This window comes from Rhizobium sp. Root483D2 (assembly GCF_001426685.1).
Lineage (GTDB): Bacteria > Pseudomonadota > Alphaproteobacteria > Rhizobiales > Rhizobiaceae > Pararhizobium > Pararhizobium qamdonense.
Genome location: NZ_LMFB01000044.1, coordinates 194,940 through 251,935, shown reverse-complemented (window position 1 = coordinate 251,935; position 56,996 = coordinate 194,940). Strand labels below are relative to the sequence as shown.

Annotated in this window: 52 protein-coding genes (2 of these 52 cut by a window edge); 25 read left to right on the top strand and 27 right to left on the bottom strand. The window is 61.7% G+C overall.

Annotation, left to right across the window (positions count from 1 at the left end; genetic code table 11):
• From ASD32_RS28350 to pssA, 4 genes are all read left to right on the top strand, one after another.
• On the top strand, positions 1–1,164 hold the 3' portion of the coding sequence (locus ASD32_RS28350; protein WP_060641450.1) for a LysM peptidoglycan-binding domain-containing protein. 852 nt of this gene lie to the left of the window's left edge; the window shows 1,164 of its 2,016 coding nt (coding positions 853–2,016); the start codon falls outside the window, past its left edge; its stop codon occupies positions 1,162–1,164.
• Positions 1,165–1,364: 200 nt separating this feature from the next.
• Positions 1,365–3,251, top strand: a complete 1,887-nt coding sequence (locus ASD32_RS28345) for an ABC transporter ATP-binding protein/permease (RefSeq protein ID WP_060641359.1) — start codon at positions 1,365–1,367, stop codon at positions 3,249–3,251.
• Between the two features lie 151 nt (positions 3,252–3,402).
• A complete protein-coding gene (locus tag ASD32_RS28340; protein WP_060641358.1) occupies positions 3,403–4,101 on the top strand; it encodes a phosphatidylserine decarboxylase in 699 nt (232 codons plus the stop codon).
• A gap of 32 nt (positions 4,102–4,133) precedes the next feature.
• The gene (pssA, locus tag ASD32_RS28335) at positions 4,134–4,994 is read left to right on the top strand and encodes a CDP-diacylglycerol--serine O-phosphatidyltransferase (RefSeq protein ID WP_060641449.1); all 861 of its coding nucleotides are present in this window, start codon (positions 4,134–4,136) and stop codon (positions 4,992–4,994) included.
• 97 nt (positions 4,995–5,091) lie between these two features.
• Here the strand turns inward: pssA and ASD32_RS28330 are convergent, their stop codons facing one another.
• The 7 genes from ASD32_RS28330 to ASD32_RS28300 form a co-directional block, all read right to left on the bottom strand.
• On the bottom strand, positions 5,092–5,832 hold the full coding sequence (locus ASD32_RS28330) for an SDR family NAD(P)-dependent oxidoreductase (RefSeq protein ID WP_060641357.1): 741 nt from the start codon (positions 5,830–5,832) through the stop codon (positions 5,092–5,094).
• Between the two features lie 133 nt (positions 5,833–5,965).
• Positions 5,966–7,456 carry an amidophosphoribosyltransferase gene (purF, locus tag ASD32_RS28325; protein WP_060641356.1) on the bottom strand — a complete coding sequence of 497 codons (1,491 nt, stop codon included), beginning with the start codon at positions 7,454–7,456 and terminating at the stop codon, positions 5,966–5,968.
• Between the two features lie 224 nt (positions 7,457–7,680).
• A complete protein-coding gene (locus ASD32_RS28320) occupies positions 7,681–8,295 on the bottom strand; it encodes a CvpA family protein (protein ID WP_060641355.1) in 615 nt (204 codons plus the stop codon).
• Positions 8,296–8,439: 144 nt separating this feature from the next.
• Positions 8,440–9,843 carry a DNA repair protein RadA gene (radA, locus tag ASD32_RS28315; RefSeq protein ID WP_060641354.1) on the bottom strand — a complete coding sequence of 468 codons (1,404 nt, stop codon included), beginning with the start codon at positions 9,841–9,843 and terminating at the stop codon, positions 8,440–8,442.
• 325 nt (positions 9,844–10,168) lie between these two features.
• Positions 10,169–11,329 carry an alanine racemase gene (alr, locus tag ASD32_RS28310; protein WP_060641448.1) on the bottom strand — a complete coding sequence of 387 codons (1,161 nt, stop codon included), beginning with the start codon at positions 11,327–11,329 and terminating at the stop codon, positions 10,169–10,171.
• A 131-nt stretch (positions 11,330–11,460) separates the two neighbouring features.
• Positions 11,461–12,105 (bottom strand): TerC family protein, encoded by a 645-nt coding sequence (locus ASD32_RS28305; protein ID WP_060641353.1) that lies wholly within the window; start codon positions 12,103–12,105, stop codon positions 11,461–11,463.
• 144 nt (positions 12,106–12,249) lie between these two features.
• On the bottom strand, positions 12,250–13,752 hold the full coding sequence (locus ASD32_RS28300; RefSeq protein WP_060641352.1) for a replicative DNA helicase: 1,503 nt from the start codon (positions 13,750–13,752) through the stop codon (positions 12,250–12,252).
• A 347-nt stretch (positions 13,753–14,099) separates the two neighbouring features.
• Here ASD32_RS28300 and ASD32_RS28295 point away from each other — a divergent pair, with 347 nt between their 5' ends.
• Genes ASD32_RS28295 through ASD32_RS28285 form a run of 3 tightly spaced genes read left to right on the top strand, consistent with a single transcriptional unit; the run spans position 14,100 to position 17,294 of the window.
• The gene (locus ASD32_RS28295) at positions 14,100–14,543 is read left to right on the top strand and encodes a MarR family transcriptional regulator (RefSeq protein WP_060641351.1); all 444 of its coding nucleotides are present in this window, start codon (positions 14,100–14,102) and stop codon (positions 14,541–14,543) included.
• A gap of 6 nt (positions 14,544–14,549) precedes the next feature.
• Positions 14,550–16,220, top strand: coding sequence for an MFS transporter (locus tag ASD32_RS28290; RefSeq protein ID WP_060641350.1), 1,671 nt, complete (start codon positions 14,550–14,552; stop codon positions 16,218–16,220).
• Between the two features lie 18 nt (positions 16,221–16,238).
• Positions 16,239–17,294 (top strand): HlyD family secretion protein, encoded by a 1,056-nt coding sequence (locus ASD32_RS28285; protein WP_060641349.1) that lies wholly within the window; start codon positions 16,239–16,241, stop codon positions 17,292–17,294.
• A 125-nt stretch (positions 17,295–17,419) separates the two neighbouring features.
• Here the strand turns inward: ASD32_RS28285 and rplI are convergent, their stop codons facing one another.
• From rplI to rpsF, 4 genes are all read right to left on the bottom strand, one after another.
• Complete coding sequence (rplI, locus tag ASD32_RS28280) at positions 17,420–17,995, bottom strand: 50S ribosomal protein L9 (RefSeq protein ID WP_060641348.1); 576 nt, start codon at positions 17,993–17,995, stop codon at positions 17,420–17,422.
• A 25-nt stretch (positions 17,996–18,020) separates the two neighbouring features.
• Positions 18,021–18,998: a DUF2232 domain-containing protein gene (locus tag ASD32_RS28275; RefSeq protein ID WP_060641347.1), complete on the bottom strand. Its 978-nt coding sequence runs from the start codon at positions 18,996–18,998 to the stop codon at positions 18,021–18,023.
• A 252-nt stretch (positions 18,999–19,250) separates the two neighbouring features.
• Entirely contained in the window at positions 19,251–19,499 is a 249-nt protein-coding gene (rpsR, locus tag ASD32_RS28270; RefSeq protein ID WP_037107250.1) for a 30S ribosomal protein S18, read from the bottom strand.
• Between the two features lie 12 nt (positions 19,500–19,511).
• Positions 19,512–19,961: a 30S ribosomal protein S6 gene (gene rpsF, locus ASD32_RS28265; protein ID WP_060641346.1), complete on the bottom strand. Its 450-nt coding sequence runs from the start codon at positions 19,959–19,961 to the stop codon at positions 19,512–19,514.
• Positions 19,962–20,640: 679 nt separating this feature from the next.
• Between rpsF and ASD32_RS28260 the strand changes: the two genes are divergently transcribed.
• Positions 20,641–21,636, top strand: a complete 996-nt coding sequence (locus ASD32_RS28260) for a diguanylate cyclase (RefSeq protein ID WP_082546974.1) — start codon at positions 20,641–20,643, stop codon at positions 21,634–21,636.
• Positions 21,637–21,747: 111 nt separating this feature from the next.
• On the opposite strand, the gene ASD32_RS28255 is transcribed toward ASD32_RS28260, so the two are convergent.
• Positions 21,748–22,791: an aldo/keto reductase gene (locus ASD32_RS28255; protein ID WP_060641446.1), complete on the bottom strand. Its 1,044-nt coding sequence runs from the start codon at positions 22,789–22,791 to the stop codon at positions 21,748–21,750.
• 230 nt (positions 22,792–23,021) lie between these two features.
• Here ASD32_RS28255 and fabD point away from each other — a divergent pair, with 230 nt between their 5' ends.
• The 7 genes from fabD to gmk all read left to right on the top strand — a co-directional run bounded on the left by fabD (position 23,022) and on the right by gmk (position 30,124).
• Positions 23,022–23,966 (top strand): ACP S-malonyltransferase, encoded by a 945-nt coding sequence (fabD, locus tag ASD32_RS28250; protein ID WP_060641345.1) that lies wholly within the window; start codon positions 23,022–23,024, stop codon positions 23,964–23,966.
• Positions 23,967–24,143: 177 nt separating this feature from the next.
• Positions 24,144–24,881, top strand: a complete 738-nt coding sequence (gene fabG, locus ASD32_RS28245; protein ID WP_060641344.1) for a 3-oxoacyl-[acyl-carrier-protein] reductase — start codon at positions 24,144–24,146, stop codon at positions 24,879–24,881.
• A gap of 325 nt (positions 24,882–25,206) precedes the next feature.
• Positions 25,207–25,443, top strand: a complete 237-nt coding sequence (locus ASD32_RS28240; protein WP_018327362.1) for an acyl carrier protein — start codon at positions 25,207–25,209, stop codon at positions 25,441–25,443.
• A 222-nt stretch (positions 25,444–25,665) separates the two neighbouring features.
• Entirely contained in the window at positions 25,666–26,928 is a 1,263-nt protein-coding gene (gene fabF, locus ASD32_RS28235) for a beta-ketoacyl-ACP synthase II (protein ID WP_060641445.1), read from the top strand.
• A gap of 304 nt (positions 26,929–27,232) precedes the next feature.
• A complete protein-coding gene (gene mltG / locus ASD32_RS28230) occupies positions 27,233–28,411 on the top strand; it encodes an endolytic transglycosylase MltG (RefSeq protein ID WP_060641343.1) in 1,179 nt (392 codons plus the stop codon).
• 157 nt (positions 28,412–28,568) lie between these two features.
• Positions 28,569–29,456, top strand: a complete 888-nt coding sequence (locus ASD32_RS28225; protein ID WP_060641342.1) for a YicC/YloC family endoribonuclease — start codon at positions 28,569–28,571, stop codon at positions 29,454–29,456.
• 2 nt (positions 29,457–29,458) lie between these two features.
• On the top strand, positions 29,459–30,124 hold the full coding sequence (gene gmk, locus ASD32_RS28220; RefSeq protein ID WP_060641341.1) for a guanylate kinase: 666 nt from the start codon (positions 29,459–29,461) through the stop codon (positions 30,122–30,124).
• A 360-nt stretch (positions 30,125–30,484) separates the two neighbouring features.
• Here the strand turns inward: gmk and rsmA are convergent, their stop codons facing one another.
• The 6 genes from rsmA to lptF all read right to left on the bottom strand — a co-directional run bounded on the left by rsmA (position 30,485) and on the right by lptF (position 38,128).
• Positions 30,485–31,312: a 16S rRNA (adenine(1518)-N(6)/adenine(1519)-N(6))-dimethyltransferase RsmA gene (gene rsmA / locus ASD32_RS28215; RefSeq protein ID WP_060641340.1), complete on the bottom strand. Its 828-nt coding sequence runs from the start codon at positions 31,310–31,312 to the stop codon at positions 30,485–30,487.
• Positions 31,312–32,340, bottom strand: coding sequence for a 4-hydroxythreonine-4-phosphate dehydrogenase PdxA (pdxA, locus tag ASD32_RS28210; RefSeq protein ID WP_060641339.1), 1,029 nt, complete (start codon positions 32,338–32,340; stop codon positions 31,312–31,314). The genes rsmA and pdxA overlap by 1 nt, the downstream gene beginning before the upstream one ends.
• A gap of 10 nt (positions 32,341–32,350) precedes the next feature.
• Positions 32,351–33,295: a hypothetical protein gene (locus ASD32_RS28205; RefSeq protein ID WP_060641338.1), complete on the bottom strand. Its 945-nt coding sequence runs from the start codon at positions 33,293–33,295 to the stop codon at positions 32,351–32,353.
• Positions 33,296–33,528: 233 nt separating this feature from the next.
• Entirely contained in the window at positions 33,529–35,871 is a 2,343-nt protein-coding gene (locus ASD32_RS28195) for an LPS-assembly protein LptD (protein ID WP_060641336.1), read from the bottom strand.
• A complete protein-coding gene (gene lptG / locus ASD32_RS28190) occupies positions 35,871–36,956 on the bottom strand; it encodes an LPS export ABC transporter permease LptG (RefSeq protein WP_060641335.1) in 1,086 nt (361 codons plus the stop codon). The genes ASD32_RS28195 and lptG overlap by 1 nt, the downstream gene beginning before the upstream one ends.
• A complete protein-coding gene (gene lptF, locus ASD32_RS28185) occupies positions 36,953–38,128 on the bottom strand; it encodes an LPS export ABC transporter permease LptF (RefSeq protein WP_060641334.1) in 1,176 nt (391 codons plus the stop codon). Before lptF ends, lptG begins: the two co-directional genes overlap by 4 nt.
• Positions 38,129–38,450: 322 nt before the next feature.
• On the opposite strand from lptF, the gene ASD32_RS28180 reads away from it, so the two are divergent.
• Complete coding sequence (locus ASD32_RS28180; RefSeq protein ID WP_060641333.1) at positions 38,451–39,947, top strand: leucyl aminopeptidase; 1,497 nt, start codon at positions 38,451–38,453, stop codon at positions 39,945–39,947.
• Positions 39,948–39,955: 8 nt separating this feature from the next.
• Positions 39,956–40,405 (top strand): DNA polymerase III subunit chi, encoded by a 450-nt coding sequence (locus tag ASD32_RS28175; protein WP_060641332.1) that lies wholly within the window; start codon positions 39,956–39,958, stop codon positions 40,403–40,405.
• Positions 40,406–40,583: 178 nt separating this feature from the next.
• Here the strand turns inward: ASD32_RS28175 and ASD32_RS28170 are convergent, their stop codons facing one another.
• Positions 40,584–41,510, bottom strand: coding sequence for a Gfo/Idh/MocA family oxidoreductase (locus ASD32_RS28170; RefSeq protein WP_060641331.1), 927 nt, complete (start codon positions 41,508–41,510; stop codon positions 40,584–40,586).
• A gap of 176 nt (positions 41,511–41,686) precedes the next feature.
• Between ASD32_RS28170 and ASD32_RS28165 the strand changes: the two genes are divergently transcribed.
• Positions 41,687–42,529 carry a GNAT family N-acetyltransferase gene (locus tag ASD32_RS28165; RefSeq protein ID WP_060641330.1) on the top strand — a complete coding sequence of 281 codons (843 nt, stop codon included), beginning with the start codon at positions 41,687–41,689 and terminating at the stop codon, positions 42,527–42,529.
• On the opposite strand, the gene ASD32_RS28160 is transcribed toward ASD32_RS28165, so the two are convergent.
• Entirely contained in the window at positions 42,526–43,974 is a 1,449-nt protein-coding gene (locus ASD32_RS28160; RefSeq protein WP_060641329.1) for a PLP-dependent aminotransferase family protein, read from the bottom strand. The genes ASD32_RS28165 and ASD32_RS28160 overlap by 4 nt on opposite strands.
• A gap of 82 nt (positions 43,975–44,056) precedes the next feature.
• Between ASD32_RS28160 and ASD32_RS28155 the strand changes: the two genes are divergently transcribed.
• Positions 44,057–44,920 carry a DMT family transporter gene (locus ASD32_RS28155; protein WP_060641328.1) on the top strand — a complete coding sequence of 288 codons (864 nt, stop codon included), beginning with the start codon at positions 44,057–44,059 and terminating at the stop codon, positions 44,918–44,920.
• A gap of 117 nt (positions 44,921–45,037) precedes the next feature.
• On the top strand, positions 45,038–45,940 hold the full coding sequence (locus ASD32_RS28150) for an EamA family transporter (protein ID WP_060641327.1): 903 nt from the start codon (positions 45,038–45,040) through the stop codon (positions 45,938–45,940).
• On the opposite strand, the gene gcvA is transcribed toward ASD32_RS28150, so the two are convergent.
• Entirely contained in the window at positions 45,941–46,867 is a 927-nt protein-coding gene (gcvA, locus tag ASD32_RS28145) for a transcriptional regulator GcvA (RefSeq protein ID WP_060641326.1), read from the bottom strand. It abuts the gene before it with no gap.
• A 126-nt stretch (positions 46,868–46,993) separates the two neighbouring features.
• On the opposite strand from gcvA, the gene ASD32_RS28140 reads away from it, so the two are divergent.
• Positions 46,994–48,193 (top strand): MFS transporter, encoded by a 1,200-nt coding sequence (locus ASD32_RS28140; protein WP_210171122.1) that lies wholly within the window; start codon positions 46,994–46,996, stop codon positions 48,191–48,193.
• An 81-nt stretch (positions 48,194–48,274) separates the two neighbouring features.
• Here ASD32_RS28140 and ASD32_RS28135 read toward each other — a convergent pair whose 3' ends face one another.
• Both ASD32_RS28135 and ASD32_RS28130 read right to left on the bottom strand, forming a co-directional pair.
• Positions 48,275–50,164 carry an ABC-F family ATP-binding cassette domain-containing protein gene (locus tag ASD32_RS28135; protein ID WP_060641324.1) on the bottom strand — a complete coding sequence of 630 codons (1,890 nt, stop codon included), beginning with the start codon at positions 50,162–50,164 and terminating at the stop codon, positions 48,275–48,277.
• 58 nt (positions 50,165–50,222) lie between these two features.
• Positions 50,223–51,302 (bottom strand): GGDEF domain-containing protein, encoded by a 1,080-nt coding sequence (locus tag ASD32_RS28130; RefSeq protein WP_060641323.1) that lies wholly within the window; start codon positions 51,300–51,302, stop codon positions 50,223–50,225.
• A gap of 260 nt (positions 51,303–51,562) precedes the next feature.
• Between ASD32_RS28130 and ASD32_RS28125 the strand changes: the two genes are divergently transcribed.
• Positions 51,563–52,741 carry a low temperature requirement protein A gene (locus ASD32_RS28125; protein WP_060641322.1) on the top strand — a complete coding sequence of 393 codons (1,179 nt, stop codon included), beginning with the start codon at positions 51,563–51,565 and terminating at the stop codon, positions 52,739–52,741.
• A 9-nt stretch (positions 52,742–52,750) separates the two neighbouring features.
• Here the strand turns inward: ASD32_RS28125 and ASD32_RS28120 are convergent, their stop codons facing one another.
• Positions 52,751–52,972 (bottom strand): hypothetical protein, encoded by a 222-nt coding sequence (locus ASD32_RS28120; RefSeq protein ID WP_060641321.1) that lies wholly within the window; start codon positions 52,970–52,972, stop codon positions 52,751–52,753.
• A gap of 117 nt (positions 52,973–53,089) precedes the next feature.
• A complete protein-coding gene (locus tag ASD32_RS28115; RefSeq protein WP_060641320.1) occupies positions 53,090–53,605 on the bottom strand; it encodes a DinB family protein in 516 nt (171 codons plus the stop codon).
• Between the two features lie 143 nt (positions 53,606–53,748).
• On the opposite strand from ASD32_RS28115, the gene ASD32_RS28110 reads away from it, so the two are divergent.
• Positions 53,749–54,438, top strand: a complete 690-nt coding sequence (locus ASD32_RS28110; protein ID WP_060641319.1) for a glutathione S-transferase family protein — start codon at positions 53,749–53,751, stop codon at positions 54,436–54,438.
• A gap of 101 nt (positions 54,439–54,539) precedes the next feature.
• Complete coding sequence (ndk, locus tag ASD32_RS28105; protein ID WP_037108924.1) at positions 54,540–54,962, top strand: nucleoside-diphosphate kinase; 423 nt, start codon at positions 54,540–54,542, stop codon at positions 54,960–54,962.
• A 105-nt stretch (positions 54,963–55,067) separates the two neighbouring features.
• Here ndk and ASD32_RS28100 read toward each other — a convergent pair whose 3' ends face one another.
• On the bottom strand, positions 55,068–55,577 hold the full coding sequence (locus tag ASD32_RS28100; protein WP_060641318.1) for a hypothetical protein: 510 nt from the start codon (positions 55,575–55,577) through the stop codon (positions 55,068–55,070).
• Positions 55,574–56,128, bottom strand: a complete 555-nt coding sequence (locus tag ASD32_RS28095) for a CGNR zinc finger domain-containing protein (RefSeq protein ID WP_060641317.1) — start codon at positions 56,126–56,128, stop codon at positions 55,574–55,576. Before ASD32_RS28095 ends, ASD32_RS28100 begins: the two co-directional genes overlap by 4 nt.
• 66 nt (positions 56,129–56,194) lie before the next feature.
• On the opposite strand from ASD32_RS28095, the gene ASD32_RS28090 reads away from it, so the two are divergent.
• A protein-coding gene (locus tag ASD32_RS28090) for a branched-chain amino acid ABC transporter permease (RefSeq protein ID WP_060641316.1) crosses the window boundary here: on the top strand, positions 56,195–56,996 show its 5' portion. The gene runs 95 nt beyond the window's last position; the window shows 802 of its 897 coding nt (coding positions 1–802); its start codon is at positions 56,195–56,197; its stop codon lies off the right edge, out of view.

Here is a 56,996-nt window from a genome sequence, read left to right as displayed (position 1 = left end):
GTCGAGATCGAAGGCAAGAAGATTTTCGTGGCCGGCAATGCCAAGGCCGGTGCGCTGGTGCGCATCTATGCCGATGACAAGCTGGTGGGGGAAACCGAGACCGACGAGCAGGGCCGCTTCGTCGTCGATGGCACGCTCGATCTGCCGGTTGGCAATCACACGATCCGCGCCGACATGATGAGCGCTGATGGCAGCAAGGTCGAGCTGCGCGCCGCCGTGCCGTTCGATCGTCCGGAAGGCGATCAGGTGGCAGCCGTGGCGCAGGGCAATGCCCAAGGCTCCGTCGTGCCGTTCGATGGCGGCAGTTTCGATGGTCTGCGGCTGGAGGCGACCAAGGCGCTGAGCCTGCTCAAGGGCCTGTTTGCCAATGGCAAGGTGCCGACGGCCGAAGAACTGGCGGCGGCACGTTCCTCCACCGAAATTGCCCTGAAGTCGCTCGCCGATTTCAAGGTTGCCGACAATCTGGATGCCAATGTCAAGGAAATGGCAGCCAAGACAGCCAAGTCTGCGACCAATGCGCTGACCATGCTGAAGGCCCTTCCGAAGGATGCGGCCAGCGTATCGGCAGCGCTTGGCAAGATCGAGGCTGCGGTCGGCTCGGCGCTGATGCCGCGCACGGATGGTACCGGCAACGATGCGGTTGCAAGCCAGGCCGTAACGCCGGCACCGGCAAAGGATGCTGTTGCAGAGACGGCACCGGCAGCAGGCGGCGATGTTGCCAAGCCTGCAGATGTTGCAAAGCCTGCAGGTGACGCGACCCAGCCGGCACCGGTCGAAACCGCCCAGCAGCCTGCCGCACAGACAACCGCGCCGTCCACGGATGCAGGCGCTGCTGCGACGGCACCCGCAACGGACAACGCGGCTCCAGCGGCGGGCGCTGGGACCGCCGGCCAGCCGGCAGCCGAGCCTGAAACCGTGCAGCAGGCGCCGTTGCAGCAGAGCAAGACCTCGGTCATCATCCGCCGTGGCGATACGCTCTGGCAGATCTCGCGCCGTCTGTATGGTGCTGGCGTGCGCTACACGACGATCTACCTGGCCAATGAGGATCAGATCACCGATCCCGACCGGATCCTGCCCGGCCAGGTCTTCGGCGTGCCGGACAAGGCGATGTCGGAAGCCGAATCGGAAGAGATGCACCGCAAGCATGTGAAGCATCTGCCCTGATCGCTTTTTGCTGCTGCTCCATTGCAGTTGCCGAAAATGAGTCCTATCTGAAACACAAAGCGGCGCCTCACAAAGGCGCCGCTTTCCATTGGAAAATTGCGCTTGCGGCGCCTTCGTCGATGTCGTCATCCCCATGACATTCAAGGCGCGCAAGGACGGCTGCCGCAGACCGGCGGCCGGGAAATGAAGGCGGACACGACGTGGCAGCGCAGAAGAAGACGGTATCGGCGGATTCAGGCAATCCGCTGCAGACGATCATCAATCTCTGGCCCTATATGTGGCCGAGCGGCCGCGCCGACCTGAAGATGCGCGTGGTCTGGGCAACGGTCATCCTGCTGATCGCCAAGGTCGTGCTCCTGCTCGTGCCCTATTTCTTCAAATGGGCGACGGATGCGCTGAATGGCAAGACCGACGTCACCGGCATCCTGCCCGTCGTCTTTACTGGCGCCGTCATGCTGGTGCTCGCCTATAATCTCGCCCGGCTGCTGCAGGCGGGGCTCAACCAGCTGCGCGATGCGCTGTTTGCCAGCGTCGGCCAGCATGCGGTGCGCCAGCTGGCCTATCGCACCTTCGTCCACATGCACCAGCTGTCGCTGCGCTTCCATCTTGAGCGCCGCACCGGCGGCCTGTCGCGCATCATCGAGCGCGGCACCAAGGGCATCGAGACGATTGTCCGCTTCACCATTTTGAACACGGTGCCGACCCTCATCGAGTTTCTGATGACGGCGATAATCTTCTGGTGGGGTTATGGCTTCAGCTATCTTTTGGTCACCGCCGTCACCGTTGCCGTCTATATCTGGTTCACCATCAAGGCGAGTGACTGGCGCATCTCGATCCGCCGCTCGATGAACGACAGCGATACCGATGCCAATACCAAGGCGATCGATTCGCTGTTGAACTTCGAGACGGTGAAATATTTCGGCAACGAGCAGATGGAAGCCCAGCGCTTCGATCAGTCGATGGAGCGTTACGAGCGCTCGGCCACCCAGGTCTGGACCTCGCTCGGCTGGCTGAACTTCGGCCAGGCGGTGATTTTCGGTGCCGGTACGGCTGTGATGATGGTGATGTCGGCGCTGGCGGTGCAGCGCGGCGAACAGTCGCTCGGCGATTTCGTCTTCATCAACGCCATGCTGATGCAGCTCTCCATCCCGCTCAATTTCATCGGCTTCGTCTACCGCGAAATCCGCCAGGGCCTGACCGATATCGAGCAGATGTTCGACCTGCTCGAAGTCCAGGCCGAAGTCGTCGATAGCCCGGATGCGGTGGAACTGGCGATCGACAAGGGCGCCATCGCCTTCAAGGACGTGCATTTCGCCTATGACCCGGCCCGGCCGATCCTCAAGGGCATCTCGTTCGAGGTGCCGGCCGGAAAGACGGTTGCGGTCGTCGGCCCCTCCGGTGCCGGCAAATCGACGCTCTCCCGGCTGCTCTACCGCTTCTACGATGTGCAGGAAGGTGCCATCACCATCGATGGCCAGGATGTGCGCGACGTAAAGCAGAAGAGTCTGCGCGCCGTCATCGGCATGGTGCCGCAGGATACGGTCCTGTTCAACGACACCATCGCCTATAACATCCGCTACGGCCGCACCTCCGCCTCGCAGGCCGAGGTCGAGGCCGCAGCCGACATTGCCCAGATCGGCGGCTTCATCAAGAGCCTGCCGGAAGGCTATGGCGCGATGGTCGGTGAGCGCGGCCTCAAGCTGTCAGGCGGCGAGAAACAGCGCGTGGCGATCGCCCGCACCGTTTTGAAAAGCCCGCCGATCCTCATTCTCGACGAGGCGACATCGGCGCTCGATACCCGCACCGAGCAGGAAATCCAGACCGCACTCGACATCGTCTCGCAAAACCGCACGACGCTCGTCATCGCCCACCGGCTGTCCACCGTTATCCATGCCGACGAGATCATCGTCCTGAAGGACGGCGGCATTGCCGAGCGCGGCACGCACGGAGAGCTGATTGACCGCAACGGCCTCTACGCCTCCATGTGGAACCGCCAGCGCGAAGCCACGCAGGCCGAGGAAACGCTGAAGAAGGTGCGCGAAAGCGACGATCTCGGCGTGGTCGTTCGCGGCCCGGCGGCGGTGTGAGGCGAGCGAGGAGGGGGGAGTGATTGGTGAAGACGGAAGCGATTTTCCAGGAAGTTCTCACTTCTCTCCGCTCACTGCCCACTAACGACTACCAACCGCCCACTTTTCCCTGTACGTCCTTGCCGGACCGAAAATTTGGAGATGCCATAAGATGAGCTTGATCAATACGGTGCGCAACACGCTGGTTCCGGTGCATAAGGAAGGATATCCCTTCATCGCCGGTTTCTTCGTTGTTTCGCTGGTTCTCGGCTTTCTGTGGGAGCCGTTGATGTGGATCGGCTTCATCCTGACGGCCTGGTGCGCCTATTTCTTCCGCGATCCCGAACGCATGACGCCGCTGGACGATGACCTCGTCATCAGCCCGGCCGATGGCCGCGTCTCATCGATCGCGATGATGACGCCGCCGGAAGAGCTGGGGCTGGGCACCGTACCGATGCTGCGCATCACCGTGTTCATGAACGTGTTCAATTGCCATGTGAACCGTGCGCCGGTGCGCGGCACCATCCGCCGGATCGCCTACCGTGCCGGCAAGTTCGTCAATGCCGAACTGGACAAGGCAAGCCACGAAAACGAACGCAACGGCCTGGTCATCGAAACCGGCCATGGCGAAATCGGCGTCGTCCAGATTGCCGGGCTGGTTGCCCGCCGCATCATCTGCTGGTCCGTCCCCAACGACACGCTTCAGGCCGGCGAGCGCTTTGGCCTCATCCGATTCGGCTCGCGCCTGGACGTCTTCCTGCCTGAAGGCGCCGAACCCCGCGTCAGCCTTGGCCAGACGGCCATTGCCGGCGAAACCGTTCTGGCGGAATTCGGCTCCGCCAAGGGACCTGTCATCAGCCGGCGCGGTTGATGGACGAACGAAAAGCGAAACAGGAGCAGATCATGGAAACGCCCTTTCCGCCTTTTGACCCGCATGGCCCCAACGATGATGGTGCGCGCGGCCCGCGCCTGCGGGAAATTCCGCTGCGGCTGCTCGTGCCCAACCTGATCACGGTTCTGGCCATCTGCGCCGGGCTTTCGGGCGTTCGCCTGGCGTTTGAGGGCCGTTTCGAGCTTGCCGTCGCCATGGTGCTGGTCGCAGCCTTCCTCGATGGAATCGATGGGCGTGTCGCCCGCCTCCTGAAGGCCACGTCGAAATTCGGCGTGCAGATGGATTCGCTCGCCGATATCGTCAATTTCGGCGTCGCACCGGCGCTCGTCCTGTTTGCCTATGTGCTGGATGAGGCACGCTCGATCGGCTGGATTGCCGCTCTGATCTACGTCATCGCCGCCGGTCTTCGCCTGGCGCGCTTCAACGTGATGGCCGAGCGGGATATCAAGGCCAAGTGGCAATCGGAATATTTTGTCGGGGTCCCGGCGCCTGCCGGTGCCATGCTGGTGCTTCTGCCTGTTTATCTCGGCCTTCTCGGCGTTCAGCCCGGCCATGTCATGGGGCTGATCGCCTCGGCCTATACGGTGCTGATCGCGTTCCTGCTCGTCAGCCGCCTGCCGGTCTGGTCCGGCAAATCGGAAAACCGCGTCCGCCGCGATCTGGTCCTGCCCGTCATCCTCTTCGTCGTCCTCTATGTGGCGACGCTGATGAGCTTTACCTGGGAAACCATGGCGATCACCGCCGTCGGCTACCTCCTGACACTCCCCTTCGGCGCCCGCGCCTGGCACCGCAAATATGGCAGCCAATGGCCAGGCCATCCCGACGACCACGCCTCACCGGGCGAAGACGGTCTACCGGTCGATAAGATGTGAGTTTGGACAGTCGATCACCCAGCAAAAAAGAGCCGCCGCGACACCATCGCGACGGCTCTTTTTTCTGTCTGTGACGTGTTGATGCGCCCAGGTGCAATCAATCCGGCAGGCGGTAATCGACGATGCGGTTTTCGCGGACGATGAAGAGTTTACCGGTTTCGGTCTGGCCTGGGCCTACCAGCGGCAGGAGCTTTGCGGCGACTTCGGACGGGTGCGGCACGGTCGATGGGTCTTCGCCCGGAATGGCCTGGGCGCGCATGGCGGTGCGGGTGGCGCCCGGATCGACCGAGAGGATGCGCAAGGGCAGGCGCTGCGTTTCGCCGGCCCAGGTGCGGGCCAGCGCCTCGACGGCTGCCTTGGAGGCGGAGTAGGGGCCCCAGAACGGCTTGCATTTGTGTGCAGCGCTTGAGGACAGGATCAGCGCGCGGCCGGCATCGGATTGCTGCAGCAGCGGATCGACGGAGCGGATCAGCCGCCAGGTGGCGGTGACGTTGACGGTCATCACCTTTTCGAACACCTTGGCCTCGACATGGCCGACCGGCGAGATGACGCCGAGCACGCCGGCATTGGCGACGAGAATGTCGAGCTTGCCCCAGCGCTCGTTGATGGCGCCGCCGAGCTTGTCGATCGCCGCCATGTCTGCAAGGTCGAAGGGAACCAGCGTCGCCGGCAGTCCGCCCGCCGACTTGATCGCATCGTCAAGGTCTTCCAGCCCGCCGACCGTGCGGGCACAGGCAATCACCTGTGCGCCGGCCTTGGCCAGTTCAAGCGCTGTGAAATAGCCGATGCCGCGCGATGCGCCGGTGACCAGTGCTATGCGGCCCTTGAGATCGATCATGTCTGGGTGGCTCCGAATTCATTGATGCGGGCTTGCTGTGCCACACGTCCGGGTTCCGGCGCAAGCCGGGAACTTTGGGTTTCGACCGGCAAGTGCTGCTCCTCAAGCCCGTGCCGGGCCTGAGGACTGTGGATCAGCCGTTGCTGGCAAGCATCGACAGTTTCGGGCTCGTCGTATCGCCGTTCTTGTCGAGAAGCCGTGTCGGATAGTCGCCGGTGAAATAGTGGTCGGTGAACTGCGGACGGGCATTGTTGCGGGCCTCGCCGCCGACAGCGCGGTAGAGCCCGTCAATCGTCAGGAATTCCAGCGAATCGGCACCGATGAATTTCGCCATCGCCTGGATGTCGGTATATTGATTGGCGAGCAGCTTGTCGGCGTTCGGCGTGTCGATGCCGTAGAAGTCTGGATAGAAGATCATCGGGCTGGCTACGCGGATGTGAACCTCGGTTGCGCCGGCATCGCGGATCATCTGCACGATCTTCAGCGATGTCGTGCCGCGCACGATGGAATCATCGACCAGCACGACGCGCTTGCCTTCGATCATCGCCCGGTTGGCCGAATGTTTCAGCTTGACGCCAAAGGCGCGGATCGACTGCGTCGGCTCGATGAAGGTGCGCCCGACATAATGGTTGCGGATGATGCCGAGTTCGAAGGGAATGCCGCTCGCCTGGGCATAACCGATCGCAGCCGGTGTACCACCGTCCGGAACGGGAACGACCACATCGGCATCCACGGGGGATTCCTTTGCCAGGTTGATGCCCATGTTCTTGCGCGCGGTATAGACGTTGCGGCCGCCGACCACCGAATCGGGGCGGGCGAAATAGACGTATTCGAACAGGCAGAGACGCTCGGCCTGCGGATTGACGGGCTTGCGCGCATCGATCTGGATCGAGCCGTCGGCCTGGATCTCGCAGATGATCACTTCGCCATTTTCCACGTCGCGGATATATTTCGCGCCGATAATGTCGAGTGCGCAGGTTTCCGAGCAGAAGATCGGCTTGCCGTCGAGTTCGCCCATGACCAGCGGCCGGATGCCGGTGGGGTCGCGCGCGGCGATCAGCTTGGTGCGGGTCATGGCGACCATCGAATAGCCGCCTTCCATCTGCCGGATGGCATCGATGAAACGGTCGGCCGTCGAGGTATGGCGCGAGCGGGCGATGAGGTGGAGGACGACTTCGGTATCCGAGGTTGACTGACAGATGGCGCCGGTGGCGATGATCTGGCGGCGCAGCGTCAGGCCGTTGGTGAAGTTGCCGTTATGGGCAATGGCGATACCGCCGACTTCGAGTTCGGCAAATAGCGGCTGGACGTTGCGCAGCGCCACTTCGCCGGTTGTCGAATAGCGCGTGTGGCCGATCGAAATGGTGCCAGGCAGCTTTGCGAGGATCGCCGGATCGGTATAATGGTCGCCGACGAGGCCCATGCGCTTTTCGGTGTGGAACTGCTTGCCGTCGAAGGTGACGATACCCGCCGCTTCTTGGCCGCGATGCTGCAGGGCGTGCAGGCCGAGCGCCGTCAGCGTTGCCGCATCGGGATGTCCCAGAATGCCGAAGACACCGCATTCCTCATGCAGCGTATCGCCGTCCATTTCATCGTGAATTTCTGCTGCTCGCAAATGGGTCATCGCTGTTGGCCTTTGTGTTAACGGCTGGAACGCGTTTGGCATATGGTCTTGGGTCTCTGCAACGGCGCTGCAGGCTTACTTCATCCGGCATAATTCTTGAATCGGGTCGGATTTAAGAATTATTCAGTGAGCCTTCAAGCCGGTAAGGCCTGAGGGTTTCACATATCATCGTTGCAAAAATGGACAGAGCCCGCAAAAGCGGGCCCTCATTCTATCGTTCGGCCTTAGCCGTTGGTCGCTGCACCGTTGGTGGCAGGCGTTTCTTCGGCCGGCGGCTGGGTGGTCGTGCCACCGGTGCCTTCGTTCTCGCCTTCGCCCGTCGTGTCCTTGCCGCGCAGGCGGTCGAGGATCGTCGCATCGGCATTTTCAGGCAGGAGTGCGATCAGCTTGCCGCCGAGATTGTCGAGCAGCGGCTTTGATTTGGCGGTTGTGACCCAAACCGGCTGCTGCTGCGGCGCAACCAGCCAGTTGAAGAACAGCATGGCGACGACAACGAGCAGGACGCCGCGGGCGGCCCCGAACAGGAAGCCGAGCGTGCGGTCGAGCGCACCGATGCGGCTGTCGATGATGAAATCGGCGATCCGCATGGTGATGAAGGAGACGATGATCAGCGCAATCAGGAAGACGACGCCGGCCGAGCCGATCATCGCGACCGTGTCGCTGCTGGTGTAGTTCTTTGCGTAGGGCAACAGGTACGGGTAGAGGAAATAGGCGGCAGCGGCCGCGCCGAGCCAGCTTGCGACCGACAGAACTTCCCGGGAAAAGCCGCGAACCATGGCCAGGATGGCCGAGAAAAGCGCGACGCCGAGAACGATACCGTCGAGAATTGTAATGGGCATATTGTCCTACTCCGAAACCGCCTTGAGACGGCCCCACGCTGATTGTCCGCGAACCATATATGATGACGCGGCAGGCGTCTTTCGATGGTCCATGATTGAACACTGTTTTCACCGGAATTCACCATTTTTTAAACGGCAAATTCCTCAATCATCATTGTCGGCCTGCTTCAGGGCTCCCTTCGAGCCGGCAATGCGCGCCACCAGATCCGGCAGGCTTTCCATCTCCGCCCAGCTCATGCCGCTGCCTTTGGGCAGGTCGGCGGAAGCGGCAGGCAGGACGGCCTGTGAAAAGCCGAGTTTTTCGGCTTCTTTAAGGCGCTGGGCGGTGTGCGCGACCGGCCGGATGGCCCCGGACAGACTGACTTCGCCGAAATAGACGCAATCGGAGGGAAGGGCAAGACCGGCAAGCGAGGAAACCAGCGCGGAAGCCACAGCAAGATCGGCTGCAGGCTCGGAAATACGGTATCCGCCGGCAATATTGAGATAAACGTCATGCTGCCCGAGCCGGACGCCGCAATGGGCCTCAAGCACGGCAAGGATCATCGACAGCCGGGCCGAATCCCAGCCGACGACGGCACGGCGCGGCGTGCCGAGCGATGTCGGGGCGACCAGCGCTTGGACTTCCACCAGCACGGGGCGCGTTCCCTCCATGCCGGCAAAGACGGCGGCCCCCGGCGATTTTGAATTGCGCTCGCCTAGAAACAGTTCCGACGGGTTGGTGACCTCGCGCAGGCCCTTGTCGGACATTTCGAACACGCCGATCTCGTCGGTCGGGCCGAAGCGGTTCTTGACGGTGCGCAGGATACGGTAGTGATGGCCGCGGTCGCCTTCGAAATAGAGCACCGCATCGACCATATGCTCAACGACGCGAGGGCCGGCGATCTGGCCTTCCTTGGTGACATGGCCGACCAGCACGATCGCCGCGCCGGTCTGCTTGGCAAAGCGGATCATCGCCTGAACGCCTGTGCGCACCTGCGTCACCGTGCCGGGCGCCGAATCGGCGGTATCGCTCCACAGCGTCTGAATGGAATCGATGATGGCAAGATCCGGCCGCCGGCCTTCGCCAAGCGTCGCCAGAATGTCCTCGACATTGGTTTCGGCGGCCAGAAGCACCTCGGTATCGGCAGCCCCCAGCCGCTGCGCCCGCAGACGCACCTGCGCCACCGCCTCTTCGCCCGAGACATAGATGATCCGGTGCCCTTGGCGCGACAGCGCGGCGGCGGCCTGCATCAGCACCGTCGATTTGCCGATGCCGGGATCGCCGCCGATCAGCACGGCCGAGCCGCGCACGAAGCCGCCGCCGGTGGCCCGGTCAAGCTCGGAAATACCGGTCATGATGCGCGGCGCATCCTCGATCTCGCCCGACAGCGTCGTCAGCGCCACTGGCCGGCCCTTCTTCGGCGTGCGGCCGGGGCCGCCGCCGATGCCCCCCATCGGGTCTTCCTCGACGATCGTGTTCCACTGGTTGCAGCCTTCGCATTTCCCCACCCACCGGGCGTGAACGGTTCCGCAGTTCTGGCAGATGAATTGTGTCCGGGCTTTCGCCATCAAATTTCGCTTTCGGGGAAGTCTTTGGAGGTGATGTCCTAGCGGCCATGGAGGATGCGCAGGACTGTCATCGTGGAATTGTCCACAGGTAAGTCGATGCAGCGGTCCCGATAGGAGAAGGCCCGCAGGCCGGGAATTAAAGTCACGCGAAACGCCTGTCAGGCCGCACAGCCTCGTCTGCATCCCTATAGACGCCGGCGCGAACTTCCTCATCGATGAACGCATGATCGTCATCATTCAATCGGATATTCATCGCGATGATCTCCTTTTGTTCCAGTCTACATGATCGTCGTCACGATTCCAATGTTTTCGGTCTGAAAAGCTGTCAGGCCTCGATATAGGCCCGCTCATACCGCGCCCCAAGGCTGGTCAGCATCTCATAGCCGATCGTGCCACCGGCGCGGGCAACGTCGTCGATCGCGACATTGTTTCCGAACAATTCGATATAGTCGCCGGGCCGAACGGCATTGTCGGCGAAATCGGTGACGTCGAACAGGCTGAGATCCATGGTGACGCGGCCAAGATGCGGCACTTGCCGGCCATGCAGGAAACCGTAGGCACCGGACGGGGTCGCTTGGCGCAGGGTGACGCCGCCGCCGGAGACCGAGCGGTGATAACCGTCGGCATAACCGATGGCGACGATCGCCACCCGGCTATCGCGGGAAAACTGGGCCGAGCCGCCATAGCTTGCCGTCTCGCCGGTGCGCACGCGCCGGATCTGCAGGATGCGCGCCTCAGCCATGACCACAGGCTTCATCGGGTTGGCTACGCCGTTGACGGCTTCGCCGCCATAGGTGGCGATCCCCGGCCGGGTCATGCCGAAATGAAAATCGGAGCCGAGATGAATACCGGCAGAATTGGCGAGACTTGATTCGATGCCTTCGAAAGCAGCCGTAACCGTCCGGAATGATTCAAGCTGGCGGCGGTTCAGCGGATGCGCCTGATCGTCGGCGCAGGCCAGATGGCTCATCACCAGAATGGGCGAGAAGCTCGCGGGCCGGACGGGATCGCCGGCAAGTGTTAAGGCCTCGTCCAGCGTCAGCCCCAGCCGGTTCATGCCGGTATCGACATGCAGGACGCATGGGTGGTCGCCATGCTGCGACAAAGCCGACATGAAGAAGGCGAGCTGTTCTTGCGAATTGATGATCGGCACGAGGTCGTTGTCGAAGAACAGCTGCTCGTTGCCCGCCCACATGCCGGCCAGAATATGGATGCGGCCATCCGGCACGATTGGGCGGAGGGCAACGCCTTCCTCGACGCTGGCAACGAAAAAATCCCGCGCACCGGCGGCGTAGAGCGTGCGGGCGGCCGGTTCGATGCCGATGCCATAGGCATTGGCTTTCAGCACCGCCGCCGCCCGCGCCTTGCCCGACAGTCTATCCATATGGCGCCAGTTATCGGCAAGCGCACAAAGGTCGATGGTCACGCGGTTGGAGGCAGCCTCAAAGGCGGGATCGGTGAAAGGGGGAGTGTGCAAATCGGCCATGGCGAGAGAAATACAGCCAAGCGGCGGCGGCTGCAATCGCCTTGATTTGATCAATCCGCGACCGCTTTGATAGCGATCGCGGATTGAAATTTCCGGCGGAATGGTCCGCCGTCTCTGTGCCCGAAACCGGTTTACATCAGCGACGATGTGATCAGCGGTTCGACTTCCACGAAGCCTTCGTAGATCATCTTCAGCGCGACGAAGAGAATGATCGCCAGGCCGAGATAGGAAACCCAGGGGAACCGGTGCAGCAGCTTGGCGATGTAGGAGGCGGCAATGCCCATCAGCGCCACGGAGACCGCAAGGCCAAGGATGAGGATATTGGGGTGTTCGCGCGCCGCACCGGCAACGGCCAGCACGTTGTCGAGCGACATGGAGACGTCGGCGATGACGATCTGAAGGGCTGCCTGTTTCAGCGTCTTGCGGGGCGCGCCGCTGCCAACCGTGCCGTCCTTGTTGACGTCTTCGCCGGTCAGCGATTCCAGCCCGGCATTTTCTTCCTGGGCTGCGGTGCGCAGCTCGCGCCACATCTTCCAGCAGACCCAGAGCAGGAGAATGCCACCGACCAGAAGAAGGCCGAGAATCTGCAGGAGCTGGGTGGCGAGCAGGGCGAAGATGATGCGCAGCACGGTGGCAGCCGCGATGCCGATCAGGATCGCCTTGCCGCGCTGTTCCTTGGGAAGCCCGGCTGCGGCAAGACCGATGACGATGGCATTGTCGCCGGCCAGAACGAGATCGATCGCAAGCACCTGCAGCAGCGCGATAAAAGCTTCCATGAACAGATTTCCCCAAGCTGATGACGGCGATCGCGGCAAAATGCCGCGATGGCTTTGCTAATTTTCCCTTCGCTTAACGGCAAGCCTGAAGATTTGCAACACGGCCACAGGCTGTGGCGTCGTCCGGCACCATTTTTCGAGAGATCAATGCTCTTCGTATTGCGTGAACGACGGGTCGGCCAGATCGGTGAAGCGGGTAAATTCCGACTGGAAGGCGAGCTTCACCGTGCCTGTCGGCCCGTGGCGCTGCTTGGCGATAATCACGTCGGCGGTGCCCTTCACCGCCTCGAACTTCTGCTTCCACTCTTCGTATTTCGGGTCGAACTCGTCGCGCGGCTCCATGTTCTTCACGTAATATTCCTCGCGGAACACGAAGAGCACGACGTCGGCGTCCTGCTCGATCGAGCCGGATTCGCGAAGGTCGGAGAGCTGCGGGCGCTTGTCTTCGCGGCTTTCCACCTGTCGCGACAGCTGCGACAGCGCGATGATCGGCACGTTCAGTTCCTTGCCCAGCGCCTTCAGGCCGGTGGTGATCTGGGTGATTTCCTGCACGCGGTTGTCGCTCGATTTGCCCGAGCCGGTCATCAGCTGGATATAGTCCACCACCAGGCAATCAAGTCCGCGCTGGCGCTTCAGGCGGCGGGCGCGGGCAGAAAGCTGGGCGATCGAGATACCGCCGGTCTGGTCGATATAAAGCGGCGTCTTCTGCATGGTCTGCGAAAAACCGACCAGCTTTTCGAATTCGGCTTCGGAAATATCACCGCGCCGGATCTTCGACGAGGACACGTCGGTCTGCTCGGAAATGATACGCGTGGCCAGCTGCTCGGAGGACATTTCCAGCGAGTAGAAGCCGACGACGCCGCCGTTCCTCGCCTTGAACGATCCGTCCGCCTGAACCTCCGGCTCGTAGGCATGCGCAACGTTCCAGGCGATGTTGGTGGCAAGCGAGGTCTTGCCCATGCCCGGGCGTCCGGCCAGAACGATCAAGTCGGAGCGCTGCAAGCCGCCCATGCGGGCATCGAGCGACTGGATGCCGCTGGAAATGCCGGACAGATGGCCGTCGCGCTCGAAGGCCTGTCCGGCCATGTCGATCGCCAAGGCGACGGCATCGTTGAAGGCCTGGAAGCCGCCGTCGTAGCGGCCGGTTTCGGCCAGTTCGAACAGGCGGCGTTCGGCATCTTCGATCTGGCTTTGCGGCGGCATGTCGAGCGGCGCGTCATAGGCGATATTGACCATGTCCTCGCCGATGGTGATCAGCGAGCGGCGCAGCGCCAGGTCGTAGATCGCGCGGCCGTAGTCTTCGGCATTGATGATCGAGACGGCTTCGGAGGCGAGGCGGGCAAGATATTGCGCGACCGTCATGTCGCCGACCTTCTCGTCGGCCTTCAGGAAGGTTTTGATCGTCACCGGATTGGCGGTCTTGCCCATGCGGATGATGTCGCCGGCGACCTCGAAAATCTTGCGGTGCAAGGGTTCGTTGAGATGAACCGGCTTCAGGAAGTCGGAGACGCGGTAAAAAGCATCATTGTTGACGAGGATAGCCCCCAGCAGGGCCTGTTCCGCCTCAAGGTTGTTCGGCGCCTCGCGATACTGTGCTTCGGCCTGATCCTTGGCGATGGGTGCAAGTCTGCGCGCGATCTCGTTCATGGCGTCCCGTCTCTGTCTGTCGTCATTCTCTGGTGTGCTACCGGTTTGCGTGTCCCGTCACTGTGCGTCAATGACCTGGCTGCAACAGTGGCCGCCACATTGGATGCGGCGGCAAGCCGTCACCGTTGTTCACAGGCCCTGATGGCCGAATGCGGAAAAACTGCCGATACCGGCATTTCCTGTTGACCGGATTTCAGCCGAATCGGCGCCTGTGTCCATTCTATCGCGACTGGCTGCTATGCGCAGAGGTTTTGGCCTCTATCTATCGCGTGACTTGAAAAGCGTGCGGCGTTGAACTAAGTAGGACCATAATAGATAGCATACTACTAATATGAAAAAGGTATGAAATGCCCAACTCTGCCGTTAATCGCGAACTCTTCGATGCGCTGGCTTCGGTGAACCGCAAGCTGCGGGCGCTGTTTGATGCGCGGGTCAAGGCGCGGGGGCTAACACTATCGCGGGCCAGAGCGCTGTTTGCCCTGTCCAAGCGCGACGGCCTCAACCAGCGCGAACTGGCCGACGAACTCGGGATCGAAACGCCAACGATCGTGCGCCTGCTCGACGGTATGGAGAAACAGGGCTTCATCGAACGCCGGGTCGAAGCCAGCGACCGCCGCGCCAAACAGATCCACATGACCGCCCGTGGCCGCAATATCGCCGGTGAAATCGACAAGCTGGCCTGCGAAATCCGCGAGCAGGTCCTGGGTGGCGTCGATAACAAGGACAAGGCCATTGCCCTGCAGGTCGTCAGTCTGATGGCCGGCAATCTCGTCTCCATCGGCAGGGATTGAGCGGAGATGAGCACGGTGACCGAAGACAGCGCGAACGGCAACCGCATCGCGCCCGAAAACCCGCTCGCCGCGCCAACACAGCCCATTCAGCCACCGCCTGAGCCGATGAGCCCGGCAAGGGCCGCCATCTACATGGCATCGTCGCTGCTTCTGTTTCTGACGCAAGGCTTGGGCATGAACCTGCTCAACGCCAATATCTACCAGCTTCAGGGCTCGCTCTCGGCAACGACCTCGGAAATCGCCTGGCTTTCGGCCGCCTATATCGCCCCCTATGCGTCGATGTCGATCGCACTGTTCAAGATCCGCATGCAATATGGTCTTCGCCGGTTTGCCGAACTCAGCATTGTCTGCTTCGTGCTAGCCTCCGTTCTCAATATCTTCGTCTCCGATCTGCATTCGGCAACGGTCGTGCGGTTTCTGAGCGGCATGGCGGCCGCACCTTTATCGACACTCGGCTTTCTCTACATGCTCGAAGCGTTTCCAGCCGCCCGCAAGCTGTCGGTGGGCTTGAGCCTTGCCCTGATGAACACGACGCTGTCGGCACCCATCGCCCGCATCATTTCGCCGCCGCTGATGGATCTCGGCGGCTGGCATGCGCTCTATACGTTCGAGATGGGACTGGCGCTGATGGCGCTGCCGGTCGTCTACCTCCTGCCGCTGACGCCGCCGCCGCGGGCCAATGTCATCCAGAAGATGGATATCTTGAGCTACCTCCTCCTGGCCATCGGCTTCGGCTGCCTTGCCGTCTTCCTGACGCTGGGACGGCTCTACTGGTGGTTCGAAGTGCCGTGGCTCGGCGTGCTCCTGGCTGGCTCCATTGCGGCCCTGACGCTGATGGTCGCTCTCGAGCTGCCGCGCAAAATGCCGCTGATCGATTTGCGCTGGGTGTTTTCAAGAGAAAACATGCACATGGCCGGCATCCTGCTGTTGTTCCGGGTGGTGAGCTCGGAGCAGACCACGACGGCTGCGAATTTCTACATGCAGCTTGGCCTCATCAATGACCAGACGCAGACCATGTATACGATCATCCTGCTCGCCTCGATTGCCGGAGGCCTGGTCTGCACGGTTCTCATGCTGACGCGCTATGTCGAAACCGCGCATGTGCTGGCTCTGGTGCTGATTGCCTGCGGCGCTTTTCTCGATAGCCAATCGACCAGCCTGACCCGGCCGGAGCAGATGTATCTGAGCCAGGCGATGGTGGCGGCGGGCGCGGCCATGTTCCTGCCGCCGGTCATGTCCAAGGGATTTGCCACGGCGCTTGCCAAGGGCGCGCCGTTCCTTGTGAATTTTCTGGTGATTTTCCTGTTTACCCAGAGCATCGGCGCACTGGTCGCGCAGGCAGCGCTTGGGACGTTCGTCACGCTGAGGGAGAAATTCCATTCCAATGTCCTGGTCGAACACATCCTTTTGACCAATCCCTTCGTTGCCCAACGCGTGTCGCAACTCTCTGGTTCTTATGGCAAAGTCATTACCGACAAGTCGCTGTTGAATGCCGAAGGTTTGCAATTGCTGGGCCAGCAGGTGACGCGCGAAGCCAATGTTCTAGCTTATAACGACGCCTTCCTCGTCATTTCCGTCGCCTCCGCCATTGGCCTTGTCCTTCTGCTCGGACATCTCACTTGGCGCCGGTTCGTTCCGCACACGGCAGCCGCACCTGCGGTTGCCACCCCGTCCTGATACGTCCAGAGTTCATCCATGCTGAAGACATTCCGTTCCCCCACGACCCTTTTGACGCTGCTGGCAGGCCTCGCCGGCGTGCTCCTGGTCCTCTACGCCTGGCGCCTGCCGCCCTTCGCCACCACGGTCGAGATGACCGACAATGCCTATGTGCGCGGCTATGTGACGGTCGTCAGCCCGCAGCTGTCGGGCTATGTCGCGGCAGTGCCGGTCCAGGATTACGAGGCGGTGAGGGCAGGCCAGGTTCTCCTGAAGATAGACGACCGGATCTATGCCCAGAAACTGGCGCAGGCCAAGGGCACACTGGATACGCAAAAGGCGTCGCTGTCCAATTCCTATCAGCAGGAGCTCTCGGCAAAAGCGAGCATTGCAGCCAGCGAAGCCCAGCGCGACAGCGCCGTCGCCACGCTGACACGGGCGCAGCAGGCCTGGGACCGCATCAAGCCCCTCTCTGAAAAAGGTATTGCCACATCGGTCGATCTCGATACCGCCCGGGCAACGCTGGAGCAGGGACGGGCAGGCGTCGATCAGGCGACGGCGGCCATCGAGGTCTCCCGCCAGAACCTTGCCACCACGATCGGCTCGCGGGCCGGGCTGGAGGCTGCGGTCCGCAGCGCCGAAGCCGCCGTTCAGCTGGCGCAGATCGATCTCGACAACACCACGATCACGGCGCCGCAGGACGGCCGGCTCGGCGAGGTCGGCGCGCGGCTTGGCCAATATGTGACGGCGGGCACGCAGCTGATGGCGATCGTTCCCAAGGATGTCTGGATCATCGCCAATTTCAAGGAAACCCAGCTGGACGGCATGAAGATCGGTCAGCCGGTCGTCTTCAATGTCGATGCGCTGAACAAGGCGCGGTTGAAGGGGCATGTCGAGCGGTTCTCGCCAGCCGCCGGTTCCGAGTTCAGCGTCATCCGCGCCGACAATGCCACCGGCAATTTCACCAAGGTCGCCCAGCGGGTCGGCGTCCGCGTCTCGATCGATCCCGCCCAGCCGCTGGCAGACGCCCTGGTTCCCGGCATGTCTGTGGAGGTGCACATCGACAAGGCCGCCGAACCGCAGGCCGTCAATTAGGGCGTCCGTAGGAAGCTCTGTTCCCGCATCTCTTGAAATGCAAAAGGCCCGCGAAAAATCGATCGCGGGCCTTTCGTTATGCCTTGTCAGGCCGGGCACCACTGGGGTGCCCGCTGCTGTGACGATTACTCGTCTTCGCCGTCGAATTCGGCTTCCGGGTTGAAGAAGTCTTCCGGCTTCAGGGCGTCTTCGTCAACGCCGTAGATGGCGTCGGCCGATGTCAGGCTTTCGCCCTTCTGCTGGCGTTCTGCTTCTTCAGCCGAACGGGCAACGTTCATCTGAACCTTGATTTCGACTTCGGAATGAAGGTGCAGGACAACGTCGTGCAGGCCGATGGTCTTGATCGGGTTGTTGAGATCGACCTGGTTGCGGCCGATGTTGAAGCCTTCGGCGGCCAGAACGTCGACGATGTCGCGGGCAGCAACCGAACCGTAGAGCTGACCGGTTTCGCCGGCCGAACGCACGACGATGAAGGACTTGCCGCCCAGCGTTTCGGCAACGGCCTGTGCTTCGGACTTGCGCTCGAGGTTACGGGCTTCAAGCGTCGAACGCTCGGCTTCGAAACGCTTCTTGTTGGCTTCGTTGGCGCGCAGCGCCTTGCCGAGCGGGAGCAGGTAGTTACGGGCGAAGCCGTCGCGAACCTTGACGGTTTCGCCCATCTGGCCGAGCTTGGCAACGCGTTCGAGAAGAATGACTTGCATGATAGTGTCCTTTCGTTTGTCTGTTTTAGAGGTCTTTTGTGTCAGTCTCAGTGGTTTTCCCCGCCGGTGACAGCGCGATGGCGCGCCGCGTGTCCATCAGACCCGACAGGAGAAAGAAGAATGCCGGGATCGTGAAGATCAGCACCGACAGATAGCCAAGCCACAGCACCGGAAGCCGCCAGGACTTGCCGCGTGTGCGAAAATGAAAGACGGCAAAGCCGGCAAGCAGGAAGCCCGCGCCGAACGTGCCGCAGACGAGCGCGCCGATGGTCGCCAGAAGGCCGCCCATGAAGGCAAGCAGCAGGCCGCCGAGAAAGGCGAAGATCGAGAAGCGGTGCATGCGCAGCGTCGAGGGCATGTCCTCGCGCGGACGCAGGCTCTTGCCGGATGTCTGGACGATGCGGGTGGCGATGTAATAGGCCGCAAACAGCATCAGCACCCAGACCGCACCCTGGATCATCGGCAGGGCGATGGCGAAGATCGACTTGATCTGGGCGATGGCGGCGGCATCCGGATTGTAGCCGGGTTCCTGCGCTTTCAGCGCTTCCATAACGATGTCGATCATCCGGTCGGACATCGCGCCGTCATAACCGATGATGACGCCGACGATCAGCATGCCGAGCGTGACCAGCAAAGCGAGATGGGTAAGGATATCCGAGAGCGGATACCAGGCCAGCGCGCCATCCGGGCCGCCAAGCTCGGACGCGGGGCGCGCCAGATTGGCAAGATGGCTGAGCCACGCGGCCGGGATCAGCGTGATGACGGCGATCAGAAGGGCAAAATAGGGAGAGACGAGCACGGTGCCGGTAAGGCCCGCAACGATAACGGCGGTGATGGCTGCGGCATTGCCCCAGCCAAGCCCGGCAATCAGGATCGGCAGCGCAGATGCGGCATAGAGAACGATCGCCAGCGACGACTGCGTGTTCGCGCCAAGCGAAAGCAAGGCGGCGGTCACGCCGGCAAAAGCGCCGGTTAACAGCGATGTCTGGTTCAATGTCTTCACGGTTCGCTGTCCTGCTATCAAGCAGTTAGAGGCGTTTCCTGAATCAGGAACTGAGCCCCAACATGGGTTTTAGCGCTGGATGCGCCGGCGTTTCCGATCCGCGCCCAACGCGGAAGGGAGAAGGTGAGGCGATGCCACCGGCTGTTCGCCTCACCTCGAGTCAGTTTCCGTCGAGTCAGAAACCCAACGGAGAGTCATGAATTCCAGATTGCCTATGCCTTTCCTTGGAGCGGGGCTCCAAGGGGACATGCATTAGGACATGACGTAAGGCAGGAGGCCGAGGAAGCGGGCGCGCTTGATGGCCTGGGCCAGTTCGCGCTGCTTCTTCTGGGAAACTGCCGTGATACGCGACGGAACGATCTTGCCGCGCTCGGAAATGTAGCGCTGCAGGAGACGGATGTCCTTGTAGTCGATCTTCGGAGCGTTTGCACCGGAGAAGGGGCAGGTCTTGCGGCGGCGATGGAACGGGCGGCGTGCCGGAGCGGACAATGTATCAGCCATAATCTTTTCTCCTTATGCCCGGTCTTCGCGCGGACGGCGCGGCCGGTCTTCACGATCACCACGGTCCGGACGCGGACCACGGTCGCCGAAGCCACCACGGTCAGGACGGTCGCCGTCACGGCGCGGACGGTCGTCGCGGTCGCGCTTCTGCATCATGGCGGACGGGCCGTCTTCATGCTTTTCAACAGCGATGGTCATGTAACGAAGGATGTCTTCGTTGATGCGCATCTGGCGCTCGATCTCATGAACGGCCGGTGCCGGAGCATCGATGTCCATCAGAACGTAGTGAGCCTTGCGGTTCTTGGCGATGCGGTAGGTCAGGGACTTGAGGCCCCAGTTTTCGACGCGCCCGACTTTTCCGCCATTAGCTTCCAGTACACCCTTGTACTGTTCGACGAGAGCGTCGACCTGCTGTGCGGAAATATCCTGCCGGGCAAGGAATACATGTTCATAAAGAGCCATGAGGCTTTGCCTTTCTTGCGTTAATCGTCACCCGGACCCCAGCGGCTAAGCCTCAACGACTGTTCCAGTGGCTGCATGCAGCCGGCAAGAAAGTGTTGTTTCGAGACGGTCGAGAGCGGAGACACGGGAGGCTGGACCCCTTTAGGTCCTGACAGGTCTCTTAAGGAAACCGGCCCTCCGTTCAGCCACCAGCCAGAAGACCGGGTGTTGCGAACAGCGCGCTTATACGCATTTTTGGGCGGGAAGCAAGGGGTGGGGGCCGTTTTGGGGGGCGCTGGCGGGAGTGCGCGAATTTATGAAGTTGGCCGCAGGGACCCCCTCTCTTGCAAAATCTAAGGCTTAGCTGCGCTAAGATCTTGATTTTGCTTTCTCCCCCGCGAAGGGGGAGAGAGGGCTTTGGCGTCCGCTGTTACCCTCCCCTTGAGGGGGAGGGTCGGAGCAAAGCTCCGGGGTGGGGTGATCCGCCGCATATGCCATTGATCATGATGTGCGCGGTCGGTCACCCCCACCCGCCACTGCGCCGCGACCTACGCCTTCAAGGGTGAGGTAAAACGTCGGCCTCTTCACTTTCCAAACCAAGTTTTTACCAGTTTTCGAACCGTCTTCCATTGCAACCGAAATGAAACTTTTTCGCTGCATGCTAGGGCGTCGATATGACATCGAGATGTGGGAATTTCTTATGCCGAGCAGTGTGCAATCCAGTTGCGAAAGCCAGTTTGGAGCAGCGAAGGCGGATGGCGGCGGGCCGGTTTTGCATGCAAGTGAGAATTCCGAGCAGTTTCACCGGCTGCAGAACCTGTTTGACAAATCGTTCAAGGCGGCCCGCGTCGGGATCTGGGAATGCACCCTGCCGGACGAAACACTGACATGGACCGATACGGTCTATGAACTGTTTGAGCTGGAGCCGCGATCGGCGCTGGTACGGGAGGCGACCGTTGCGCTCTACATGCCGGAATCCCGCCGGAAACTGACCGAGGTTCGCAGTGCCGCGATCCGGGATGGCGACGGGTTCACGCTCGACGCCCAGATCGTGACCGCCAAGGGCAACCTTAAATGGATAAGGATTACCGCGATCGTCGAGCGTCATGACGGTCAGCCGGTGCGGATATTCGGCATGAAACAGGATATTACGGCCGAAAAGACCCTTTTTGAACAGATTCGCCGTCTGGCTGAGACCGATCCCGTGACGGGACTGGCATCGCGGACAAAGTTTGACACCGCGTTCGACGAGGCCGTGACCGCCAGTGCGACGGTTCAAAAAGCGCTTCTGCTCATCGATCTCGATAGTTTCAAGGCCGTCAACGACCGGTTGGGACACCAGGCCGGGGACGAATGTTTAAGGGACGCCGGCCGGCGGATTTGCGAGGCAACCCCCGATGCGTCGGCAATTGCCCGCCTAGGCGGCGACGAGTTTGCCATCATCCTCGATTGCGAATCGCGGGAAAGCCTCGACGCCGCTGCCCGGCGCGTCGCGGGCAAGCTGGAATGGTGGGTCGGCTCTTATCCCGACAAGCTCAAAGTCAGCGCCTCCGTCGGCGCCGCGATGATCCTGCCGGGCATGGCCGCCAAAGATATTTTTGCCGAAGCAGACAGGGCTCTGTATGCCGTGAAGGCGAAGGGCAAACACAACTTGGGCCTATCCGCAGAGCCCGTCAGGGTTGCAAGCGTGGCCTGATGAAGGTTTGTTATATACCCCTGATGATTTTATCGCGGCCGCCAAGATTGCGCGAGGCCATCCGGGTTTTCTAACCATTCAGATCGGGCCTCGCTTATCCGTTCGACCCGCTCAAATCGGCGCCGGATATTTCTTGTGCAGCTTGGCAATACCCTTCAAGACTTCCGCCGGGAGCGTCACGTCCTTGGACGCCAGATTGGTTTTCAGCTGGTCCATGCTGGTAGCGCCGATGATGACGGAGGTCATGAAGGGGCGGGTGAGGCTGAAGGCGAGCTGCATCTGGGCGAGGTCGAGACCGTGGCTGCGGGCAAGGTCTGCATAGGCCTGGACAGCCGGTTCCTGATATTCGGTGTAGCGGCCGCCGAGATCGCCGTTGATCGACAGGCGCGAGCCGTCCGGCTTGGCGCCGTTCAGATACTTGCCGGAGACAAGGCCCGCAGCGAGCGGCGAATAGGCGAGCAGGCCGACATTTTCATGATGGCTGACTTCGGCAAGGTCGAGGTCGAAGGCGCGGTAGAGGAAATTATATTCGTTCTGCAGCGAGGCAATACGCGGCAGGCCGTGTTTTTCGGCCAGCGCCAGCATCCTCATCGTGCCCCAGGCGGTATCGTTGGAGAGGCCGACGGCGCGGACCTTGCCTTCCTTCACGAAGGCGCCGAGCGTTTCGAGGATCGCATGCAGGTCCTCGATCACGGCGGACGTGTCCTGCCGTGAGGGATCGTAGGTCCAGCACTGGCGGAAATGGTAATGGCCACGGTTGGGCCAGTGCATCTGGTAGAGATCGACATGATCGGTCTGCAGGCGCTTCAGGCTGATCTCCAGCGCCTCGCGCATGGTCTTTGGACCGGCCGGCGTGCCATTGCGGATATAGGGGCGGCCGGGACCGGCGACCTTGGTGGCGACGACGATCTCGTTGCGCTTGCCGGACGCCTTCAGCCAGGTGCCGATATAATCCTCGGTCAGCCCCCGCGTTTCGGGACCGGCGGGTGTAACGGGATAGAGTTCGGCGGTGTCGAAGAAATTGACGCCTTCGCCGACGGCATAATCCATCTGCTCATGCGCTTCCGCTTCGCTGTTCTGCGTGCCCCAGGTCATGGTGCCCAGGCAGATTTCTGAAACCTTGATGCCGGTACGGCCGAGTGTCTTGTATTTCATGATGCTCAACATGCCTTAAAACGTGTCCGGCGGCGAATGTAGAGCCTGTTTGCTGCAGCGCAAGAGAAAAGCGGTTGCCGTGCACAGGCAGGCGCTTTAGGCCTCAAAAGCTTGACTTGCGGCCCAGGAATGTGAATGGAGAGGAAAAACCTGCGGCCTGCCTTATGTTTGCCGGCAATGGGTTGGAATGAAACGGCGCGGCACAAGCGCGTATGACGGGGATACACCTCATGGCAATCGCATTCACATTTCCAGGACAGGGCAGCCAGGCGCTCGGCATGGGCAAGGACCTGGCAGATGCCTTTCCGCAGGCGGCCGCCGTCTTTGCCGAAGTGGACGAGGCGCTAGGCGAAAAGCTCTCCGATATCATGTGGAACGGCCCGGAAGAAACGCTGACGCTGACGGCGAACGCCCAGCCGGCGCTGATGGCGGTGTCGATCGCGGCCCTTCGGGTTCTGGAATCCAAGGGGCTCGACCTGAAATCCAAGGTCTCCTATGTCGCCGGCCATTCGCTCGGCGAATATTCGGCCCTGTGCGCTGCCGGAACGTTTTCGCTCGCCGATACCGCGCGGCTCCTGCGCATTCGCGGCAATGCCATGCAGGCGGCCGTTCCCGTTGGTAAAGGCGCGATGGCGGCGATCATCGGGCTGGAGCATTCGGATGTGGATGCCGTGTGCATTCAAGCCCAGGCGCTCGGCTCCTGCCAGATCGCCAATGACAATGGCGGTGGCCAGCTGGTGATCTCAGGCGAAAAGGCAGCCGTCGAAAAGGCCGCGGCGCTTGCAACAGAGAAGGGCGCCAAGCGCGCCATTCTTCTTCCGGTCTCCGCCCCCTTCCATTCCAGCCTGATGGCCCCGGCCGCCGATGCGATGCGTGAAGCGCTGGCAACTGTTGCAAAGCACGATCCGGCCGTGCCGCTGATTGCCAATGTGCGCGCAGCCCCCGTCACCGATGCCGGCGAGATCGCCACACTTCTGGTCGAGCAGGTCACCGGTCAGGTCCGCTGGCGCGAAACCGTCGAATGGTTTGCCGCCAACGGCGTGACGACGCTCTACGAGATCGGCTCCGGCAAGGTCCTGACCGGCCTCGCCCGCCGCATCGACAAGACAGTCACCGGCATCGCCATCAATTCCCCCGCCGATATTGATGCGGCGATTCAGATTTTGCTGGGGTGAGAAATGAGTGAGTAGTGAGTAGGAATTAGTCAGTAGTAAGTAGGAGTTAGTCAGTAGCGAATAGTAAAGCGCTGCCGCAAAATGCTCGTCCTATTCACTAACAACTACTGGCTACTTACTATTCGCTATTCGCTATTCGCTACCGCCCCATTCGCTGTAAAAAGAGGAAAAACAACCATGTTCGATCTTTCTGGCCGCAAGGCCCTCGTTACCGGTGCATCCGGCGGCATTGGCGAAGAGATTGCCCGCATCCTGCATGCCCAGGGCGCGATTGTCGGCCTGCACGGCACGCGCGTCGAAAAGCTGGAGGAGCTGGCCAATTCGCTCGGTGAGCGCGTCCATCTGTTCCCGGCAAACCTTGCCGACCGCGCTGCCGTCAAGGCGCTCGGCGAAAAGGCCGAAAGCGAGCTCGGCGGCGTCGATATCCTCGTCAACAATGCCGGGATCACCAAGGACGGCCTGTTCGTGCGCATGAGCGACGAGGACTGGGACGCGGTTCTGGAAGTCAACCTGACCTCGGTCTTCCGGCTGACCCGCGAGCTGACGCATCCGATGATGCGCCGCCGCCATGGCCGCATCATCAACATCACCTCGATCGTCGGCGTCACCGGCAATCCGGGACAGGCCAATTACTGTGCGGCCAAGGCCGGCATGATCGGCTTTTCCAAGTCGCTCGCCCAGGAAATCGCCACCCGCAACGTGACGGTCAACTGCGTGGCGCCGGGCTTTATCGAAAGCGCGATGACCGGCAAGCTGAACGACAAGCAGAAGGACGCCATCATGGGCGCCATCCCGATGAAGCGGATGGGAACCGGCGGCGAAGTCGCGTCCGCCGTCGCTTATCTGGCCTCCAACGAGGCGGCATACGTCACCGGACAGACGATCCACGTCAACGGCGGCATGGCGATGATCTGATCGCGTCGTGCAGGCCGTCAAAGGCCTGTGCCGCCACGTTTTTGCGTCAATCGCGAACGTGGGGGTCAAATACCGGGAATTGCATGTTGACCAAGCCATTCCCGGCGATTTTCGGACTTTGCGGCAGACTTAAACCGTGTTAAGCGGGCCATGACTGTGCGCAGTCGATCGAAGGATATGTGGTATATGCGGGCTTCGGCCGGCATGGATTGCCCGCTTTCGATTGAACGAATTGCCGGACGGATCGTCTTGATCTGTCAGGCGTTAATAGGGTACCGGTGTCAGCACGGCATCGTTGAGAAAAACAAAGGTCGAGGAATCCGACATGAGCGACGTAGCAGAACGCGTAAAGAAAATTGTTATTGATCATCTTGGCGTCGATGCCGAAAAGGTTTCGGAAGGCGCAAGCTTTATCGACGATCTGGGCGCTGACTCGCTCGACACCGTCGAACTGGTCATGGCATTCGAAGAAGAGTTCGGCGTCGAAATTCCCGACGATGCAGCGGATTCGATCCTGACGGTCGGCGACGCCGTCAAGTTCATCGAAAAGGCACAGGCCTAATCACAGGCCGTGTCCGGCGGGGCGCCTTGCGGCCCGCCTTTCGTCCCCTCCAACGGGACGGGCTCCCGTTCGGGAGCCAAAAGCATGATCGAGGAAAGCTTGTAGAGCTTCCGTACCTGAGATCACGCAAGTACAGCATCACGGAAAAGGATGTACGGATCCGGTTTTTTGCGTAAGGGTCCGGTCCGGTTCTGGAACGAACAGGCAGGATGGATCGCGGGCATGAGACGTGTCGTTATCACCGGTACCGGCATGGTATCTCCCTTGGGCTGCGGGACCGAAGTGTCCTGGTCGCGGCTCATCGCCGGCGGCAATGCCGCCCGCCGGGTGACCGAATTCGAAGTCGATGACCTTCCTGCAAAGATTGCCTGCCGCCTGCCGTTCGGCGATGGTACCGATGGCACCTTCAATCCCGACAATTGGATGGAACTGAAGGAACAGCGCAAGGTCGACAGTTTCATCATCTATGCAATGGCCGCAGCCGACATGGCGCTTGACGACGCCGGCTGGCATCCGAAAACCGACGAAGACCAGATCGCCACCGGCGTGATGATCGGCTCGGGCATCGGTGGTCTCGAAGGCATTGTCGAAGGCGGCATCACGCTGCGCGACCGCGGCCCGCGCCGGGTATCTCCCTTCTTCATTCCGGGCCGCCTGATCAACCTTGCCTCCGGCCAGGTCTCGATCCGCCACAAGCTGCGCGGCCCCAATCATTCCGTCGTCACCGCCTGTTCCACGGGCGCCCACGCCATTGGCGACGCGGCGCGGTTCATTATCATGGGCGATGCCGACGTGATGGTTGCCGGCGGCACGGAATCGCCGATTTCGCGCATTGCGCTGGCTGGCTTTGCCGCCTGCAAGGCGCTGTCCACACAGCATAACGACGACCCGGCCAAGGCCTCGCGCCCCTACGACAAGGACCGCGATGGCTTCGTCATGGGCGAGGGCGCAGGCATCGTCGTGCTCGAAGAGCTCGAACATGCCAAGGCGCGCGGCGCCAAGATCTACGCCGAAGTGGTCGGCTATGGCCTGTCGGGCGACGCCTTTCACATCACTGCGCCGGCCGAAGATGGCGACGGTGCCTATCGCTGCATGCAGATGGCCTTGAAGCGCGCCGGTCTTTCGGCTGCCGATGTCGATTATGTCAACGCTCACGGCACCTCGACCATGGCCGACACGATCGAACTGGGCGCCGTCGAGCGCGTCATGGGCGAGCACGCATCCAAGGTCTCTATGTCCTCCACCAAATCGGCGATTGGCCACCTCTTGGGTGCTGCCGGTGCCGTCGAGGCGATCTTCTGCGCGCTGGCGATCCGCGACAATGTCGCGCCGCCGACACTCAACCTCGACAATCCCTCGGTCGAAACCAAGATCGACCTGGTCCCGCATGTGGCGCGCAAGCGCGAGATCAATGTCGCCGTGTCGAACTCGTTCGGCTTTGGCGGCACCAATGCCTCGCTGGTTCTGCGCCGTTACGCTGATTAAACTGCCGACGGGTGGCCGGATGGCGGCCCGTTTTGATGCGTACCCGCTGCCCGGCATCGTCTGTTTGCACGATAATTCTCCCGTTATCGTGCTTTTGCCGCATTGCTCAGTTCAAACATGGCATACGGAGGATTGCGACTGAGCCGGTTTCGTCAGCCCCGTGGCTTTTTGGCCATGCTGACACAAGGCCTATGGCTTAGCTTCGCTACAATCGTGACAAGGTGATTCTCATTCCTGTTTCTCTTCTGGAGTTCGCATCGGGGATGGAGACGTGCATGACGCGAATTCCAGAAACAGGACTCCAGTGAACGACGCAAACGAAAACAACGCAGCGCCTTTCGGCCGCAACGAGGCGGGCAATAATGGCCCGATCATCCCGAAATCGGCGAGCGAAGCTCTTCGTCCGGAAAAAGTCCCGCAGCCGCCCCGGCGCTCGCGCAAGGCCAAAAGCCAGGTCGTTATCTTTCTGAATTTCCTGATGACCGTGATCGTCTGCCTGACGATCGCCGCAGCGGGCACGGTGTATTATGCGATGTCCGCCTATGAGGACCAGGGCCCGCTGACCGCCAACACCAATTTCATCGTGCGCAACGGCGCCGGCATCCAGGAGATCGCCAGCAGCCTCGAGCGCAACAATATCGTCTCCGACGGCCGCGTCTTCCGGTTCATGTCGGAAGCCTATCTGGAAGACAATGATACGCTGAAGGCTGGTGAATACGAGATCAAGGCCGGTTCCTCGATGCAGGAGATCATGCAGCTCCTGAAATCGGGCAAGTCCATCCTCTATTCGGTGTCGCTGCCGGAAGGCCTGACCGTCAAGCAGATGTTTTCGCGGCTGGGCAGCGATCCGGTGCTGGAGGGCGACTTGCCGGCGCAGGTGCCGGCCGAGGGCACATTGCGTCCCGATACCTACAAGTTTTCGCGCGGCACGAAGCGGGCTGAAATCGTCGCGCAGATGGCGGCGGCGCAAAAGCAGCTGGTGGATCAGATCTGGGAAAAACGCGATCCCGACCTGCCGATCGCCAGCCGCGACGAATTCGTCACGCTCGCCTCGATCGTCGAGAAGGAAACCGGCATTGCCGACGAACGCTCGCGGGTCGCCTCGGTCTTTATCAACCGCCTGGAAAAGGGCATGCGGCTGCAGTCCGATCCGACGATCATCTACGGCATCTTCGGTGGCGATGGAAAACCGGCCGACCGGCCGATCCTGAAATCGGACCTGGAGAAGGACACGCCCTATAATACCTACATGATCCGGGGCCTGCCGCCGACGCCGATCGCCAATCCGGGCCGGGCAGCGCTCGAGGCCGTTTCCAATCCCTCGCGCACCTCGGATCTCTATTTCGTCGCCGACGGCACGGGCGGTCATGTGTTTGCAGCCACGCTCGACGAGCACAACAACAATGTCCGCCGCTGGCGCAAGATCGAGGCCGAAAAGGCCGCTGCCGCAAAGGCGGCGGAGACGGCACCGGCTCAGGAGTAACCTGGCCTTTATCAGGCTTGTGGATGACACGGCTCCGGTACGCTTGACCCTTGCGGTTGACCGTACCGGAGCCGTACACATTCATGATCAATTCAATGTTCCCAAGCCTTCTTCGCCGGTTAACGCGCGGATGCTGGCGGGGCGGGAGGACGAGACGATGCCGCTGCAATCCATGACGGGATTTGCCCGCCGCGAGGGGACCTGCGGGCGCTATCGCTGGGCGTGGGAACTGCGCTCGGTCAACGGCAAGGGGCTGGATCTGCGGCTGCGGCTGCCGGCCGGCACCGAGCATCTGGAAACGGATGTGCGCAAATGTGCAGGCGACAATTTTTCGCGCGGCAACATGCAGGTCAACCTTACGGTTTCGGCCAGCGAAACCAGCGTCGAGCCGGTCATCAACCAGGGCGCACTTTCGGCCGTCCTGTCTTTGCGCGAACAGCTTCGTGATGTCATCGATGCGGCGCCACTGCGCCTCGACACGCTTTTGTCTATCCGCGGCATCGTCGATTTTCGCGAGCCGGAGGAACAGGAGGGCGAGCGCGCCGCGCGCGACAGCGATATTCTTGCCGGGCTGCGGCTGGCAATTGCCGACATGACAGCAATGCGCGAGGGCGAGGGTGTGGCGCTCTACAGGGTGCTTCTGGAACAGATCGACAGGATCGAGACGCTGACCAGCGGCATCGAGGCTGACCCGTCGCGCAGCGTGCCCGTCATCACCGCACGCCTTGCCAGCCAGATCGCATTGGTGATGGACGGCGGCACCAAGGTCGATCCGGACCGCCTCTATGCCGAGGTGGCGCTGCTGGCCGCCAAGGCCGATATCCGCGAGGAGATCGACCGGCTGCGGACCCATGTGGCGGCTGCCCGCGACCTTTTGAAAAAAGGCGGACCCGTCGGCCGCAAACTCGATTTCCTGTCCCAGGAATTTAACCGCGAATCAAATACCATCTGTTCCAAGTCGAATGCAGCTGCGGTCACCGCCGCGGGTATCGAACTGAAGGTCGTCATCGACCAGTTCCGTGAACAGGTCCAAAATCTGGAGTGACCATGAGCCCCGTGAGCCAAACTTCAACCAAAGCCATTCAGCGCCGCGGTCTCATGCTGGTGATCTCCTCGCCTTCGGGGGCCGGCAAATCGACCATTGCGCGCAATCTGCTCGAGTCCGATCCGCATATGAGCATCTCGGTCAGCGTGACGACGCGCAAGCGGCGTCCAAGCGAGATCGACGGGCGGCATTATTTCTTCAAGTCGATCCGCGAATTCGAGGGGCTTCGCCAGACCGACGCGCTTCTCGAATGGGCCGAGGTGCACGGCAATTTCTACGGCACGCCGCGCGATGCCGTCGAGGCCGCCATGTCGGAGGGACAGGACATGCTGTTCGATATCGACTGGCAGGGCGCCCAGCAGCTGCAGGAAAAGATGGGCGGCGACGTCGTCTCGATCTTCATCCTGCCGCCGACCATGGCGGAGCTGCAATCACGCCTGCACCGCCGCGCCGAAGACACCGAAGAGGTCATCGCCACCCGGCTGGCCAATTCCCGCTCCGAGATCGAGCACTGGCTGGAATATGACTATATCGTCGTCAACGAGGACCTCGACAGCGCCTTCGCCTCCGTCCAGGCCATCGTCGAAGCCGAACGGCTCCGCCGCGACCGGCGTCCGGGGCTGTTCGAGTTTGTGAATGGCTTGCTGACGGAAACGCCGAAACTTTGATATTTTTAGGCTGTGTATTGTCTGAGGAAAGGCCGTTACTGCACGTTGGTGGGGGCGGCACGCTCAGAATTCGCGGCAAGCCCCCCTCATCGCCTCGCCTAGGCTCGGCACTTCTCCCCGCTGGGGAGAAGGGGGAGACCGGGGTTGCCGCTGAAGGAAATTCGCCAATCTGCTTGCGGCGCTGACCTCAGTAATCGTCCGACGGGAGTTGCCGCGCACTCCCTCTTCTCCCCAGCGGGGAGAAGGTGGCCCGCAGGGCCGGATGAGGGGGCGGCGCTCTCAGAATTCGCGGAAAGACCCCCTCATCGCCTCGCATGCGCTCGGCACTTCCCCGCTGAAGAGAAGGGGGGAGACCGCCGTTTATAAACAATTCGCCAATCTGCAGAACTCTTCCACCGACAGCGTTTCCGCCCGGCGTTTTGGGTCGATCTCGGCCTTGGCGAGCAGCGCTTCGCCGCCGATGGATTTGACGCTTTGGCGCAGCATCTTGCGGCGTTGGCCGAACGCGGCCATCGTCACTTTTTCGAGGTCTGCGGCAGCGCATGGGATCGGGTTTTCGATCGGTTCGAGATGCACCACCGAGGAGGTGACCTTCGGAGGTGGTGAGAAGGCCTGGGGGGGCACGTCGAAGGCCATGCGTGCATGGGTGCGCCAGCCGCACAGCACGCCGAGGCGGCCGTAGTGATCGTCATCGGCCTTGGCAACGATCCGCAAACCGACTTCGCGCTGGAACATCAGCGTCATCGACTGGTAGAACGGCGGCCATGCCGCCGGTAAAAGCCAATTGACCAGAAGCTGGGTGCCGACATTATAGGGCAGGTTGGCAATGATCTTGACCGGGCCGTCGCCGGCAAGCTCTTCGGACGGCGTCTTCAGCGCATCGCCTTCGATGACGTCGAGGCGGCCGGGGTAGAAATCGGCGATCTCGGCAAGGGCGGGCAGGCAGCGGGCGTCGCGCTCGATGGCAATCACCTTCTTGGCGCCGAGCGACAGGATGGCGCGGGTGAGGCCGCCCGGACCCGGGCCGACCTCGATCACCGTCACACCCTCCAGCGGCCCGGCCGTGCGGGCGATCTTCTGGGTGAGGTTGAGATCGAGCAGGAAGTTCTGGCCAAGCGCTTTCTTCGCGTCGAGGCCGTGGCGGGCAATCACGTCGCGCAGCGGCGGCAGGCCGTCGATCGCCGCCATCAGGTCTGCCCCCGCATAGCGTTGCCGGAAAGCTCCTGCGCCAGACGCAGGGCTGCCAGCACGCTGTCGGCGCGGGCAATGCCCTTGCCGGCCAGGCTGAACGCGGTGCCATGATCCGGCGAGGTGCGGATGAAGGGCAGGCCGAGCGTCACGTTGACGCTGTCGTCGAAACCCAGCGCCTTGGCCGGGATCAGCGCCTGATCGTGATACATGCAGATCGCCACGTCATAGGTGGCGCGGGCGCGGTCGTGAAACATGGTATCGGCGGGCAGGGGGCCGGTTATATCGACACCTTCCGCTCTCAGCCGCTCGATGGCGGGACGGATGACGGCATCGTCTTCAAGACCGAGCGCGCCGTTTTCCCCAGCATGCGGATTGAGGCCGGCAACGGCGACACGCGGAGAGGCAAGGCCGAAGCGCTCCTTCAGGTCCCGCACAGTAATCGCGCAGGTCCGGTAGATGAGATCACCGGTCAACTGGTCGGGCACATCCTTCAGCGGAATATGGATCGTCACCGGGACGGCCTTCAGCTTCGGTCCGGCCAGCATCATCACCGGCAAGAGCGGCTTACCGGTCAGGCGCGCCCCGAGATCGGCGAGAAATTCGGTATGGCCGGGAAATTGAAAGCCCGCATCGTAGAGCACGGATTTGGCGATCGGATTGGTGACGATGGCGGAGGCTGCACCGTCCATGGTGAGCCGCACGGCGGTTTCGATGGCGCCGGTGATAGCGCCCGCATTGGCGGAATCCGGAAGGCCCGCATGGACCGGGCTGGCGCAGGCCACCGGCAAAACCGGAAGCGCGCTGTCGAAGACGGCGCAAGCCGCAGCGCAATCGGTCTCGCGAACCGCGATCTCGTGGCCAAGCGCGCGGGCGCGTTCTGCGAGAGCCGACGGGTCGCCGATCAGAATGAACGGCGGCGTCTGCCAGGCCTGGCGATTGATCCAGGCGTCGATGGTGATGTCGAGGCCAATCCCGGCGGGATCGCCCATGGTCAGGGCGAGCGGCCTGTCGCGCGTCGGGCTCATGCTGCTTGTGTTACTTCTGGACGATCTGGGCGCGCTTGCGCAGTTCCTCGACATATTTCTTGCTGTTGGCGTCTTCGCCATCGCCCTTCTTGCCGATATCTTCGGCGCGGAACACGATTTCGGCCGCCGCATCGTCGGAAACTTCGCGCTTCTTGCAGATGGCGAGATATTCGACGCCGCGTTCGGTGACGCGCGTGCCGGTCGTGCCGTTCTCGCCGGCCTTTTCGACGAGCGGCTTCCAGTCGGCCGGAATTTCCTGCACCATCATGCGGCCGAGGCTGCGGATCGAGACGTCGCGCATCGTGGCGGCGAAGGCCTTGGCCTGCTCACAGCCCGGATATTTCGCACGCGACGCATTGGCTTCGGCCTGGCGCTTGCCGATGATGGCATTGCGCTTGGAGGCGGGGACGACGAAGATCACCTGCTGCAGGAAATATTCGGTGGTTACCGGCTTCTGGCCGCCATTTTCCTGCATGCGCCGGACGAGTTCCTCATTGGACAGGCGTCCACCGCCACCGCCGCCGAAGCGGGCGTTGACCGCCCGTGGCCAGCTCATGGACACAGCGACATAATTGCGGAAGTGATCGATGCCGACGCCGGCCTGATCGAGGATCTGCGACAGCTGCTGGACCGAGAGCTTGTTGCCGGCCGCAAAGCGCCCGACGGCGGCTTCGACGTCGGTGCTACTGACGGAGGCGTTCAAACGCAGGATTTCCTCGCGCCTGAGGAGTTCATCGATCATCTGCTGGCGGGCCGCGTCCGGGCCACCACTCTGGTGCTGCAGGCGCATGAAGGCTGCGCGCTTGGCAACGTCGCCGGACGTGAGCGGCGTGCCGTTGACGACGGCAACGACCTTGATGCTCGCGGCATAGGTGACCGGCGCGGAGGAGAGTGCGAGGCCGCAGGCAAGGATCATTGCCGAAACCGTGCGCGTGATCGAAAGCTTCCCGCCCATTCTTTGTCCTTTTCAGTGGCCGCCGGACATCGCGTGTCCGGGGTCGTGGTCTTCTTGCCAAGCGCCGTCATCGCGCGCATGTGCGTGCAAGGATGCATAATACATGCGGCCGAACAATGACAAGACCCCACCGGTTGCCGCAAAAAGTGCAATCAGGCCGTCAATCGCCCCTTTGTTGGGCTCTGCGCCATACTTGGCGCAGAGGAAACGGCGCGCCACAGCCGCGGCGCGTCCTAGTTCAGGCCGTCGAACTTCGTGTCGCCCACATCGATATCGCCAAGCGTCCGGAAGCTGATGCGTGCGCCGATCGACCAGTCATTGGCGATGGATTGATCGCTGTCGCGCTCTTCCTTGTAGACCAGCGAGAAGATCGTATCGCGGTCGTCATAGGTGATGCCGATGCCATTGCGGGTGATGACATTGCTGTTCAGATCATAGGTGACGGAGCCGAATACGGACCAGTAATCGGCAAATTTGTAAGCTGCCGCCGTCTGCAATTCGTCCTGGTCCCTGGTCGAGCCATAGAGCGGCTGCGCCTGGATGCTGGTATAGGTCACGGCCGTCTGCCACAGGATGCCCTGGTAGCCGAGCGACGCATCGGCGCGGCGCATGTCGAGATTGCGCTCGTCGAAACGGCTGCTGAAGCTGGCGGTAATGCCGGACGGAGCATCGATACCGACCATGGCGACATAGTCGGACCGGTTGGTTTCAAGGCCGGAATCAGAACCCGCCTTGACCAGATCGTCGGTCGCAAACGAATTCAAGCCGCCAAGATGGAACGACTGGCCGGCAATCGCGCGCAGCGCGTAGCCATTGCCAAGCGCGCCGGTGTAGCGAACGCCAAGATTGGCGCGCGTTCCGCCTTCGATACGGTCAAAGCCCGAGAACTTGTCACGGTCGAACAGCGATGTCGCGTCGAACACGAAGCTCTGCGCATCCTCGTTCGGCAGGCCGCCGGCATATTCCTCATCGGGACGGGCAAAGATCTGGGCGATCGGCTCGATGATGTGGCTGCTATAGTCGGTCGTCAAAAGGATCGGATAGCGCACATCAATACCGGCCGTCAGCATCCGGCGCGTTGCCGCGTCATCGCTGTCGAAGTTGCCGGTATAATCGGGACCCGGATTGGCCATCGAGGAACCGATGAGATCGCCGCGCGCCGCAAGAATCGGCGTCAGCGACAGGCCGCCGGGAACGATGAAGTTGCGCTTCCATTCCAGATCGGCCGACAGGCGGTGATAGGTGCCTTCGAGACCGCGAAAACGGTAGACCTCGTCGCCGATAGCACCAACGGAGTAGGAATCTTCTCGGTTGCGATTGATGTTGGTCAGGTTGATGTCTGCGGTCAGCTCGCCGCCGAAGACCGGTTCGGGGTGGGTGTAGGAATAATCCAGAACCTGGGCGACGGCCTGCTTGTTTTCGGCGATGCTGTTGGGATCGGCATCCTGGATGTCGAAATAGAAGGCGCGGGCGTCGAAGAAATTACGCTTGCCGAGACCCGTGAGGTACGCCTGGTTGGTCAGCGTCGTGCCGTCGAAGGTCGAAAGCTCGTAGGTCCTGGCGAAATTGTTGTCGCTCTGGACAAGAACGTCCCAGCCGAAGGTCCAGCGCGGATTGATCTCAAACCGGCCCTGCGAGCCGATCATGCCGCGATTGGTTTCCTGGGCATCGACGGTGCCACCGGTGAAGCTGCTGCGGTTCAGCTGGCTGATACCGGCCATGCTGAGAATATGTTCGCCATTGGCAAAACGCTGGCGGAATTCGCCCTGCAGCAGGAAGCCCTGGCGGGTCAGCCCGGTCGCCGTCACGGTCGCGTCCATATACGGCGAGATCGCCCAGTAATAGGGAACGCTGACGCCAGCGCCGAGCTTCTGGGTATAGCCAAATTTTGGAAACAGGAAGCCGCTCTTGCGCTTCACCGTCTGGTCGGGAACCTCCAGCACCGGCAGGTACAGGATCGGTTGGCCGAACAGCTCGAACTTGGCGTTCTCCATGCGGATCGTATGGGTCTTGCCGTTCTGGACGATGCGCTGTGCCTTGACGTGCCAGAGCGACTTGTGGTCGGGATTGGTCGCGCAAGGGGTGCAGGCGGTGTAGACGGCATTGTTGAGGATCATTTCCTCGCCATTGCGCCGTTCGCCGGTCACGGCGGCAAGCTTCGTCAGATCCGTGGTTTCGACGCGCAGCTGCTCGATGAAGCCGTTGCCGAAATCATCGGTCACGTCCATCTGGTCGGCATAGACGCGGTTGCCGCCGGGCTCGATCAGCTCGATTTCGCCGGTTGCAATGATGCGCCCGGTTTTCTGGCTGTACTCGACCTGCTGGGCGACCATCTGGTAGCCGCCATAATTGATCTGGACTGCCCCGCGCACGATGACGCGCTCGGCATCCCTGTTATAGACGAGCTCGTTTGCCGACAGAAGCATCTTGGCGTCTTCGGGCATCGTCGGATTGAACGAATCGATATTGGTCTCTTGTGCCCATGCGGGTGCGATCGGCGTCAGCGCCTGCAGCGCGACACCGGAAAGCAGAATGGCCGCCAGCAGCCTGATATGTTTGCGGTTGCCTGCCGCCACTAGCCATCCTCCTCATGCAATAGAATCGTCGAGCCCAGCGCCATCGCTACAACAACTGGCAACCAGGCTGCAACGAACGGAGGCACTATGCCGCTGCTCCCGAATGCTTTGACAAGCACGGTGACGACATAAAGCACGAAGCCCGACAGGATTCCACCGAGAATTACCGGTCTCGATTGGTTAAACCGGCTAAATTTTAACGAGACGCTTGCAGCGATCAGCGTCATGGCGACCAGAAGCAGCGGGAGCGCCAGCATGGAGTGGAATTGGGTTTCCATCGCATTGGTTGGAAAGCCAAACGACTTCGCCACTTCGATCTTGCGCCTCAAGTCGAAAAATTGAATAGAATCAGCCTTCGTCAACGTTTCCTGAACGAATTCCGGCTTCAGGTGAGTCGGCAACTGTACCGTAGCGAGGCGGCGTGGCAGCTCGCCGTTGCGGGTTTCCGTGACGGTGTTAAGAAGCCAGTAACCATCTTCCAGTTTTGCCGACTGGGCGTCCTGTCTTAAAACGATCGTGCCAAGCGGATCGAAATGGATCACCGTCACATTGACCAGTGTCTTGCCTTCGTCCTGAACGGAGCGTGCGCCGATGATCGTGTCGTCATTTCCATAGATCTGGCGCAGCCACGGAATGGAGATCGCCGATGTGGCCGAGGACGAGCTGCCCCATTCGGCCTCAAGCGCTTCGGCCCGCTTGGTGCCCCAGGAGGCAATCGGATTGAGCGCAATCACGGTTCCGATGCCAAACAGGAAAGCGCCGATCACGAATGGCTGCAGAAACTGCCAGGCGGAAATTCCGGCTGCCCGCGTCACCACCAGTTCATAGCGGCGATTGAGCGAAATCAGTGACGCCATGCCGGCAAACAGAGCCACGAACGGCACCGTCTGCTGTAGAATCATTGGAATGCGGAACGTCGTCATCAACAGCGCGCCGGCAACTGAATAGCGCGGCAGCTGCGACATCCGGTTAGAGAGTTCGCTGAAATCGATGATGAAGATCAAGGCGAAGATGCCGGCGAGGAACCAGAATGTGGTGATCGCGTATCGCTTGAAAAAATAACGCCCGAGCGTCGTGAAGATCATGGCACCTGGTTTCCCTCAGATGCCGGGTTGGCCTTGGTCAGGCGCAGGCGAACCAGAATCTCCTTGACCTTCTGCTCCAGCGTGAGCGGAATTTCAAGCCGCCTGTTGCCCATCAGCTGGCGTATTGCCAGATAGCCGGTCCCGAGCGGGATCAGATACATGACCGGAATGAAAAACCGCGATTCCTCCGCGCTATTGGCCGCATAGAAGGTTGTCCAGCGGATGAACAGGCAGGTCAGAAGGGCCGTGATCATCGGATGCACGCGGGCTTCCCGGTGCGAGCGGGCATCGCTGCTGAAGACCAGCGCGATCAGGGCAAAGATCAGGGGATAGGTCCATTCCGTTAGCCGCCGATGCAGCTCGGCGCTGAACGCCTGCGGATTTTTCTCGTAAACCGGGTCCTTCGGATCGGGATTGATCAGGAAGGGCAGGTCACGGTCCTTGGCTCTGATCGTCGCCTGGCCGGCCATTCTGGTCATGTCGGTGAGGTCGAAAGCATAGCTGTCGAATTTGATGATCGAGACGTTGCCATTGGGCAATTTGCGATGCACCTCGCCATCCTTCATCACCAGCGCCGAGCCGCTGTCATCGACCGCACCCTCGCGGGCATAATAGACCAGCTCATAGGCGGGATCGCGCGAATCGGCGACGAAAATCCCATGCAGGACGCCGCCATTGCGCCGCGAGGCGACCTGGACATAAAGGCCGTCGCCGATCTTGCGGAAGGTGTTTTCCTGAACGACCGAGGACAGAAGGTCCGCATGCGCGGTGGCGATCATCTTGCGCACGGCCATACGGGAATAGGGCTCGACGAAATTATCGACGGTGAAGGACAGGGCACTGAGCGCAAGGCCGAGATAGATCACCGGCCGGATGATGGTCATGCGCGAGCTGCCGGCGGCATTCAGCACGGTCAGCTCCGAATCGGCATTCATCGCCGTCAGCGTCTGCGCCACGCCGATCACCAGCGCGAAGGGAAGGATGAGGGGAATGATCGAGGGCAGAATGAGCGTTGCAAGGCGCATGAACGCAAGCGTCGACTGGCCGCTATCGGTGACCAGATTGACGCTGGTCAGAGCCTGCGTCGTCCAGACAATCGCCATCAGCGGCAAAAGCGTGGCAAAGAACATGCCCGTTGCCCGCTTCAGGATATAGCGCTCGATCAGTTTCATACGGGGTCCTGGACCATCTTCCTGCCGTTCGTCCGGTTCGCTATCGCCAGTGCGGACATCGCCGTGCCGGATGTCCCTATCGCGCTGAATGAACCGGTATGCAAATTTTCCACGATAACCAAATTGTAAAAGGGCAGGGCTAAGGCTCGGCAAAGAATGATAGTTAACAGCATCTAAACATAAGGTGGCGCCTTGCCAAGGTCATCGAAACCAACAACGGTGCATGAAGCTGTTTCCGGGGTTGCGGGAGATGGCGAATGTTTGCCACTGTAACCGGCAGGTAACAGACTGGGGCCGGCACAAGGCAATTCTGGAGTTCTTCATGTCATTGAAATTTGAAATCGGGTTCAGCAAATCAGCACGCCTGTCGGGTGGCCTCGCCATCTTGCTCAAGACTCTTGACGGAAAAGAGGCGGCCGGCGCTGCGGAGGCCGATCCGGAGGCGATCATTGCCAAGGCCGCGCGAATCGCCAAGTTCAAGGCAAAATCCCTGCGCGCTCTCGATATCGTCGCGCCGCAGGGCGCACCCGTCGATCGCATTCTCGTACTCGGCATCGGCGATGCCGCTGATTTGACGGCGCATGACTGGCTGAAGGCCGGCGGGGCTGCGGCATCCAAGGTTCGCGGCGCCGACAAGGTCGCGATTTTCCTCGATGCACCCGGCCTGGACGTGTCCGGCAAGGCAGCTGCCGATTTCGCCCTCGGCATGGAGATGAATGCCTATAGCTTCGACAGCTACAAGACCACCAAGAAGGACGATGACGACCAGAAAACCCCGCCCAAGCCGGTGAAGGTGACGATCGTCACTGGCGCGGCGATCGCCGCCAAGAAGGCGGCCACCCATTCGCAGGCGATCGCCGAAGGCGTCTTCATCGCCCGTGACCTCGTCAACGAACCGGCCAATATTCTCGGCCCCGTCGAATTCGCGGCTAAGGCGAAGGAACTGGAAAAGCTCGGCATCGAGGTCGAAATCCTCACCGAGCGGGAAATGAAGAAGCTCGGCATGGGCGCTCTGCTCGGCGTGGCGCAGGGGTCTGTGCGGCCGCCGCGGCTGGCGATCATGCAATGGAAGGGCGGCAAGCCGAAGGACCGGCCCGTGGCCTTCGTCGGCAAGGGTGTGGTGTTCGACAGCGGCGGCATCTCAATCAAGCCGGGCGCCGGCATGGAGGAGATGAAGGGCGACATGGGCGGTGCCGCCGCCGTGACCGGCCTGATGCACGTTCTGGCAGCCCGCAAGGCCAAGGCCAATGTGGTGGGGATCATCGGCCTTGTGGAAAACATGCCCGACGGCAATGCCCAGCGTCCCGGCGATATCGTCACCTCGATGTCAGGCCAGACGATCGAGATCATCAATACCGATGCGGAGGGCCGGCTCGTGCTGTGCGACGCGCTCTGGTATTGCAACGACCGCTTCAAGCCGCAGTTCATGATCAACCTTGCAACCTTGACCGGCGCCGTCATGGTGGCGCTCGGCAGCCATCATGCGGGCCTGTTCACCAATGACGACACGCTGGCCGGCCAGCTGACGGCGGCGGGGATGACGACGCAGGAAAGACTCTGGCGCCTGCCGCTCGGCAAGGAATATGACAAGATGATCGACAGCAAATTTGCCGACATGAAGAACACCGGCGGCCGCTATGCCGGTTCGATCACCGCAGCCCAGTTCCTCAAGCGCTTCGTCAAGGACACGCCCTGGGCGCATCTGGATATTGCCGGTACCGCGATGGGCTCGCCGACTGACGAGATCAACCAGTCCTGGGCCTCCGGCTTCGGCGTGCGCCTGCTCGATGAGCTGGTTCGCGCCAATTACGAGGGCTGACCCGCAACGTGACCGAAATCCTGTTCTACCACCTGACGGAATCCAAGCTCGAAGACGCGCTGCCGCCCTTACTCGACCGTTGTGTCGAGCGTGGCTGGCGCGTCGCCGTGCAGACGGCGGGGGACGAGCGCCGCGACATGCTCGACACGCATCTGTGGACCTATCGCGACGACAGTTTCCTGCCGCACGGCACGGACGCCACGGAATTTTCCGCCGACCAGCCGATCCTTTTGACCGCAGGCGGCGATAACGGCAACAACGCCACCGTCCGCTTCATCATCGACGGCGCGACGCCGCCGCCGGTTGGTGATTACGAGCGTGTGGTGTTCATGTTCGATGGCTACGACCAGGCCCAGCTGGAAGGCGCGCGGGCGCACTGGAAGGTGCTGAAGGGCGAGGGGCATGCGCTGACCTACTGGCAGCAGAACCAGGACGGGCGCTGGGTGAAGAAGGCGTAGAGCCTCCTAAAAGCGTCGAGTCGTCGGTCACCCGCAATGAGTCGTCGGGTTCAATTCGAAGCGAAGATGACGGAGAGTGGATTATCGCTCTTGCCGACAAACTTATTCAAGATTTGTAAGCGGCAAAAAAAGGCCGCGCACGAAAACATGCGCGGCCTTCAATGTCGCATCGACAGGCTCAATCGAAGAACGCATCCACGAACTTGCGCCGTCCGAGCATGAAAGCGTCTGCCACATGCCGCAGCGGCGCCAGATCGACGTCGGATGTCTTGGCCTTGATGATATCGGCAAAGCGCGCGTAGAGCGCCGGGTATTCCTGTTCCGGTTCGTCATGCACCAGCTTGCCATCGATCGAGAGCTTGGCGCCGCCTTCGGCCAGAACCATCATGCCGGCATCGGTTTCAGCGACGATGTCCCAGCTCTGGTGGCCCGTCTGGCGCCAGTCGAATTCGGCCGAGACAGGCAGGTTGTTGGCATCGGTAAACACGATCGAGGCGGCAATCGGCGCGTCGCGGTTTTCCGGGAATTCCAGCGTCGCTGCGGTGATGAACAGCGGGTTGGGCAGGATATGCGTGACGATCGACAGGGCATTGATGCCGGGATCGAAGACGCCGAGGCCGCCGGCAGCCCAGATCCAGTCCTGGTTCGGATGCCAGTGGCGCACGTCTTCCTTCCAGATCACCTTCACATCGTTGATCGTCGTCGAGGCAAGGAACGCCTTTGCCGCTTCGACGGCAGGCGCATAGCGTGAATGCCAGCTGGCAAACAGCGACAGGCCCTTCTGATCGGCCAGCGCCTGAAGATCTGCGACTTCGCTCAGCGTCGCGCCCGGCGGCTTTTCCAGAAAGACATGCTTGCCGGCTTCGAGCGCCGTGCGGGCGGCGGCATAGCGGAACTGCGGCGGCATGCAGAGCGAGACCGCATCGATTTCCGGGACCGCTTCCAGCATCGCCTCGATCGACTTGAAATTGTCGATGCCATCGACGACGCCGTGACGGCTGGCGGCGGCGATCAGCTTGTAATCCGCATTCTTGGCGATGGAAGGAAGATGCTGGTCGCGGACGATCTTGCCGACGCCGACGATCGAGATATGGATGGGGCTCATGTGCTTCGCTCGATTTGTATGACTTTTATGGAGGGCTTTTGTAGCAGAAAGTCGATTGCGGGCAAGCGGCTGTCGATGGCTGTCAACGGCGAACGGCCGACAATCGTCATTGCGGGTGGTGGACAATAGCCAAGCTGCGCTATTTGGGTAGTCTGCATTGTCAAACAGGAGTCTCCATGCCCCCGATCATCCGAAAAGCCAGCCGCGCCGATCTCGATGTCCTGATCGACTGGGCGGCCAGGGAGGGCTGGAACCCCGGTCTCGACGATGCGCCGGCCTTCTGGGCGGCGGATCCGGACGGCTATTGGGTTGCCGAGGAAGACGGCATCATGGCGGCTGCCCTGTCGCTGGTGCGCTATGACGAGACCTATGCGTTTCTCGGGTTCTACATGGTTCATCCGGATTTTCGCGGGCAGGGGATCGGTCTGGCGCTGTGGCAAAGGGCGCTTGTGGAAGCTGGCAGCCGGACGGTCGGGCTGGATGGCGTGGTGGCGCAGCAGGACACGTACCGCAAATCCGGCTTCGTCTATGCCCATGCCAATTTTCGCTATGGCGGCGAGGTGCAATGCACCGAGCCGCCCGGCACCGAACTGGTCTCGGTCTCGCCGGTCCTGGTGCCGATGCTGGCCGACTATGATGCAAGGTTCAATCCGGCGCGCCGCGACGCGTTTCTGCGGGAATGGCTGAAAGCCATGGACAGCCGCGAAAGTTTCGCCCTGCTGCGCAATTCCGAAATCCTGGGCTACGGCACCATCCGCGCCTGCCGCGAAGGCCACAAGGTCGGGCCGCTCTTTGCCGACAGCGAAACGAATGCCGACCTGATCTTCCGCAAACTGGTGACCAGCGTTGGCGGCGGCCAGGTCTTTCTCGATATTCCCGAGCCGAACGCGGCAGCCCGCGCGCTCTGCGACCGCTATAATCTGAAACCCGTGTTTGAAACGGCGCGGATGTATCGCGGCCCGGCGCCGGAATTGCCGATTGGCCAGATATACGGGATCACGACCTTCGAACTGGGCTAGGCAATTCGCTGTATTGCTGCGGCCATGTCGGGCTTGCGGGCCATCGCCTTGCGCAGGACCTCGAAGATGCGGTTGTCCTGGGATTGCGAGACATTGAACCGCAGGAAACCGGCTGCCGATTGCGACAGGCTGAAGACGTTGCCGGGGGCAAGCACGATATTGTCCATGAGCGCTTGCCGGGCGATCTCAGCCGAATCGAGCCCGTCCGGCAGCCTTGCCCATAAGAACATCCCGGCCTGCGGTTCGATCCAGGATTCGAGCCCGAGGTTTTTCAGCCGGGCGTTGACATCGGTCATGGCGCGCGAAAGCCGCAGGCGCAGCCCTTCCATATGTTTGCGGTAACTGCCGTCGCGCAGCACGTTGAGCACCAGTTCAGCCGTCAGACGGCCGCCGCCGAATGTGGTGGCGATCTTCAGGTCGGTCAGCCCCTCGATCCAGTCGGGCCGGGCCGCAATGAAGCCGCAGCGCGCCGAAGCCGACAGGGTCTTGGAGAAGCTGCCGATATGGATGACGCGCTCAAGGCCGTCGAAGGCGGCAAGCCTTGGGGCAGCGGCATGTTCGAAATCGGCGAAGATATCGTCCTCGATGATGGTCAGCCCCGCCTGTTCGGCCAGTTTCAGCACCCGGTGCGCCGTCACCGGGGAGAGCACCGCCCCGGTCGGGTTGTGGATGGCGGAATTGGTGATGTAGAGCCGCGGCTTGTGCTCGCTCAAGACCTTGGCGAACTGCTCGATATCCGGGCCGCTCGGCGTATAGGCAACGCTGACGATATGGGCGCGGTGTGCGCGCAGCAGCGCATGAAAATTGAAGTAGCAGGGGTCGTCCACCAGAACGGTATCGCCGGGCTCGAGCAGAAACCGGCACAGGAGATCGAGCGCCTGCGTGCCCGATTCGGTCAGCATGATCTGGTCCGGCGATGCGTCGATGCCGTGCTCGCTCATCCGGCGCGCGATAAGTTGGCGCAACGGCGGCAGGCCGAGCGGCGTGCCGTAGTCGGCAAGCGACGCGCCCTCGGTGCGCGATAACGTCCGCAAGGCGCGGCGCATGCCGTCGTCCGGAAGCCAGGAGGGCGGCAGCCAGCCGCATCCAGGCTTCAGATCGGCGTTCGCCGCTTCCAGCGACTGCCGCGAGACCCAGAAAGGATCGACCGCCCGGTCCAGCTTTGGGCCGATTTCCGACAGGGCAAGCGGTGCCGCCTGGCTTGCCACGTAGAAGCCAGAGCCCGCACGCGCCTGGATCACGCCCTCGGCGGCCAGGCGGTCATAGGCTTCGACCACGGTGGAGGTGGACAGCTGCAGGCTGCGTGCCAAAGCCCGGATCGATGGCAGCTTGTCGCCTGCGGTCAGGCTGCGGCCGGCAATGCGCTGCCGGATCGCGGCGATGACGGCGGCGATCCGGGTGCCATTCTTTACATCGTCGAGCATCTGTATGTGATCCGATACCATAACAGTTTTGCCAAACTGTACATGATTGTCGCTGGTTTTGCCAGCCGCTCCCGCCGATAAGGGTGCAACGAAGGAGCATGACATGGACCGGATGGCGAGCGGATGGATCAACGGATTGATCGGCGTGGTGATCTTCAGCGGCTCGCTGCCGGCCACCCGCGTCGCGGTCATGCAGCTCGACCCGGTCTTCCTGACGGTGGCGCGCGCAGCGATTGCCGGCCTTTTGGCGCTGTGCCTGCTGCTCGCCTTCCGCCAGAAGCGCCCCTCGCGCGCCGATATCGTCTCACTCGTGGTGGTGGCGCTCGGCGTGGTGGTGGGCTTTCCGCTGTTGACGGCGCTGGCGCTGCAGCACGTCACCTCTGCCCATTCCATCGTCTTCATCGGCCTGCTTCCGCTCTCGACGGCGATCTTCGGCGTGCTGCGCGGCGGCGAGCGGCCAAAGCCGGCATTCTGGCTGTTTTCGGCGCTCGGCAGCGCGCTGGTGGCAGGCTTCGCCCTGATGCAAGGCGGCGCGTCGTCGCCGCTCGGCGACGGGCTGATGCTGGCGGCGATCATCGTCTGCGGCCTCGGCTATGCCGAAGGGGCAAGGCTGTCGCGCACGCTGGGCGGCTGGCAGGTGATCTCCTGGGCGCTCGTCATCTCATTGCCGGTGATGATTGCCCTGTCGGTCGGCTTCAGGCCGCAGGCTTTCTCCGATGTGGCGCTGCCGGCCTGGCTCGGCCTTGCCTATGTCTCGCTGTTCAGCATGCTGATCGGCTTCATCTTCTGGTATCGCGGCCTCGTGCAGGGCGGCATCGCCGCCGTCGGGCAGTTGCAACTGCTGCAACCGTTCTTTGGCCTTGCGCTGGCAGCAACCCTTTTGCATGAACCGGTAAGCCCGATGATGCTGGTGGTCACGCTCGCCGTCATCCTCTGCGTCGCGGCTGCGCGAAAATTTGCCCGCTAGACCGGCGGCGGAGATTTTCCCCAAGAGAGTATCGACACTTCGGTCTTCATCGAAGCATATCGGCGGTTAGCTCGCTATAGCAGAATGGACTATGGCAATCCCTGATGCGAGTCGATCATGACACCGGACCCGATAAACCTGAAAAAAGAACTGGCGCTGCTTCTGGCGCTCGCAACGCTCTGGGGCGCCTCCTACACCTTCATCAAGATCGGCGTGGAGACCATCGCGCCGATCACGCTGATTGCCACCCGCACCCTGATCGCCGGCCTGCTCCTGCTGGTGGTCCTGCGCTTTCGCGGGCTGTCCCTGCCGAAGGACAAGGCGGTCTGGGGCAGGTTCCTGGTTCAAGCCTGTCTGAACAGCGCCATCCCCTTCACGCTGATCGCCTGGGCGGAAAAAACCGTGGATGCGGGGCTGGCTGCCATCCTCAATTCGACCACCCCGATCTTTGCCTTTCTGCTGACAGCGCTGTTGACGCGCCATGAACCCGTGACGGGACGCAAGCTCTTCGGCGTCGCCGCCGGAATTGCGGGGATTACGCTCGTGGTCGGCCTGGAGGCGCTGCACGGCGCCGGCGAGCAGCTGCCGGCCCAGCTTGCGATCGTGGCAGCGACGATCTGCTATGCAGGCGCCGCCATCTTCGGCCGTGGCTTCAAGTCGCTCGATCCGATGATGCCAGCCGCAGGCTCGCTGATCTGCGGCGCCATCATCCTGATACCGCTCAGCCTCATCATCGACCGGCCATGGACATTGGCGCCGTCTACAGGCTCGATCCTCGCCTTGCTCAGTCTCTCGGTCTTTTCGACGGCACTCGCCTTCGTCATCTATTTCCGGCTGGTACACACGCTGGGCTCGGTCGGCACGACGGCGCAGGCCTATCTGCGCGTCCCCATCGGCGTGGCGATCGGCGTCCTCTTTCTCGGTGAAACCATCAGCAGCACGGCCCTCATCGGCCTCGCCTGCGTCATCACCGGCGTCGCGGCCATGACGATCCCGGCGCGCAAGCGGGCCGCCGCCTGATCAGACGATCGCTAGCGTCTGCGCCTCGCTATGCAGCCAGCCAATAAAACGCGCAGCCAGCGGATTTTGCATCGTGCCGGGCGGAAAGACGACGAAATAGGCAAAGTCCGGCGGGCCGCCGATCGACAGGGCAAACGGCCGGACAAGCCGCCCGGCAGTAAGATCGTCAGCCACCAGCGCCTCGTCGCCAAGCGCAATGCCTTGCCCGTCGATCGCAGCCTGAATGGCAAGATGCGTGTCCGTATAGTGAAGCCCCGGCTTCGGTTCGAAACCCTCGATTCCGGCCGCCAGCATCCACATGTGCCAGTCCGGCCAGACAACGCCTTGCCCGCTCCAGGATTGTTGAATCAACGTATGCCGTAAAAGATCCTGCGGCGTGGCAAGTGGCCGCGCGCCCTGAAGCACCGTCGGGCTGCAGACCGGATAGATGACATGCCCGAACAACCGTTCCGCAGACAGGCCGGGATAATGTCCGGGGCCGAAACGGATGGCGACATCAACGTCATCCCGGTCGAAGTCCTGCACGTCGCAGGTGACGTTGAGCCGGACATCGGCGTTCGGTTCTTTCGCCGAGAACCGGTCGAGACGCGGAACCAGCCATTTAGCTGCAAACGAGGTTGGCGCGGTGACATCCAATCGAATCTTCTGCTGGCCCTGGCTCCTTCTGGCGCGGATGACGGCCTGACGCAGCGCTGCCAGCGCTTCGGCCGCCGCCTCCTGCAGGATTTCCCCGGACGGCGTGAGATGCAACCCGCGCCCCTTGCGCTCGAACAGCGTGACGCCGAACTGAGCCTCAAGCTCCTTGATCTGGTGACTGATTGCGGCCGGTGTCAGGCCCAGTTCCGCAGCAGCACGGGTGAAATTGCAATGGCGCCCGGCAGCCTCAAGCACCTGGAGGGAACGGGTACCGGGAATATGTCGGGTCATGGGCCAAGCTTCAAATAAAACTCACAGATGGCACTAGAATTATTTGCTTCCGCAGCCTGATGCAATGCCCGATAGCTCGCGGGTTCGATGAAATATCATTTCAAATTTTATTTGTTCGGTGGCGAAATGCAGGCGCGCGGCTCTGATGGCTTTTCCATGGTGTTTACAGTCGCCTGCGTCGCCATGGTCAGCGTTACCTATGGCATGGGGCGCTATGCCTATGGGCTGTTTCTGCCATCGATCCGGCAGGCGTTCGATCTCAGCACCTTCCAGCTGTCGCTGATCGCCAGCTTCAACACGGCGGTCTATCTGTTGGCCACCATCGTTGCCTCGGCGAGCGCCATCTATTTCCGGCCGAAAACTTTGATCGTGGCAGCGGGCCTCATTACCACCTGCGGGCTCCTCATCACCGGGCTGGCAACCAACATAGGCCTCGCAGCCGGAGGCATCATCCTTGCAGGCGTCGGCGGCGGTATTCTCTCTCCCGCGATGTTCGAGGCCATCGAAGCCTGGTTGTCCGGGCGCTGGAAGGCGCGGGCGATTGCTGCCGTCAACGCCGGTGCCGCGCCCGGCCTCATCCTCACCGGCCTTTCGGCCTATTGGCTGCAGACGTCCTGGCAACAGGTCTGGATCGCCATGGCCGGTATCGGCCTGGCCGTCACGCTCTGGCACGCCTGGCTGCTTCCGGATCACCGGATTACAGAGCTGCGCGCCCAGCCTAAGCTGAAGCTGCGACCGGCGCTGTTTCTGCGGACAGACTGCGTCCCGCTCTATCTGTCGCTGTTTGTCTACGGATTGCTGCTCAGCACCTATCTGACCTTCGCCGTCGATCTGATCCTGTCCACCGGGGGCGTGGCGTTTCCGGCGGACCGGCTGTTCTGGGTGCTTCTCGGCCTGGCCGGCCTGCTCGCCATGTTTACGGGCAAGGCCGTGACGCGGTTCGGCGTGCGCGGGCTGCTGGCGCTCAGCATGCCGCTCTGCGGTCTCTCCTATGCCATGCTGGCCGCAGCCCCCGGCAACCAGACGGTCATCCTGCTCTCGGCCATCCTGTTTGGCATCTCGTCGATTGCGCCTGGCAACGGGTTTCTGGTCTGGGGCATCTCGCTGTTCCGCGACCGGCCGTCGGCCGGGACGGGGGCTGTGTTTACAGTCCTGTCTCTTGCGACCATCGCCGGGCCGATCCTGGTCGGATCATTCTCCGGGCGGATCGACCTCCTGTCCGTCTTCTACATCGTCGCGGTGCTGCCGGTGCTGACGATCCCACTCTTCCCGCGCCGCCTGTTCAACACGGACGACGCGGCGGGCGGAGCGGCGCAAATATCTTAAGGTCGTGGCAATGCGAATTTGCACGAGCACCGGAGCCTGCATTGACCGGTCATCTCCGGTCAATACAGCTGCCGATATCAATCAGCTCGCCATCGCCTCTTCGTACTGGCTGGACAGTTCCATCCAGTGTTCCTCGGCCTTGGCGAGTTTGGCGACGGTTTCGGCGCGTTCCTTGACCTTGGCTGCGGCCTTGTCGGGGAACTTGTCGTAGAGGTCCTGGTCTTCGAGTTCCTTGTCGAGGGCTTGAATCTGTTTGTTCAGTTTTGCCGTCAAGGATTCGACATCGTTGATCTTTTTCTTCAAGGGCGCGAAGGTGGCGCGCTTGTCGGCATTGGCCTTGCGCTGCTCGGCCTTGCTCAGTTGCTCCTCGCCGCCATTGCCCTTGGCCTTGCCGCCCTTGCCCTTGGAGCTCTGGACGATGGTGGAGCGGTAATCCTCAAGGTCGCCGTCATAGTTGGAAACGGTGCCGTCCTTGACCAGCCACAGCCGGTCGGCGGTCGCCTCGATCAGGTGGCGGTCATGCGAGATCAGGATGACGGCGCCGGTATATTCGTTCAGCGCCTGGATCAGCGCGTTGCGGCTGTCAATATCCAGATGGTTGGTCGGTTCGTCGAGGATCAGAAGGTTCGGCGCATCGAAGGCGGCAAGGCCCATCAGCAGACGGGCCTTTTCGCCGCCGGAGAGGTCTTTTGCCGGCGTGCTCATCTTGGCGGTCGCAAGGCCCATCTGGGCGACGCGGGCGCGCACCTTGCCTTCGGTGGCACCGGGCATGCGCTGGCGCACATGCTCGACGGCATCATGTTCGGGGATCAGGTCGTCGAGCTGGTGCTGGGCAAAGAAGCCGATCTTGAGGCCCGGCGCCGTCTGGACCGAGCCGCCGGTGGCGGGCAGGCGGCCGGAGATCAGCTTGGCAAAGGTGGACTTGCCGTTGCCGTTCGAGCCGAGCAGCGCGATCCGGTCATCGGTATCGATGCGCAGCGACAGATGCTGCAGGATCGGCTTGCCCGGCGTATAGCCGACGGTGCCGTGTTCCAATGCGATGATCGGCGAGGCGGCTTCCTTCTCCGGATCGGGGAACTTGAAGCCCTGGACGTGATCTTCGATGACGGCCGAAACCGTGCCCATGCGCTCGAGTGCTTTGACGCGGCTTTGCGCCTGCCTTGCCTTGGAAGCCTTGGCCTTGAAGCGGTCGATGAAGGCCTGCAGATGCTTGCGCGCCGCATCGTTCTTCACCTTGGCCTTGGTCTGCAATTCCATCGCCTCGGCGCGCTGGCGCTCGAACTGGTCGTAGGAGCCGCGATAGAAGGTCAGCTTCTGCTGGTCGAGATGGATGATGGCGTTGACGGCGGTGTTCAGGAGGTCGCGGTCATGGCTGATGATGATGACCGTGTGCGCATATTTGCTGATATAATCCTCAAGCCAGAGCGTGCCTTCCAGGTCGAGATAGTTGGTCGGCTCGTCGAGAAGCAGCAGATCCGGCTCGGAAAACAGCACCGCCGCCAGCGCCACGCGCATGCGCCAGCCGCCGGAAAAGGACGAGGCCGGGCGCAACTGCGCGGCGGCATCGAAGCCGAGGCCGGCGAGAATGCTGGCGGCGCGCGATTCGGCCGAATGCGCCTGGATATCGGCAAGCCGCATGTGAATATCGGCGATCCGGTGCGGGTCGGTGGCGGTCTCGGCTTCGGCCAGAAGCGCCTCGCGCTCCTTGTCGGCTTTCAGCACGATCTCGATCAGCGGCTCCTCGGTGCCGGGGGCTTCCTGCGCCACCTGGCCGATGCGGGCATTCTTCGGGATCGACACCGAACCGGTCTCGGCTTCCATGTCGCCGGTGATGATTTTGAACAGGGTCGATTTGCCGGCGCCATTCTTGCCGACGAGGCCAGCTTTGATGCCGGCCGGCAGCGCGACACTGGCCTGGTCGATGAGAAGGCGTCCGACGATGCGGGCCGAAAGATTATTGAGCGTGATCATGGCCGCGTTTTGGCCGAACTCAGGCGAGAAGGCAAGGCTTTGCCGCGCTGCAGCAGGGTCAGGCGGCGTGCGGAGCGTAGGTTTTTTTCGTCCGGCCGCCGATTGCAGCGGAAAACACCAGGGTTCCCGGCTTGCCGCCGCTGTGCACGGCCCGCAGCGCGAGCTCGGCCTGGGTGAACAGATCGACGCCGCCGGACGCGGTAAAGGCCATGGCGATGCCGGTGGAGAGCGAGAGGGTCTGCGTCTTGAACGCCCGGTTCGGCAGCGCAACCTGCACGCGTTCCACCGACGTGCAGATCCGCTGCGCGATCGCCTCGGCATTGTCAGCGGAGACATCATGGAAGATGAAGGCGAACTCGTCGGTGCCGATACGGGCGACGAAATCGTTTTTCTTCACGGATTTGCGGAATTCCGGCGCAAGCTTCTTCAGCGCTTTTTCGACGGTTGCGGCGCCATGGCGTTCGCCCATCTCGCGCAGGCCCTCGACGGTGACGAGCGCCAGCGCCGCCGGCCCTGTCGCCTTGCCGTCGTCATAAAGTGCGGTGAGCTTGGCGGAAAAGGCGATACGGTTGGGCAGGCCGGTGACGGGGTCGCGGGTCGCCGCCTTGCGCATCGTCTCGATCTGGCTGTCGATTCCGCCGAGTTGCGTCACGGTTTCGGTCATCACAACAGCAAAAGCCTTCTCCTCACGCTCGAACACCGCAACCGCATCGCGCAGGCGCGCCGCCTCATCGGCGAAATCGGACATGCCGGCGACCGGATCGGTTTCCAGGCGTGATATGAAACCGCGCAGCATCGCGGCAAAGACGTCCTTCTTGGCGATGCTGTCCGTCAGCGCATGGCTGATGGCGCAGATCGCGCGGGCGGTATCGGCGCGGATGGCGTCGGCTTCGACCGCAGCAAAACCTGAGAGGTGATATGTGATGCCGATCTGTTCGATCTGGTTTTGCAGCGGATGGGCGCCAAGCGCTGCAACCGCGCGTGTCAGCGGCGGATTGTTGCCCGAAAGCGCCTCGTAGAACAGCTCGTAATTGCGCGGGAAGGCGGCAACGCCAAGCTTGGCCATGGTCTGGGCGACCTTGAGCAGGATCGCGGCATTCTGGGCCTGATTGCCGTCGTGCTGGGGCTTGTCCGTCATTGCGCATTCCCTCACAAAACCGCCTGATATGCGGTGGTTGCAAGAGAAAGCTGATACAGCATCGGGATTAAAAGACCGTCAAAGACAAGACTTCAAAATGGGCACATCCGGCGCGCTTTTCGGCATGGATCGCGCGTCATCAGCACCGTTGCCCGCCGCCGCCCGCGCCCTATATGACAGCAAAAAGGAGCGGGGAAACATCATGCGCAGAGACGGCCTGGCAAAACATAGCGGCAAAAGCCGTGCAAACGGTGTCCATCATGCCGGGTGAGCGCGGCAACTGGCTGCGCACCGAAGAGCCCGATCAGACCAGCGCCAGCTTTCCCGAGCTGTTCTTCGACCTGGTCTTCGTCTTTGCGCTCGTACAGCTGTCGCATACGCTCGCCTCCGATTTCGGACCGACGGCGGCGTTCGAATCGGCACTTCTGGTGCTGGCGATCTGGTGGGTCTGGATCAACACGACCTGGGTCACCAACCTGCTCCACACCGGCAAGGAAGCCGTCCGGCTGATGCTGTTCTGCATGATGTTCGGCGGCGTGCTTCTGGCGCTGGCGCTGCCGGAAGCCTTTGGCGAACACGGGCTGATGTTTGCCCTGATCTACTGCGCCATGCAGGTCGGCCGCTCGCTGTTCACGCTCTATGCCTATCGCGGCGTTGACGACGCCTCCTTCATGACCTTCGTGCGCATCACGCTGTGGTCGCTGGCATCCGCCGTCTTCTGGCTGGCCGGCGCGATGATGGAGCTGGAGGGCCGGCTCGCCCTGTGGAGCCTGGCGCTCGTCATCGACTATGCCTCGCCCGCACTGCGCTATGCCGTACCGGGGCTTGGAAAATCGCCGCCGGAAACGCTGGATGTTTCCGGCGAGCACATGGCCGAGCGCTGCGCGCTGTTCGTGATCATCTGCCTTGGCGAAACCATTTTGACCACCGGCAAGAATGCCGCCGATCATATGAATTCGAACACGACCTTCGCCGTGTTCTGCGCCGCCTTCCTCTCCACCGGCTTCATGTGGTGGATCTATTTCCATCACGGACAGGAGGATGCTGCCGACAAGGCGGAAAATACCTCGCAGCCGGAAAGCGTGGCGCATAACCTGTTTACCTACGGCCATCTGCCGATCATCGCGGGTATCATCCTGACGGCGGTCGGCGAGGATTTCAGCCTGTCGCATGCGCAGGAGGATAGCTCGCTGAAAAACGCGCTGGCGATGATCGGCGGGCCGGTCCTGTTTCTGGCCGGCAATGTCTGGGTGAAGATGGCGGTCGCCCGCAAAATTCCGGTTTCGCATCTGGCGGGGCTTGTGCTGCTGGCCGCAACCGCAGTGCTCGTGCCGTTCGCCAGCAATTACGTCATCCAGATCACCGCCACTGCGGTTCTGTTCGTGGTTGCTCTCTGGGAATATTGGGCTTTGCGGCCGGGAAAAGACGCGGCCGCTTAAGCAGAGGCGTCAAAACGAGGCCGAGACGATCTGCTTTGCGCTGTCGGGCAGGCTTGAGAACAGGGCGGACAGATCCTGCCAGCCGTCGGGGCGGCGTCCCGACACATTTTCCGGCCAATGGCAGATGCCGTCGCCATGGATATAGCCGACCCAGCGCTGCTCGTCCTGGTTTTCAAAATGCAGGACCGCAAGCTTGCCGGCCTCAAGCGCTTCAATGGGATACCATTCCATAATGTCGTCCTGCTCCACATCCTAAAATATGCGGGGATTATGACGCGGCTGTCTTGCTCAAAGCTTGTGACGGGGATGTGACATGCCGCTAAGAAACAAATGATTTCCAGCGTTTACTCAATCCGCATAATGCCGGTATTCCGGCGCGCGCAGGAAATAGCTCATGTCGAGAGCGAGGCTCTGCGCCCCGAGCGCCGTCAGCGTCATATGGCACTGGCCGCGATGATGGGTCTGGTGGTTGAAGACGTGGGTGAGAGTTGGCGCGAGGCGCTGGGTGACGGGCAGGGGATTGCTGACCGGCGTATAGGTGAAGCGGCCGGCAAGATCGTCTTCGCTAAGGCCGGCGATCCACGCGGCGATGCGCTCGTCTTCTTCGGCGCGGGCGGCCGAGAGGCCGGTAAACGTGTCGAACAGGATCGTGTCGAGCCTTGAGGGCGCATCGCCGGTGCCGGTGAAGCGCTTCATCCAGATCCGGTCTGCGGCCAGGATGTGGTTGAGCGTCGCATGCAGCGAGCCGAAGAAGGCGCCCTTGTTCTCGCGGTAATGCGCATCGCTAAGATCGCCGGCGGCGTCATAGACGTGGCGGTTGGCCCAGCGATTGTAATCGGCAAACATCCGGTAGTGATCGAGCATGGCAAAATTCCTTTCAGTCCTTGCAAACCTAGCGCGCAATTGCGCCGCTGTGGTTGATGGGATCCATGAAATTTACTGATTTGATTGTTCGTGACCGCTGGTTTCGAATAGGTCTACGGCAATACGGAAAGACGAGGAACCCGATGAACCGCACACTCTATGCCCTCTGTGGCGCCGACAGGAGCCGGCCGTTTTCGCCGCATGTCTGGAAGACGACGCTGTCGCTCGCCCACAAGGGGCTGGACTACGATACCAGGGCGGTCGGGTTTACCGAAATACCGGCGATTGAAAACGGCGCGACGGCGCTGGTACCGGTGCTACGCGACGGCGATATTCTTATCCGTGATAGTTTCGATATCGCGCTCTATCTGGAAAAGACCTATCCGGATAAGCCGTCGCTGTTTGGCGGCGAGGGCGGCCAGGCCATGGCGCGGTTCATCGAAAGCTGGTCGCAGCTGACATTGCACCTGGCGCTGGCGCGGATCATCCTGATGGATATCCACGACAGCCTGGCACCGGTCGATCAGGCGTTTTTCCGCACGTCGCGCGAACACCGCTTCGGGATGAGCCTTGAGGCGGTCGCGCAAACCGGGATCGAGGAGCAAAAAACCTTCGCCGCCAGGCTGGAGCCGCTGCGCACCACGCTGAAGAGGCAGCCGTTCATCGGCGGCGAAACGCCGCTATTTTCCGACTATATCGTCTTTGGTCCGCTGCAATGGGCGCGCGTCGTCTCGCCAAAGCGGATTCTGGAGCCGGGCGATCCGGTCCGCGACTGGTTCGAGCGGTGCCTCGATCTTCATGATGGTGCCGGGCGCTCCGTGACAGCGGCGTGAAACTTGACGTCTCCCCCTTGTTTTGCACGGAATTGGCGGCTATTGAACCGCAAATTTCGCGGAAAAACCCCCGATTTATGTAAGCAAAGGGAATTGAGACAATGGCGATTGAACGCACATTTTCGATGATCAAGCCGGACGCAACCAAGCGGAACCTGACGGGCGCCATCACCAAGATGCTCGAAGACGCAGGCCTGCGCGTCGTCGCGTCCAAGCGCGTCTGGATGAGCACGCGCGAAGCCGAAGGCTTCTACGCCGTTCACAAGGAACGTCCTTTCTTCGGCGAACTGGTTGAAGGCATGACCTCCGGCCCGACCATCGTCCAGGTTCTGGAAGGCGAAGGTGCCATCCTGAAGAACCGCGAAATCATGGGCGCGACCAACCCGGCCAATGCCGACGAAGGCACGATCCGCAAAACCCACGCCCTGTCGATCGGCGAAAATTCGGTTCACGGTTCCGATGCTCCGGAAACCGCTGCCCAGGAAATCAAGTACTGGTTCTCCGACACCGAAATCGTCGGCTGAATCAACGCTTGAGGGTTTCGGCCCGAAGGACTTGAAAGAATGAAGAAAAGCCGGGGCGGAAACGCTCCGGCTTTTTCGCGTTGCGGCTTTTGATGTCGGGCACATTCATCCCGGGCACTTCGCCGTCTCGAAATGCTCCGGCGCCTTGCCGGCTTTGAAGACATCCGGGTTCTTGTCATAGGCAGGGCCGACCACCAGCGCTTGCGCCGGCATGATGTCCTGGTCGAGATTGGAAATGACCGAGGTCTTCAGCGTCTGCAGGATGGTGCCGTCGGGGCCTTTGACGTCGATCGTCACCGCATAGGGTTTCTGCTTTTTCACGCAGGTGACGTCCGGGCTTTCGAGGACAACCTTGTCCAGCTTTGGAAATAGCTTTCGGTCGAGCGTGAGCGGCGGGCCGCCGGAGGGGTCTTCGAATGTGACGGCAACCGTGCTGCCATCCGGCACCAGCTGTGTCTTGGTCAGCGTGATCATATAGGTGGCATAGGCGAGGCGGTAGTTGAATACGAACATCTTGCCGGTGAGTTCGAGCGGGTCCGGTCCCGTTTCGCGCTGGCAAGCGGAAAGTGCGGTACTTACCGCGAGGAGCGCAGCGGCAAGGGGCTTGGCTCTCATGCGATCAACTCCTTCTTCTGGCGCTGGTAGTGGCGGCTGGCCTTGGCGCGGTTGCCGCAGACCGTCATGTCGCACCAGGTGCGGCTGCGGTTGCGGCTGCGGTCGAGAAACAGCCATTGGCAATTGGGGCAGATTTTCAGCCGCTCCGGCTCGCCCGATGCCGCAAGCATCAGCGCAGAGCGCGCCGTCGCGGCATCGAGCGGGGCGGTTGAAGCCTTGTGCCTGCGGATGATCACGGAAGCCGCATCGAGCAGGTCGGCCAGGCCGTCGCCGGTGGGGGTGCCCAGAACAGTCGCACGAAAATGCCGGTCGGTTGCCTCGCGCAAATCCAGAAATGCAGCGTGGTTTTCCGGCGTCACGGGCTCCAGCGTCCCGAACAGATGTTTTTCTGCGGAAAAGCGGTTGGCGGCTGCGGCAAAGCTGTCCAGTGCAACGGGATCGGCATAGCGGTCGATCCGCCGCTCCGTGTCGAAGCGCAGGATCACCGAATTGGCGACATCGAGAGCAAGCGCACCGCCCGAAAAACGGTGCTGGGTCCAGGCAAAGGTCATAGTGATATCCTAACTGGTAAAACGCATTTTACCAGTTATAATGCATTTGTCATCAGCGGGTATGTCATGGCCTATTTTCTGCAGCAGCTTGCCAGCGCCCTGCCTATCGCAGCCCTTTATGCGCTGCTGGCTTTCGGCTATTCCATCGCCTTTTCCGTCACCCGCCGGGCGGATCTCACCTATGGTGCGCTGTTTGGTTTTGCCGGGCAGATCTTTCTGCTGTTTTCCGATTTCGCCTGGAACCGGCTGTGGCTGGTGCTTCCAGCCGCGCTTGCGGTCGGGGCGGTGTCGGCGCTGGTCTATACGCTGGGTGCCGGGCTGTTGATCGGCCGTTCGATCATGCACAGGCTGGCGGCGACCTCGGCCAACACCGTGGTGGTGGTCTCGCTTGCCATCGCGCTGGTGCTGATGGAACTGTCGCGGATCGCGGCGCAGACGCGCAGCCTCTGGCTGCCGCCATTCCTCAACGCGCCGGTGACGCTCTTTGCGGATCCGCATTTTCCGGTGACGCTGACGGTGGTGCAGCTTTTGAACACGGGCCTGATGCTGGCCCTTGTCGCAGGGGCGCATCTGTTTCTTGCGCGCTCGGCCTGGGGCCGCGCCTGGCGGGCCGTGTCAGACGATGCGGGGGCGGCGGCTCTTTGCGGCGTCGATGGCCGCCGTGTCTTTATCGCGGCCTACGGGTTGTCTGCATTGCTGGCCGCTATCGCGGGCATTCTCGCGACCGCCTATTACGGCACGATGGATTTTGGCGCAGGCATCGTCTTTGGCGTCAAGGTCCTGTTCATCGCGGCGATCGGCGGCCAGACGGCGCCGGTTCTGGCGGCTGTGGGGGCGGCAGCGATGGGGCTGAGCGAAACGCTCTGGA

Excerpts from the sequence above, each read along its gene's own strand:
- lptG (WP_060641335.1), bottom strand. The coding sequence starts at position 36,956 with ATGATCTTCACGACGCTCGGGCGTTATTTTTTCAAGCGATACGCGATC.
- ASD32_RS28340 (WP_060641358.1), top strand. The coding sequence starts at position 3,403 with ATGAGCTTGATCAATACGGTGCGCAACACGCTGGTTCCGGTGCATAAG.
- ASD32_RS28285 (WP_060641349.1), top strand. The coding sequence starts at position 16,239 with ATGCTGAAGACATTCCGTTCCCCCACGACCCTTTTGACGCTGCTGGCA.
- ASD32_RS28180 (WP_060641333.1), top strand. The coding sequence starts at position 38,451 with ATGTCATTGAAATTTGAAATCGGGTTCAGCAAATCAGCACGCCTGTCG.
- ASD32_RS28100 (WP_060641318.1), bottom strand. The coding sequence starts at position 55,577 with ATGAGAGCCAAGCCCCTTGCCGCTGCGCTCCTCGCGGTAAGTACCGCA.
- alr (WP_060641448.1), bottom strand. The coding sequence starts at position 11,329 with ATGGCCGATTTGCACACTCCCCCTTTCACCGATCCCGCCTTTGAGGCT.
- ASD32_RS28120 (WP_060641321.1), bottom strand. The coding sequence starts at position 52,972 with ATGGAATGGTATCCCATTGAAGCGCTTGAGGCCGGCAAGCTTGCGGTC.
- ASD32_RS28205 (WP_060641338.1), bottom strand. The coding sequence starts at position 33,295 with ATGGGCGGGAAGCTTTCGATCACGCGCACGGTTTCGGCAATGATCCTT.
- fabD (WP_060641345.1), top strand. The coding sequence starts at position 23,022 with ATGGCAATCGCATTCACATTTCCAGGACAGGGCAGCCAGGCGCTCGGC.
- ASD32_RS28260 (WP_082546974.1), top strand. The coding sequence starts at position 20,641 with ATGCCGAGCAGTGTGCAATCCAGTTGCGAAAGCCAGTTTGGAGCAGCG.
- ASD32_RS28140 (WP_210171122.1), top strand. The coding sequence starts at position 46,994 with ATGCAGGCGCGCGGCTCTGATGGCTTTTCCATGGTGTTTACAGTCGCC.
- ASD32_RS28110 (WP_060641319.1), top strand. The coding sequence starts at position 53,749 with ATGAACCGCACACTCTATGCCCTCTGTGGCGCCGACAGGAGCCGGCCG.
- ndk (WP_037108924.1), top strand. The coding sequence starts at position 54,540 with ATGGCGATTGAACGCACATTTTCGATGATCAAGCCGGACGCAACCAAG.
- gmk (WP_060641341.1), top strand. The coding sequence starts at position 29,459 with ATGAGCCCCGTGAGCCAAACTTCAACCAAAGCCATTCAGCGCCGCGGT.
- fabG (WP_060641344.1), top strand. The coding sequence starts at position 24,144 with ATGTTCGATCTTTCTGGCCGCAAGGCCCTCGTTACCGGTGCATCCGGC.
- ASD32_RS28240 (WP_018327362.1), top strand. The coding sequence starts at position 25,207 with ATGAGCGACGTAGCAGAACGCGTAAAGAAAATTGTTATTGATCATCTT.
- pdxA (WP_060641339.1), bottom strand. The coding sequence starts at position 32,340 with ATGAGCCCGACGCGCGACAGGCCGCTCGCCCTGACCATGGGCGATCCC.
- ASD32_RS28320 (WP_060641355.1), bottom strand. The coding sequence starts at position 8,295 with ATGCCCATTACAATTCTCGACGGTATCGTTCTCGGCGTCGCGCTTTTC.
- ASD32_RS28150 (WP_060641327.1), top strand. The coding sequence starts at position 45,038 with ATGACACCGGACCCGATAAACCTGAAAAAAGAACTGGCGCTGCTTCTG.
- rpsR (WP_037107250.1), bottom strand. The coding sequence starts at position 19,499 with ATGGCTGATACATTGTCCGCTCCGGCACGCCGCCCGTTCCATCGCCGC.
- radA (WP_060641354.1), bottom strand. The coding sequence starts at position 9,843 with ATGGCGAAAGCCCGGACACAATTCATCTGCCAGAACTGCGGAACCGTT.
- ASD32_RS28160 (WP_060641329.1), bottom strand. The coding sequence starts at position 43,974 with ATGGTATCGGATCACATACAGATGCTCGACGATGTAAAGAATGGCACC.
- lptF (WP_060641334.1), bottom strand. The coding sequence starts at position 38,128 with ATGAAACTGATCGAGCGCTATATCCTGAAGCGGGCAACGGGCATGTTC.
- gcvA (WP_060641326.1), bottom strand. The coding sequence starts at position 46,867 with ATGACCCGACATATTCCCGGTACCCGTTCCCTCCAGGTGCTTGAGGCT.
- ASD32_RS28290 (WP_060641350.1), top strand. The coding sequence starts at position 14,550 with ATGAGCACGGTGACCGAAGACAGCGCGAACGGCAACCGCATCGCGCCC.
- ASD32_RS28225 (WP_060641342.1), top strand. The coding sequence starts at position 28,569 with ATGCCGCTGCAATCCATGACGGGATTTGCCCGCCGCGAGGGGACCTGC.
- ASD32_RS28135 (WP_060641324.1), bottom strand. The coding sequence starts at position 50,164 with ATGATCACGCTCAATAATCTTTCGGCCCGCATCGTCGGACGCCTTCTC.
- rpsF (WP_060641346.1), bottom strand. The coding sequence starts at position 19,961 with ATGGCTCTTTATGAACATGTATTCCTTGCCCGGCAGGATATTTCCGCA.
- ASD32_RS28255 (WP_060641446.1), bottom strand. The coding sequence starts at position 22,791 with ATGAAATACAAGACACTCGGCCGTACCGGCATCAAGGTTTCAGAAATC.
- ASD32_RS28305 (WP_060641353.1), bottom strand. The coding sequence starts at position 12,105 with ATGGAAGCTTTTATCGCGCTGCTGCAGGTGCTTGCGATCGATCTCGTT.
- ASD32_RS28130 (WP_060641323.1), bottom strand. The coding sequence starts at position 51,302 with ATGACGGACAAGCCCCAGCACGACGGCAATCAGGCCCAGAATGCCGCG.
- purF (WP_060641356.1), bottom strand. The coding sequence starts at position 7,456 with ATGACCCATTTGCGAGCAGCAGAAATTCACGATGAAATGGACGGCGAT.
- rplI (WP_060641348.1), bottom strand. The coding sequence starts at position 17,995 with ATGCAAGTCATTCTTCTCGAACGCGTTGCCAAGCTCGGCCAGATGGGC.
- ASD32_RS28095 (WP_060641317.1), bottom strand. The coding sequence starts at position 56,128 with ATGACCTTTGCCTGGACCCAGCACCGTTTTTCGGGCGGTGCGCTTGCT.
- ASD32_RS28155 (WP_060641328.1), top strand. The coding sequence starts at position 44,057 with ATGGACCGGATGGCGAGCGGATGGATCAACGGATTGATCGGCGTGGTG.
- ASD32_RS28300 (WP_060641352.1), bottom strand. The coding sequence starts at position 13,752 with ATGAACGAGATCGCGCGCAGACTTGCACCCATCGCCAAGGATCAGGCC.
- ASD32_RS28295 (WP_060641351.1), top strand. The coding sequence starts at position 14,100 with ATGCCCAACTCTGCCGTTAATCGCGAACTCTTCGATGCGCTGGCTTCG.
- rsmA (WP_060641340.1), bottom strand. The coding sequence starts at position 31,312 with ATGGCGGCGATCGACGGCCTGCCGCCGCTGCGCGACGTGATTGCCCGC.
- ASD32_RS28165 (WP_060641330.1), top strand. The coding sequence starts at position 41,687 with ATGCCCCCGATCATCCGAAAAGCCAGCCGCGCCGATCTCGATGTCCTG.
- ASD32_RS28115 (WP_060641320.1), bottom strand. The coding sequence starts at position 53,605 with ATGCTCGATCACTACCGGATGTTTGCCGATTACAATCGCTGGGCCAAC.
- pssA (WP_060641449.1), top strand. The coding sequence starts at position 4,134 with ATGGAAACGCCCTTTCCGCCTTTTGACCCGCATGGCCCCAACGATGAT.
- fabF (WP_060641445.1), top strand. The coding sequence starts at position 25,666 with ATGAGACGTGTCGTTATCACCGGTACCGGCATGGTATCTCCCTTGGGC.
- ASD32_RS28330 (WP_060641357.1), bottom strand. The coding sequence starts at position 5,832 with ATGATCGATCTCAAGGGCCGCATAGCACTGGTCACCGGCGCATCGCGC.
- ASD32_RS28170 (WP_060641331.1), bottom strand. The coding sequence starts at position 41,510 with ATGAGCCCCATCCATATCTCGATCGTCGGCGTCGGCAAGATCGTCCGC.
- ASD32_RS28125 (WP_060641322.1), top strand. The coding sequence starts at position 51,563 with ATGCCGGGTGAGCGCGGCAACTGGCTGCGCACCGAAGAGCCCGATCAG.